The sequence below is a fragment of the Treponema sp. genome, from assembly GCF_017430385.1.
Taxonomy (GTDB): Bacteria; Spirochaetota; Spirochaetia; order Treponematales; family Treponemataceae; genus Treponema_D.
This window is the reverse complement of record NZ_JAFRNB010000131.1, coordinates 1-57,671: the sequence shown is the minus strand read 5'-3', so window position 1 is coordinate 57,671 and position 57,671 is coordinate 1. Positions and strand designations below refer to the sequence as shown.

At 45.2% G+C, this 57,671-nt stretch carries 49 protein-coding genes and 2 tRNA genes (1 of these 51 running past the window's edge); 32 read left to right on the top strand and 19 right to left on the bottom strand.

The window, feature by feature from the left end; genetic code table 11:
• A protein-coding gene (locus IJJ71_RS09640; RefSeq protein ID WP_296846618.1) for a 4Fe-4S binding protein crosses the window boundary here: on the top strand, positions 1 to 99 show its 3' end. It extends 495 nt beyond the left edge of the window; only the last 99 of its 594 coding nucleotides appear in the window; the start codon falls outside the window, past its left edge; its stop codon occupies positions 97 to 99.
• Positions 96 to 482, top strand: coding sequence for a C-GCAxxG-C-C family protein (locus tag IJJ71_RS09635; RefSeq protein ID WP_296846617.1), 387 nt, complete (start codon positions 96 to 98; stop codon positions 480 to 482). The genes IJJ71_RS09640 and IJJ71_RS09635 overlap by 4 nt, the downstream gene beginning before the upstream one ends.
• Here IJJ71_RS09635 and IJJ71_RS09630 read toward each other — a convergent pair.
• The 5 genes from IJJ71_RS09630 to IJJ71_RS09610 all read right to left on the bottom strand — a co-directional run bounded on the left by IJJ71_RS09630 (position 479) and on the right by IJJ71_RS09610 (position 5,884).
• Complete coding sequence (locus tag IJJ71_RS09630) at positions 479 to 865, bottom strand: hypothetical protein (protein ID WP_296846616.1); 387 nt, start codon at positions 863 to 865, stop codon at positions 479 to 481. The two genes, IJJ71_RS09635 and IJJ71_RS09630, sit on opposite strands and share 4 nt — an antisense overlap.
• Positions 866 to 1,011: 146 nt before the next feature.
• Positions 1,012 to 2,433: a lyase family protein gene (locus IJJ71_RS09625; protein ID WP_296846615.1), complete on the bottom strand. Its 1,422-nt coding sequence runs from the start codon at positions 2,431 to 2,433 to the stop codon at positions 1,012 to 1,014.
• 237 nt (positions 2,434 to 2,670) lie between these two features.
• The gene (locus IJJ71_RS09620) at positions 2,671 to 3,360 is read right to left on the bottom strand and encodes an ABC transporter ATP-binding protein (RefSeq protein WP_296846614.1); all 690 of its coding nucleotides are present in this window, start codon (positions 3,358 to 3,360) and stop codon (positions 2,671 to 2,673) included.
• A gap of 21 nt (positions 3,361 to 3,381) precedes the next feature.
• Complete coding sequence (locus tag IJJ71_RS09615; protein WP_296846613.1) at positions 3,382 to 4,848, bottom strand: ABC transporter permease; 1,467 nt, start codon at positions 4,846 to 4,848, stop codon at positions 3,382 to 3,384.
• 4 nt (positions 4,849 to 4,852) lie between these two features.
• Positions 4,853 to 5,884, bottom strand: coding sequence for a thiamine ABC transporter substrate-binding protein (locus tag IJJ71_RS09610; RefSeq protein WP_296846612.1), 1,032 nt, complete (start codon positions 5,882 to 5,884; stop codon positions 4,853 to 4,855).
• 131 nt (positions 5,885 to 6,015) lie between these two features.
• On the opposite strand from IJJ71_RS09610, the gene IJJ71_RS09605 reads away from it, so the two are divergent.
• A complete protein-coding gene (locus tag IJJ71_RS09605; protein ID WP_296846611.1) occupies positions 6,016 to 7,185 on the top strand; it encodes an acetylornithine/succinylornithine family transaminase in 1,170 nt (389 codons plus the stop codon).
• On the opposite strand, the gene IJJ71_RS09600 is transcribed toward IJJ71_RS09605, so the two are convergent.
• From IJJ71_RS09600 to hflX, 5 genes are all read right to left on the bottom strand, one after another.
• Positions 7,174 to 7,635, bottom strand: coding sequence for a hypothetical protein (locus tag IJJ71_RS09600; RefSeq protein WP_296846610.1), 462 nt, complete (start codon positions 7,633 to 7,635; stop codon positions 7,174 to 7,176). The genes IJJ71_RS09605 and IJJ71_RS09600 overlap by 12 nt on opposite strands.
• The gene (locus IJJ71_RS09595) at positions 7,625 to 8,188 is read right to left on the bottom strand and encodes an RNA polymerase sigma factor (protein ID WP_296846609.1); all 564 of its coding nucleotides are present in this window, start codon (positions 8,186 to 8,188) and stop codon (positions 7,625 to 7,627) included. Before IJJ71_RS09595 ends, IJJ71_RS09600 begins: the two co-directional genes overlap by 11 nt.
• Positions 8,163 to 8,519: a hypothetical protein gene (locus tag IJJ71_RS09590; RefSeq protein WP_296846608.1), complete on the bottom strand. Its 357-nt coding sequence runs from the start codon at positions 8,517 to 8,519 to the stop codon at positions 8,163 to 8,165. The genes IJJ71_RS09595 and IJJ71_RS09590 overlap by 26 nt, the downstream gene beginning before the upstream one ends.
• 132 nt (positions 8,520 to 8,651) lie before the next feature.
• On the bottom strand, positions 8,652 to 9,119 hold the full coding sequence (locus tag IJJ71_RS09585; protein WP_296846607.1) for a flagellar basal body-associated FliL family protein: 468 nt from the start codon (positions 9,117 to 9,119) through the stop codon (positions 8,652 to 8,654).
• A gap of 93 nt (positions 9,120 to 9,212) precedes the next feature.
• On the bottom strand, positions 9,213 to 10,586 hold the full coding sequence (gene hflX, locus IJJ71_RS09580) for a GTPase HflX (protein WP_296846606.1): 1,374 nt from the start codon (positions 10,584 to 10,586) through the stop codon (positions 9,213 to 9,215).
• Positions 10,587 to 10,707: 121 nt separating this feature from the next.
• On the opposite strand from hflX, the gene IJJ71_RS09575 reads away from it, so the two are divergent.
• Complete coding sequence (locus IJJ71_RS09575; protein ID WP_296846605.1) at positions 10,708 to 14,052, top strand: hypothetical protein; 3,345 nt, start codon at positions 10,708 to 10,710, stop codon at positions 14,050 to 14,052.
• A gap of 9 nt (positions 14,053 to 14,061) precedes the next feature.
• Positions 14,062 to 14,544: a prepilin peptidase gene (locus IJJ71_RS09570; RefSeq protein WP_296846604.1), complete on the top strand. Its 483-nt coding sequence runs from the start codon at positions 14,062 to 14,064 to the stop codon at positions 14,542 to 14,544.
• Between the two features lie 3 nt (positions 14,545 to 14,547).
• Here the strand turns inward: IJJ71_RS09570 and IJJ71_RS09565 are convergent, their stop codons facing one another.
• Positions 14,548 to 16,092 (bottom strand): DUF5312 family protein, encoded by a 1,545-nt coding sequence (locus IJJ71_RS09565; protein WP_296846603.1) that lies wholly within the window; start codon positions 16,090 to 16,092, stop codon positions 14,548 to 14,550.
• A gap of 157 nt (positions 16,093 to 16,249) precedes the next feature.
• Between IJJ71_RS09565 and IJJ71_RS09560 the strand changes: the two genes are divergently transcribed.
• From IJJ71_RS09560 to IJJ71_RS09550, 3 genes are read left to right on the top strand one after another with little or no spacing between them, the layout of a single operon-like run.
• Positions 16,250 to 17,329 (top strand): PorV/PorQ family protein, encoded by a 1,080-nt coding sequence (locus tag IJJ71_RS09560; protein WP_296846602.1) that lies wholly within the window; start codon positions 16,250 to 16,252, stop codon positions 17,327 to 17,329.
• Between the two features lie 2 nt (positions 17,330 to 17,331).
• Positions 17,332 to 20,472: a FlgD immunoglobulin-like domain containing protein gene (locus IJJ71_RS09555; protein ID WP_296846601.1), complete on the top strand. Its 3,141-nt coding sequence runs from the start codon at positions 17,332 to 17,334 to the stop codon at positions 20,470 to 20,472.
• Complete coding sequence (locus IJJ71_RS09550) at positions 20,450 to 21,220, top strand: TIGR02757 family protein (protein ID WP_296846600.1); 771 nt, start codon at positions 20,450 to 20,452, stop codon at positions 21,218 to 21,220. Before IJJ71_RS09555 ends, IJJ71_RS09550 begins: the two co-directional genes overlap by 23 nt.
• Before the next feature lie 107 nt (positions 21,221 to 21,327).
• Here IJJ71_RS09550 and IJJ71_RS09545 read toward each other — a convergent pair whose 3' ends face one another.
• Together IJJ71_RS09545 and fliS are read right to left on the bottom strand one after the other, a co-directional pair.
• Positions 21,328 to 21,816 carry a flagellar biosynthesis protein FlgN gene (locus IJJ71_RS09545; RefSeq protein ID WP_296846599.1) on the bottom strand — a complete coding sequence of 163 codons (489 nt, stop codon included), beginning with the start codon at positions 21,814 to 21,816 and terminating at the stop codon, positions 21,328 to 21,330.
• 21 nt (positions 21,817 to 21,837) lie between these two features.
• Positions 21,838 to 22,278 (bottom strand): flagellar export chaperone FliS, encoded by a 441-nt coding sequence (gene fliS, locus IJJ71_RS09540; RefSeq protein WP_296846598.1) that lies wholly within the window; start codon positions 22,276 to 22,278, stop codon positions 21,838 to 21,840.
• Positions 22,279 to 22,410: 132 nt separating this feature from the next.
• Here fliS and ftsH point away from each other — a divergent pair, with 132 nt between their 5' ends.
• From ftsH to IJJ71_RS09460, 16 genes are all read left to right on the top strand, one after another.
• Complete coding sequence (ftsH, locus tag IJJ71_RS09535; protein ID WP_296846597.1) at positions 22,411 to 24,471, top strand: ATP-dependent zinc metalloprotease FtsH; 2,061 nt, start codon at positions 22,411 to 22,413, stop codon at positions 24,469 to 24,471.
• Positions 24,471 to 25,151 carry a LolA family protein gene (locus IJJ71_RS09530; protein WP_296846596.1) on the top strand — a complete coding sequence of 227 codons (681 nt, stop codon included), beginning with the start codon at positions 24,471 to 24,473 and terminating at the stop codon, positions 25,149 to 25,151. The genes ftsH and IJJ71_RS09530 overlap by 1 nt, the downstream gene beginning before the upstream one ends.
• Positions 25,152 to 25,158: 7 nt before the next feature.
• Positions 25,159 to 26,247: a helix-turn-helix domain-containing protein gene (locus tag IJJ71_RS09525; protein WP_296846595.1), complete on the top strand. Its 1,089-nt coding sequence runs from the start codon at positions 25,159 to 25,161 to the stop codon at positions 26,245 to 26,247.
• A 75-nt stretch (positions 26,248 to 26,322) separates the two neighbouring features.
• Complete coding sequence (locus tag IJJ71_RS09520) at positions 26,323 to 27,894, top strand: MiaB/RimO family radical SAM methylthiotransferase (RefSeq protein ID WP_296846594.1); 1,572 nt, start codon at positions 26,323 to 26,325, stop codon at positions 27,892 to 27,894.
• Positions 27,894 to 30,353 (top strand): ATP-dependent helicase, encoded by a 2,460-nt coding sequence (locus tag IJJ71_RS09515; RefSeq protein WP_296846593.1) that lies wholly within the window; start codon positions 27,894 to 27,896, stop codon positions 30,351 to 30,353. Before IJJ71_RS09520 ends, IJJ71_RS09515 begins: the two co-directional genes overlap by 1 nt.
• Before the next feature lie 11 nt (positions 30,354 to 30,364).
• Complete coding sequence (locus IJJ71_RS09510) at positions 30,365 to 32,872, top strand: hypothetical protein (protein WP_296846592.1); 2,508 nt, start codon at positions 30,365 to 30,367, stop codon at positions 32,870 to 32,872.
• Between the two features lie 52 nt (positions 32,873 to 32,924).
• Entirely contained in the window at positions 32,925 to 33,782 is an 858-nt protein-coding gene (locus tag IJJ71_RS09505; protein ID WP_296846591.1) for a tetratricopeptide repeat protein, read from the top strand.
• Between the two features lie 114 nt (positions 33,783 to 33,896).
• Positions 33,897 to 35,081, top strand: a complete 1,185-nt coding sequence (locus tag IJJ71_RS09500) for a hypothetical protein (RefSeq protein WP_296846590.1) — start codon at positions 33,897 to 33,899, stop codon at positions 35,079 to 35,081.
• Positions 35,082 to 35,166: 85 nt separating this feature from the next.
• On the top strand, positions 35,167 to 35,475 hold the full coding sequence (gene gatC / locus IJJ71_RS09495; RefSeq protein WP_296846589.1) for an Asp-tRNA(Asn)/Glu-tRNA(Gln) amidotransferase subunit GatC: 309 nt from the start codon (positions 35,167 to 35,169) through the stop codon (positions 35,473 to 35,475).
• Between the two features lie 194 nt (positions 35,476 to 35,669).
• Positions 35,670 to 37,169 carry an Asp-tRNA(Asn)/Glu-tRNA(Gln) amidotransferase subunit GatA gene (gene gatA, locus IJJ71_RS09490; protein WP_296846588.1) on the top strand — a complete coding sequence of 500 codons (1,500 nt, stop codon included), beginning with the start codon at positions 35,670 to 35,672 and terminating at the stop codon, positions 37,167 to 37,169.
• Positions 37,170 to 38,705: an Asp-tRNA(Asn)/Glu-tRNA(Gln) amidotransferase subunit GatB gene (gatB, locus tag IJJ71_RS09485; protein ID WP_296846587.1), complete on the top strand. Its 1,536-nt coding sequence runs from the start codon at positions 37,170 to 37,172 to the stop codon at positions 38,703 to 38,705.
• A 355-nt stretch (positions 38,706 to 39,060) separates the two neighbouring features.
• Positions 39,061 to 40,422: a hypothetical protein gene (locus IJJ71_RS09480; RefSeq protein ID WP_296846586.1), complete on the top strand. Its 1,362-nt coding sequence runs from the start codon at positions 39,061 to 39,063 to the stop codon at positions 40,420 to 40,422.
• 110 nt (positions 40,423 to 40,532) lie between these two features.
• The gene (locus IJJ71_RS09475) at positions 40,533 to 41,396 is read left to right on the top strand and encodes a hypothetical protein (protein WP_296846585.1); all 864 of its coding nucleotides are present in this window, start codon (positions 40,533 to 40,535) and stop codon (positions 41,394 to 41,396) included.
• 11 nt (positions 41,397 to 41,407) lie between these two features.
• Complete coding sequence (locus tag IJJ71_RS09470) at positions 41,408 to 41,713, top strand: hypothetical protein (RefSeq protein WP_296846584.1); 306 nt, start codon at positions 41,408 to 41,410, stop codon at positions 41,711 to 41,713.
• Positions 41,713 to 42,168, top strand: coding sequence for an ASCH domain-containing protein (locus tag IJJ71_RS09465; protein WP_296846583.1), 456 nt, complete (start codon positions 41,713 to 41,715; stop codon positions 42,166 to 42,168). The genes IJJ71_RS09470 and IJJ71_RS09465 overlap by 1 nt, the downstream gene beginning before the upstream one ends.
• A 41-nt stretch (positions 42,169 to 42,209) precedes the next feature.
• Positions 42,210 to 42,635 carry a hypothetical protein gene (locus IJJ71_RS09460; RefSeq protein WP_296846582.1) on the top strand — a complete coding sequence of 142 codons (426 nt, stop codon included), beginning with the start codon at positions 42,210 to 42,212 and terminating at the stop codon, positions 42,633 to 42,635.
• A 50-nt stretch (positions 42,636 to 42,685) separates the two neighbouring features.
• On the opposite strand, the gene rpmB is transcribed toward IJJ71_RS09460, so the two are convergent.
• Positions 42,686 to 42,919 (bottom strand): 50S ribosomal protein L28, encoded by a 234-nt coding sequence (rpmB, locus tag IJJ71_RS09455; RefSeq protein ID WP_296846581.1) that lies wholly within the window; start codon positions 42,917 to 42,919, stop codon positions 42,686 to 42,688.
• Between the two features lie 114 nt (positions 42,920 to 43,033).
• Entirely contained in the window at positions 43,034 to 43,957 is a 924-nt protein-coding gene (locus IJJ71_RS09450; protein ID WP_296846580.1) for an MBL fold metallo-hydrolase, read from the bottom strand.
• A 393-nt stretch (positions 43,958 to 44,350) separates the two neighbouring features.
• On the opposite strand from IJJ71_RS09450, the gene prs reads away from it, so the two are divergent.
• The 4 genes from prs to eda all read left to right on the top strand — a co-directional run bounded on the left by prs (position 44,351) and on the right by eda (position 48,691).
• Entirely contained in the window at positions 44,351 to 45,625 is a 1,275-nt protein-coding gene (gene prs / locus IJJ71_RS09445; protein WP_296846579.1) for a ribose-phosphate diphosphokinase, read from the top strand.
• Between the two features lie 104 nt (positions 45,626 to 45,729).
• Positions 45,730 to 46,935 (top strand): hypothetical protein, encoded by a 1,206-nt coding sequence (locus IJJ71_RS09440; protein ID WP_296846578.1) that lies wholly within the window; start codon positions 45,730 to 45,732, stop codon positions 46,933 to 46,935.
• Between the two features lie 19 nt (positions 46,936 to 46,954).
• Entirely contained in the window at positions 46,955 to 47,608 is a 654-nt protein-coding gene (locus IJJ71_RS09435; RefSeq protein WP_296846577.1) for an HAD family hydrolase, read from the top strand.
• A 114-nt stretch (positions 47,609 to 47,722) separates the two neighbouring features.
• The gene (eda, locus tag IJJ71_RS09430) at positions 47,723 to 48,691 is read left to right on the top strand and encodes a bifunctional 4-hydroxy-2-oxoglutarate aldolase/2-dehydro-3-deoxy-phosphogluconate aldolase (protein WP_296846576.1); all 969 of its coding nucleotides are present in this window, start codon (positions 47,723 to 47,725) and stop codon (positions 48,689 to 48,691) included.
• 210 nt (positions 48,692 to 48,901) lie between these two features.
• Here the strand turns inward: eda and IJJ71_RS09425 are convergent, their stop codons facing one another.
• From IJJ71_RS09425 to IJJ71_RS09410, 4 genes are all read right to left on the bottom strand, one after another.
• Positions 48,902 to 49,435, bottom strand: a complete 534-nt coding sequence (locus IJJ71_RS09425) for an adenine phosphoribosyltransferase (protein WP_296846575.1) — start codon at positions 49,433 to 49,435, stop codon at positions 48,902 to 48,904.
• Positions 49,436 to 49,488: 53 nt separating this feature from the next.
• Positions 49,489 to 50,382: a prephenate dehydrogenase gene (locus IJJ71_RS09420; protein ID WP_296846574.1), complete on the bottom strand. Its 894-nt coding sequence runs from the start codon at positions 50,380 to 50,382 to the stop codon at positions 49,489 to 49,491.
• A 9-nt stretch (positions 50,383 to 50,391) separates the two neighbouring features.
• A complete protein-coding gene (gene aroF, locus IJJ71_RS09415; protein WP_296846573.1) occupies positions 50,392 to 51,405 on the bottom strand; it encodes a 3-deoxy-7-phosphoheptulonate synthase in 1,014 nt (337 codons plus the stop codon).
• A 78-nt stretch (positions 51,406 to 51,483) separates the two neighbouring features.
• A complete protein-coding gene (locus IJJ71_RS09410; protein ID WP_296846572.1) occupies positions 51,484 to 51,609 on the bottom strand; it encodes a hypothetical protein in 126 nt (41 codons plus the stop codon).
• A gap of 132 nt (positions 51,610 to 51,741) precedes the next feature.
• Here IJJ71_RS09410 and IJJ71_RS09405 point away from each other — a divergent pair.
• From IJJ71_RS09405 to IJJ71_RS09390, 4 genes are all read left to right on the top strand, one after another.
• A tRNA-Asp gene (locus tag IJJ71_RS09405) sits at positions 51,742 to 51,815 on the top strand.
• A 74-nt stretch (positions 51,816 to 51,889) separates the two neighbouring features.
• A complete protein-coding gene (locus IJJ71_RS09400) occupies positions 51,890 to 54,250 on the top strand; it encodes a glycoside hydrolase family 2 protein (RefSeq protein WP_296846571.1) in 2,361 nt (786 codons plus the stop codon).
• A gap of 114 nt (positions 54,251 to 54,364) precedes the next feature.
• A tRNA-Asn gene (locus IJJ71_RS09395) sits at positions 54,365 to 54,437 on the top strand.
• A gap of 222 nt (positions 54,438 to 54,659) precedes the next feature.
• The gene (locus IJJ71_RS09390; protein WP_296846570.1) at positions 54,660 to 57,461 is read left to right on the top strand and encodes an insulinase family protein; all 2,802 of its coding nucleotides are present in this window, start codon (positions 54,660 to 54,662) and stop codon (positions 57,459 to 57,461) included.
• Positions 57,462 to 57,671: the final 210 nt, after the last annotated feature.

Sequence of the window (57,671 nt, the reverse complement as noted above, 5' to 3'; positions counted from 1 at the left end):
ATGGTGCTTTACAAACCACGGAGCTGGTGCACTTTCTGTCCGATGGGAACGATGACACAGGGCATTTGTAAATTACGATACAAAGAGGTACAAAAATGACAATTCAAGAAAGGGCTGAAAAAGCGGCGGATTTCAAAAGTAGAGGAGCTTGCAACTGCTGCCAGGCGGTTGCAAGAGTTTTTGCGGATACGGTTGATGTCAGCGAAGAAGATTTGCTCAAACTTTCTGCTGGATTTGCGGCCGGTATGGGCTGCATGGAATCTACTTGCGGTGCACTTGTTGGCGCAAACATGATTCTCGGCTTGCGTACAAACGGTGCTGGAACTGTTAAGCAGAGCCGCGAGCTTCTGGCAAAATTCCGCGAGAAGTGCGGGGCTGTCACTTGCAAGGACTTGAAGGGTGTTGCTACTGGAAAAGTCTTGTGCGAGTGTGACGACTGCGTTCGAAATGCCGTGCTTTCACTTGGCGAAATTTTGGGCTAGTCTTCCGTTTCAATAATAATATTTGGGCTGCCAGGAATATTCTTGACGAAAATCCAGCCTTTGCTGTCAGTTTTTATGTGAATTACACCGACATCATCTCTGCCAGCGAGGTCTGATTCCTGTAGCCCTGCAATGTCCTCAAAATTCTCGTCCAAAAAGACGAATAGCTTGCAATTTTTATTTGCAATAGCATAGCCGTTGTCATCGGCGAGCTGAACTTGTATTTCATTCTTGCCGTTGAGCGTAATGTTTTCAAGCCGCAAAATCTTTGATTCTTTTAAGCTGTCCAATTCTTCGTTTGTATACACGCTCGGCACTTTTGTCGCACATGACATGAAAAGGGCACAAATCAACGCTAAAATCGCAAAAATAGATTTCTTCATTTCAAATTTTCCTTAAAAAACAGGCTCCGTTTCGACACAGGAGCCTTATGTTTTGACTTGACTGAAGCCAAACCACAGTAGTTCGTCCGAGAATTTTCGCAAGAAAATTCTCGTTACAAATTATTGCGGTTATTTTATATAGACAATTATTTCATTAGTTCAGCGTATTTCTGAGCAAGTCTCTTTGATTTGACAGCAGCAAGTCCGCAATAGTTCGCAGGATTCTCGAAGAATGTTGCTGGATTTTCGATTCCGAGCTTTTCGAGCTGTGCTGTTATTTTTGCGAAAGCCTCTTCGTGTGTTTTGAGCACTTCAAAGAAAGTCTTTCCGCTCTTTTCGGCTTCAAGAGTGATTTTTCGGATAATCTCGTGGCCGTCGTTGACCCCGGCTTCGCCGAGCAAGATGTAAGCAGGTTCTGCAAGAACGCCGCCCTTGACCTTTCCGCCTGCTCCCTGAAGGTTTCGTGCCATGCCTTCTTTATCTGCCTGTAAGCCTTTTACAACGCTGTTCATGCGGGCAACTGCCATTGTAAAGCCTGAAACATAGTCAGAAATGAATCGCTGGCTTGCTGAGTTTGTCAAATCTCGCTGATGCTCTGAAATCTGGTCCATGTAGAAAGTGATTACGCGAGGGCACATTGCCTTCCACAAAGATTTAACGTGTTCGCTGTTCCATGGGTTTCGCTTCTGTGGCATTGTTGAAGAGCCGACCTGTGTGCTTGCAAAATACTCGAAAACCTCACCGATTTCGCTGCGTTGCAAGTTTCGAAGGTCGTCTGCAAGGTTTGCGATAATTCCGAATGCAACATTCATCTCCAAAAGAAGACGGAGAACATGCTCAGGCTCAACGAGCTGGTTTGAATATTCAGATGGCTTGAGCCCCAAGAATTCTGTGTAGATTCGCTCAAGTTCCTCAGGGTCTTTTACAATCATTGACGGACCGTTGTATGAACCAACCGGGCCTGCGAGTTTTCCAACGAGGTCATTTGAAAGTTCTTCGATGCGGAGAATTGATTTTCCGAGTCGGGCAACGAATTCTGCGATGCTCCATCCGAAAGTGATTGGAACTGCGTGCTGACCGTGTGTGCGTCCTACCTGTGGAGTTGCACATTCACGCTCTGCGATTTCACAAAGATATTTTTCGAGCTGTTTGAGTTCTGGAAGAACGACATTTTTGGTGACATCTCTCATTCGGCAGCTCAAAGCTGTGTCCAAAATATCGACCGAAGTTGCTCCCAAGTGAATGAGAGGCCCGATTTCGGCATTAACTTTTGTTTTCATGACATTGACAAGAGCGCGGATGTTGTGCTTTGTCTTTTCTTCTTCGGCGTAAACTTCTTCCGGGTCAATGTTTGCTGCAACATCGTCCAAAGTTTTTGCAAGCTCGTCGGTCAAAGAGCCGCGAACCTTAAGATGAGCCTTAACAAGAGCCGCCTCACACTTTGCACAAGAGCGGATTGAAGCCTGCTCAGAAATGTACTGTGAAAGTCCGTTAAAAGCCGCCTTCTCAGAGAGGGAATAGCGGTGGTCGATACAAGAGAGATTCTCAAAAATATTTCGTGTTTCCATGGTGCGAAATTATAGCAAAATTGAATGAAAGTTGAAAGTGTGGGAGGTGGAAAATGGGAAACGGAAAGTGGAAAGTGGAAAGTGGAAAACGGAAAGTGGGGGCTACGGCTTCGCCGTCGGGCTATCCGCCATTCCGCTGGCGCTTCAACCGCTCACTCACTCGCTTTCGCTCGTTCAGCTCGCGGTCGGCTCCGCCGTGGCTACTATCCCTAGCCCTCGGCTTTCTGCATCTGTTTTTTAGCCAGAAATCATTTCCTCTTTAAAATCTTCTGCCGCGCCCTGCCAGACTAATTTTCCTTCCTTAATAAGAATAATCTTGTCGCTTACGGTTTTGGCTTCGGCTATGTCGTGCGTGACCATGATTCCTGTGAAACCGAATTCTTTTTGCAGCGTGCGGATTTCCTGTGCGAGTTTTTTGCGCAATGGGGCGTCCAGTGCCGAAAGTGGTTCGTCCAGCAAAACTAATTCCGGCTTTATAATCAAAGTTCGTGCAAGTGCGACCCTTTGCGCTTCGCCGCCAGAAAGCGTTTCCGGGAATCTTTTTTCAAATCCATCGAGATTGAATTTATTGAGAAATGTTTTGGCAAGAGAGCGGCTTTCTTTTTTGCTCATTCCTTTGCATCGGAGTCCGTAAGCCACATTGTCATCAACTCGAAGATGTGTGAAAAGATTCGCCTTTTGGAACACCATCCCGATTCCGCGGAGGGCTGGCTTTGTGTAAGAAATGTCCTTCCCATTCAGCATGATTTTTGTATCGGTCGAAGTCGGCTTATCCAGGCCTGAAATCAGTCGCAGCACAGTGGACTTTCCGCTTCCGCTTGGCCCGACAATCGAAGTCATAGTTCCTTTTTCACAAGAAAATGAGACAGCAAGATGAAAATTTTCCCAGTCGAGCCGCAAGTTCTCTGCAAAAAAATATTCGTTCATAAAAAACTAACTCCTATTTCCTCATTGCTTATTTTTGAGACGGTTCGCCGCAGAAAAAACTGCCGCGCACAGGATTCCGAGAACAAGCCCTGCTGCACAGGCTTCATGGAATCTGTAGGAACTGGCCAGACGGTATGTAAAAAGCGAAAGATTTGAAAATCTTGGAAGCGCGAGAACCAAAGGCAAGGTTGTGTCTCCTGCGCTCACTGCAAAACAAAATCCCAGCGCGCTTAAGATTCCCCTTGAGCTTTGCGGAATGTAAATCCTGAAAATCAAATCCCGCTTCCTGTGGCTCAAAATCCGTGCCGCATCAATGGTCTCATCCGGGATTTTTGAAACACACGCATAAATCTGCCTGAATGCAAGAGGCCAGGTCAAAAAAACTTGGGCTGCAATCAGATGAACCACGGTTCCGCTTTTTACAAGAATTATAATCAGAACGCCAGTCACAACGCTTGAAATGCAGAGCGGAATCATCGGAATAATCCGCAAAAACAAAAGCCTGCCCGCAGAGTCAAAAGTCCTCAAAAAAGCCGCGTATGAGAATGCTGGAATTACGCAAAGAAAACTCGTTGCGAGCGCGACAGAAATTGTAGTCAAAAAGGACTGAAAAAATCCGCTCATCTTAAAGACACGGAGAATCGTCGAAAAAGTCAGAATCGATTTTGATGAGGAAACGGCGTTGTAAAAAATCGAAAACAGCGGTGCGATAAAAAAAAGTAGAATCAGAGAAAAAGTGAAAAATGCAAATATCCGCTCGGAAATTCCCGAAATCTTTCTGTCAGCCTGCTTTTGATAAAATGCGATTCCCCGGTTTTTGGAAGATTTTTGCTCCAGAAAAGCATAAAATCCAACGAAAATGCAGGCAAGTACGGTCTCAGTGATGGCAAACCCTGCCGCTTTTGAAAAATCAAGGCTTCCCCTTACTGTTTTGTAAATTTCAACTTCAAGGGTAGTACACCCAACGCCGCCAAAAAGAAGCACAATCAAAAAACTGAAAAAGCAGTAAAGGAAAACGAGCATACAGGACGAGACTATTGCCGGCATCAGCTGGAAAATCGTGACGGTTCTGAAAATCCGAATCTCACTTGCGCCTAAAAGCCTAGCCGCTTCTGCCTGCTGTGTCGGAATATTTTTCCAGGTGTCGTGAATACTTGCCATTACAGGCGGAAAATTGTAGAAGCCCTGCGCGATTATGATTCCTAAAAAAGTGTAAAGAAAAGTTACCGGCGGTTTTTCCAGATTGAAAAGAGACTTCAAAATTGTGTTGAGCGTTCCCGCCATTCCGAAAAATGAGACGAATCCAAGCGCAATCAGAAGTGACGGCATACACAAAGGCACCGTCGAGAATGAGAGAAGAATCTTTTTTCCGGGAAAATCCCTGTTTGCAGTAAAAAATGCCGCAAAAATGCCAATAAAAAGCGCGATAACTGTGGAGCAGAGAGCCTGCGCCACGGTGAATGCACTTACAAAAAGAAGATTTTGCACGGTTTTATTTGATGATTGAAATGGCTTTTTCTGCAGCTTCGCTCAAAAGTTCTGTGTTTACGGAAAGTGTTTTGTTTGGTTTTGCAGCCGCCATTGCGTAACAATCCGGAAGCCTGACATTTTTGTTTACCGGGTACATCCATTGAGTGAGTGGAAGCGCGGACTGGGCTTTTTCTGAAATCAAGAAATCCATGAAAAGTTCCGCTTCCTTTCTGTGAGGCGCATTCTTTAAAATTCCTGCTCCCTCAACCTGCATGTAATGTCCGTCATCGAAAACAAGGGCTTTGTAGTAGTCAATTTTGTCATATTCAAGATTTGCGGCAGGGCTTGTCGTGTAGCTGATTACGAGCGGAGCCTCGCCGTTTGTGAAAAGACCGTAGCCTGCGCTCCAGCCTGGTGCCATAGTGAGGACATTTGGCTTGATGGACTGCCAGTAAGCCGAAAAATCAGCGTCATCTGTAAAAACAGCCTTTGTCCATGCGACAAAACCAAGTCCCGGAGTGCTTGTGCGCGGATCCATAAGAATGATTTTGTTCTTGTAGATTGGATCTGCCAAATCAGCAAGGCATTTCGGTTCCTTAAACTCCGCCCGTTTGTCAAAAATGAATGTGAAATGGCTGTAATCGTAAGGAATCAGCTTGTCTTTTGTGCCGAGCTGAGCCTGCAAATTCGGATCGATGATTGAATCTGCATTTTGCGGGATGTACGAATCGAGAATATCAGCTTGAAGTGCCTTTATGGAATTGTTGTTGTCAATTCCGAGGATGATGTCCGCTTTTGGTGAGTCTTTTTCAATGATTGTGCGGCTTAACAGCTGTCCTCCGCTTCCGCAGTCAACGAAAACGGCTTTTATGCCAGTTTCTTTTTGAAATGATGCCGCAATTTTTGGTGCAGCTCCCCAGTCAGCGGCGAAACTGTCATAAGTGTAGATGATTACTTCGTTCTTTTTTGATGATTTAGAGTTTGTTTTGTTGCAAGAGATGAGCAGAAATGATGTCAAAAAAATAGAAGACAAAATAAACAGTGACTTTTTCATGAGTCCTCCAGTGAAAAAAAGTATATCGTGATTGTTTGCAAAGAGCAACAGAATTATAAATTCTCCAGAATAATTGAATCAAGACTATTTTTATGCTATCTTCTTCCATATATATTTTTTTGGGAGAAAATATGGGTTCTAAAATCGTTGTGAATAATTACGGTTCGTTTGATGTCACTATGGTCAAGGGCAAAGGCTCAACCGTTTACGACATTAACGGCAAAAAATACATCGACTTTCTTGCTGGAATTGCGGTCAACTCTCTCGGTCACAATTTCAAGCCTCTCGTAAAGGCGATTTCAAAACAGGCAAAAAAACAGATTCATGTTTGCAACTATTTTGTGAGCGATGTCGGTGTTGCTTATGCTACGGAATTGCTTGGCTACACAGGCTTTGACGCGGTTTATTTTGGAAACTCAGGCGCAGAAGGAAACGAAGCCGCAATCAAGCTTGCACGAAAATACGGCTATCTCAACGGTGGAGAAAAACGCCGCGTGATTTATACTTTGGAAAGTTCTTTCCACGGTCGCACACTTGCAACTTTGACGGCAACCGGGCAGGACAAATTCCATCCTGCATGTTTTGCTCCTTATGTTGACTGCTTCAAGACAATCAAGGCAAATGACTGGGAAGCAATCAAAACTGCTTTCGATGACACTACGGCTGCCCTTTTGATTGAGTGCGTTCAGGGCGAAGGCGGCGTAAACATCGTTGATGCTGATTGGGCAAAAGCGGCCGCCGATGCAGCACGAAAAGCCGGAGCAATCGTAATGGCTGATGAAGTCCAGACAGGCTTTGGCCGCACAGGAACATTGCTTGCGAGCGAGCAGCTTGGATTCAATCCTGAAGTCGTAAGCTTTGCAAAAGGCGTTGCAGGCGGCGTTCCGTTCGGTGGAATCTTGATTCGCGGAAAGGCTGCTGATGTTTTCAAGGCGGGCGATCACCAGTCAACATTCGGCGGCAATCCTCTGGCTTGTGCGGCAGGTCTCGTAGTTCTTCATGAGCTTACAAAACCAGGCTTCCTTAAGAGCGTTTCTGAAAAAGGCGAGTACATGCGAAAGAAAATCTCAGAATTCGGCGCAAAATGCGTCGGTGAGATTCGCGGAAAGGGATTGATGATTGGCGTTGATATGATTGAGCCGGTCAATGCCGTTGAAGTCGAGAAAAAACTCCTTGAAAAAGGTCTTCTTACATCAACAGCGGGCAAGAATACGCTCCGAATCGTTCCGCCGCTCAACATTTCTTACAAAGAAATCGATGAGGGCCTTGCGATTCTTAAAGATGTTCTTTTAGGCGAGTAAATTATCCGGCCAGAGCTTTAAGTTCTGGCCATTATTTTTGCCGTTTTTTCCAATCTTCTTGATAAAAAAGTCCATGTTCGTGCCTACGAAGATTGCGCAGTATGCGGTGATGATAAGCCCGAAGTTGATGTTCAGGATGATTGCAAACGCCGGGCTTTCGGTTTTGTTCAGTAAGATTCCAGAAACGACCATCATTAAAATCATAATGATGCCGGAAATTATCCATTTTGTCATCGAGACAGGCTTAATCGGGATATTTTCGAGCGCATCCTTGAGCGGAGTAGGGCGAATCGGCTCGCTCGCAAATTTTTCCGCCAGAGTCAGATATCGCGCCTGAGTCCGGCATTTTTTACAGCAGAGAAAGTGGAGCGTTATCCTAAGCGGAATCCGTTCGTATTTGTCCAAAGAAAGAAAAGTGTCCATTGTCTTTTCACAATTTTCATTCTTCATAGTAGCTCCTTAATTTTTCGCGCAGGATTTTTTTTGCACGGAAAATGTGTGATTTTATCGTGTTTATGCCTTCGCCGGTGATTTTGCTGATTTCTGCGTGCGAATTATCATAAAAAAAATAAAGTTCGACGCAGATTTTGAATTTTTCGGGCAAATCCTTGACAGCCTCTCGCACGGCAAGCACGGTGATTTTTCGGATCTGGTTCTTTTCTGGAGTCAAATCCGAGTCCTCAAGATTTTCTTCGTCTGAAATCGGAAGATATTCCTTTCGCCTCGTTTTTGCATTCACCGCCGTATTGTAGGCGATTGAAGTAAGCCAAGTCGGAAAGGAAGAATCCCCCTTGAAATTTGCAAGATTTGTGTATGCCTTTAAGAAAACTTCCTGCTCGAAATCCTCCGTGTCAGCTTCGTTCTTGAAAAAACTCATTCCCAATGCCCGAACCCGCTTTTTATAGCTTGAGACGAGCTTTGAGAAAGCCTTTGAGTCACCTGATAATGTAGCCTTAATCAACGCATTGTCGCGTTTTTTAGTTATCAGTTGTTCGAGGTTCATTGTTCCAGTCGTAAAGCCGGTAGAACAAAAGTAAGCATACTCCGATTGTCAGTGGAATCAGTCCGCCGAGCAAAGACGGTGTGATTCCGGCAAAAAGAACGAAGAAAATTGAGAGCATTCCTCCGATTCCTGTGAGCAAAAGCCCAGCAAGAAGTGTCGCGGCCTTGTAGTTGAAATTTGATTTTGATTTTTCGCCAGCCTTGATTTTCTGTTTGTTTTCGTGATGAATCCACAAAAGCGCGAAGAAAATTACTGTGCCGCCGATGAAAATGCCCACGATTGGGATAAGCGAGATGATTACCTGTGCGGCAGGCGAAGTTATGTGTTCCATTTTTTTACTCCTCAAAAAACTCAAGGGGGAAGTCTCCCCCTGCGCGCCCATTTCATTGGTCGCTACCCTCTCTACGGGGACACCCCGTAACGCCCCGTTTTATTAGACACAATCTTTTGGGTGAAGTTGCATTTAGTCCAAAAATAAATAATCGTTGAAGTAGATCTGGCTGATTTCTCCGAGAACTAAGTTTTCGTTCACCTGAGCCTTAAGCTCGTTCTTTATTTTTTCTTCTCCGAATTTCATTAGCTCCGCTTTTGTGTGGCCGGCAAAAAATTTTGTCATTAAAGATTTTAAGCTCTGGTGCTTGCGGTCAAGTTCCTCGTAAAAAGCCTGATCCGTGCCGTCATATTCAAACCATGGAGTCAGGACAATCACGCTTTTTTCAGAATTTTCATCCTCTTTTGTGAACACACGGATTTGCCCGATATTGTTGAAAGCCGTCTTTGAAGAAGAAACTGACTTTGGACTTGGATCTTCGCGCCTTAATCCCACCCCCGGATGAGCATTCTTCGTGCAAACCGCAATAGCCGTAACCGCCGTAATAAAAATCAAAATAACACTAGCCAACAACAAAAGAACCTTATTAAAATTTCGCATAATTATCCCCCTTAAAAAATTCACTTTTCATTTTTTACTTTTCCTCTTTCACCTTTTAGTTTTCACCTTTTAGCTTTCAGTTTTCCACTTTCCTTACCAGTCCGCTCCGAATTTCTTTTTGAATCCGGATTTTTCTGGCTCCGGCTGAGCTTTTTTTGCCTGCTCAGGATTTTCTGCATGCGGGGCGAGAAGATTTGAAAGCCGCGGATTCTTTTTAAGCTCTCCGCCCTTGATTTTGATATGGATTCCGTCGTCGAGCCAGTTTTCTTCAAGGATGATGCCGGTCTTGCGTGATTCATTCAAAAGATTCTGCTTGTCCATCGGAATTATGTAGCTAAGTTCCTCGCCCAAAAGCTCGTCGCAGATTTTTGCCGAAAGTTCCTCAAATCCTTCATGAGTTTTCGCACTGATTTTAATTGCATCCGGGAAGAGGCTTGTCATTTTTGCAAGTTGAGTTGGATTGTCCGCCAGCTTGTCGATTTTATTCAGAACGATGATTCGCGGAGTGTCCTCGGCCCCGATTTCTTCAAGGACTTTTACGACTGTGTTGTACTGGAATTCCGCCTTTTCGTCGCTTGAATCGAGCACAAGGAGAATGAGATTTGCCCGCTGAGCCTCTTCCAGGGTGGATTTGAAAGCATTGACGAGCGAGTGGGGCAGGTTCGAGATAAATCCTACCGTGTCCGTAAGAAGAATGTTGGCTCCAAAGCCCTTTTCTTCTTCGCTTGTTTTAATGGAAGATTTTAGCTGCAGTTTTCGGGTCGTCGGGTCGAGGGTGGCAAAAAGCTTATCCTCGACAAAGACATCGGCTCCAGTGAGCGCGTTCAAAAGAGAAGATTTTCCTGCGTTTGTGTAGCCAGCCAGTGCACAGCACGGAAGCGGAATCTTTTCGCGGCGTTTTCTCTGGGTCTCCCGGTCACGCACGACCTGTTCAAGCTCTCTTTTGAGCTGCTGGATTTTTTCGCGGATTTTTCGGATGTCAAGCTCCAGCTGAGTCTCGCCGCTTCCCTTTGAACCGAAATTTCCGCCTCGTTGACGAGCCATGTCGCCGTAAGAATGAGCCAGGCGAGGGCGCGCATATTCAAGCTGTGCAAGCTGAACTTGGAGAACGGCTTCCTTTGTCTGAGCACGGCTTGCAAAAATGCGCAGAATCACTTCCTGACGGTCAATGACAGGGATTTTTGCGAGTTTTTCCCAGTTGCGCTGCTTTCGCGGTGAAATCTCAAAGTCAAAAATAATCAAATCACATTCAAGTTCTTTTGAGAGAGCGGCAATTTCCTCTGCCTTGCCTTTACCGAATCCGTAAACAGGATTTTGCTCCATGCGGGTCAAAATTACGGTGCGCGCAATTTCGTAGCCCAATGTTTTTACAAGCCCGCAAAGCTCTGAAATGTCAGCGGCCGGTGCGCCAACGAGCAAAGCGCGAATCTTTTTATTCTTTTCTTCTTCGAGATTTATCAAATCCATGGTGAATATTTAACCACAGATTAACACGGATGTACACTGATTCTCAAAAAAAACTAAGTTTCAGTTTTCGCTTTCTTTCATGTTGATTTTCTATAAAATTTAGCCGAAAATATATAAAAGTATGTCTTCTGGCCAGAAGGTCGCTTTCAGTCTTTTGATTTCAGTTCTTGCGTTCTGCGCGTTTACGGTTGTCGCTTTTTCGGGGCTTTTTGACCTCCTCGAAGTGAATTTTTATCAGCCGATTGTGCAGGAAATCAAGCAAAAGAAAATCGACGAGATTGCAGCGGCTCAAAACGAATATTTCGATACTCTCATGAAGCGGTTCGACGCGTTTTCCGTCTCTCCCGATGTAAAAACATACGCAGAGACGCGCCCAAGTGATGAATCCGCAAAAAATCGTGAGATTCTTCGTGCCCAGCTCGTAACATCAACTCAGGCACTTTTCGGAATCCGAATCATCGATGACAATGGCCGCAATGTCTATTACTCGACATTTCAATCCGACATAATTTCTGGCAGCAAAGGCATTTCTTACCGTAATTATGATTCAATGGACGAACTTAGCTACGATTCCGTTCATTCAAAAAGACTTGTCGAACAGGCCGCTCCATCTGATTCAAAATGCCGGATAATAAAGGACGGTGACAAAAACAGGCTGATTTTTTCACTTCCTTTCTATAATACTCAAAATGAATTCACCGGTACGATTCTCTTTTACTGTGATGCTGTGAATTTCAGCCAGTTCTTGTACAACCGCAATCTTATTGACATCAAAGGATTTGCAAAACTTGTCACCGCGCAGAAAAATCAAAAAGAAAAATTCGATGGCTTCGGTGGATTTGTGTTCGGGCTTCCAAATTACGGTAAGCTTTCAATCGAAAAAGAAATCCTCGAAAACTGGCGTTCTGGCACCGAAACTTTCTGGAAGCTGAAGCCTGCCGAAAACCTCATGAAAACTCCCGGCGAAGAAAGTGAAATCCTGGACAAATCAAAAAATAATTCAGTCTGTGCGTTCTCGTACAAAAATTCCCGCGAAGATTTTGGCTTTATCACGCTTCTTTATGATGAAAACGAACTGAAATTCCCGCCTTACATAAGAATTTTGCTGCTTGTCACGGCATTTGTCACGCTGTATCTTGCAATTTTCCTGATTCTGAGCTTCAAGCATGATGATATCGTCGTAATCCGTGACAAAGTTCGCCGCTATGAGAATGAATTTTTCATCGGTTACAAAAAAATGGGTGATGGGAAGTCTCCAGAATACCTTGCTGAGCAGAAGCCAGTCCTTGAAAGGCGTATTTTAAAATCTCTTGGCAAAAAAGGTGAAAAGCACGCCGCCGAATTCAAATCAATTTTTGAAAGTTACTGGCAGGAAATGCTTGCATCATTCGGTGAATCTTCTCCCCTCTCAATTTCGTCTCATGCAGCCCCAGTCATCAATGCCGAAGAACTCAAAAAAATTGTTCGCTCGTCGCTAGAAGATATTTTGGAAAACGGAAAGATTCAGATTAATGCGGCGGTTAGTAGTGAGCAGAAGATAATTAGAAATGAGCAATTAGCAATGAGCAATTTTGAGGAGATGGGGGAGAGAGTTAGGAGTGAGAAGTTAGGAGTTAGGAGTGATGTTGGGGAAAGTCCTCGGGCGAAAGATGTTGATGATGTCGAAGAAATCCCTCAGGCGGATGATGTTGAAGAGACCGAAGAACTTGATGAAGTAGAAGAAGTTTCGGAAGCGGAATCGGTTGAGGAAGTCGAGTCTGTTGAAGATGTTGAATCACTTGATGAAGTAGAAGAAGCTGAAACTGTTGAGGAAGTTGAATCCGTTGAAGAAGCCGACGACCTTGATGAAGTTGAAGAAATCCCTGAGGCGGAAGATGTTGAATCACTTGATGAAGTAGAGGATGCGGAATCTGTTGAAGAAGTTGAGTCGGTCGAAGATGTTGAATCTGTTGAAGAAGCCGAAGAGCTTGATGCTGTGGAAGAAATTCCTGAGGCGGAAGATGTAGAATCGCTCGATGAATTAGAGAATGCCGAATCTGTTGAAGAAGTTGAGTCCGTTGAAGATGCGGAAGAAATCCCAGAGGCAGAATCCGTTGAAGAAGCCGAAGAACTTGATGCTGTGGAAGAGATTCCTGAGGCGGAAGATGTTGAATCGCTCGATGTAGTAGAAGATGCTGACACTGTTGAGGAAGTTGAGTCCGTTGAAGAAGCCGAAGAGCTTGATGAAATAGAAGAACTTTCTGGCGTGGTTTCTGAGGCTGATGTTAGCGATGAGCTTGAGCCTATATCTGACATCCAGGAAGAGCTTCGGATTGGTGACGGCCGTGATGCTGGCGATGATGGCGAAGAGACTAATTTTTCTACCGTTACGGAAGAAGAGCGGCTTCAGAAGTTTGACGAAGAGCTTGAAATGCTCCCGGAAGTTTCCGAGCACGAGGAACAGGCCCTTGATATGGCACGGACACTCGCTGCACTTCCAGAACGCCCGCCTCATTTAAACGATGATGATAATGAAGAACTTGACTCTGAAGGCTTGAGCCGAAAATTCACAAACTCAGAGCTGCATGATATTGAAAAACTCAAGGATGCTGCCCGCTCAATCGATGAGGTTGATACAAATCTTGAGGAACTTGAAACATTTGATCCGACAAAGAAAGGTGAGGAGCCTAAAATCGTTGATCCAGAAGAATACATCCCGCATTTGCTGGACAACAATGTTTCCTCGGACGATGATGTTTACAAGGATGAGGTTCTTCTTGAGAAAATTGAATTCGGTGTGCCTTCGTCTGACATTGTGAGCGACGATTCTGACGGAAGTGCGGCTGAAAATTTCGTTGCGGCTTCTGTCGATTATTCTGGCCTGGATGAAGATGATTCTGACGATGATATGTACGAGTCAGTTCCTGAGGAGAATGATGAAGAAAACGAAGTTATTTTTGAGAATCCTGCAGCCATTGACGAAAATCAAGATGAGAATCCGATTGAATCTGATGAGAATCCGGGTGAATCTGATGAAATCTCGAATGACATTCCGGATGAGAATCCAGCAGCCACCGACGAAAATCAAGATGAAAATCCATCACTCTCTGACGAAATTCATGACGAAATTTCGCAAGAATCTGAAAAATTTAGTGAAGAAAAAGAAGAATCTGCCGAAATTCAATATACTGAAATTGAAGAGCCTGCGCCGTCTGAGGAAGTTGCCTCTGAGCCTGCCGAAGATGAGGATCCGCTTGATGATGCGGACTATGTGGTGCCTCTGGAATATCCGGGAGAAAATATGCCTTTTATGTTTACAAAATTTGGTTCAGATATGAACTCAGAACTTATGGAACTTGCTCCAGCTATGGGCGATGCTATCGTTCAGGACAGCGACGGAACTTTCCATGTCACGGAGTTTTCTCAGCCAAACAAACTTTCCCTCAATATGGATTTTAAAAAACTCGTTGACTCTATTCTACGCTAGGAATTTTAAATGAATAAAAGCCTGCTGATTCTCAGCCTCGCATATCTTGTATTCGCCTTGCCTTCGTCATTCATGGATTCAAGGAAATTCAGGATTTCGTTGCCGTTTCTGGCTTTCGGGGCTTTAGCAATTATTTTCTGCAGGTTTTTTGTTCTTAGCCAGCCTTTCCTTCCATATTTTAAGAATCTTGCCGTTGCGCTCGCATCGGCTTTTTTAATTTATTTCTGCACAAGAGTTCTGACTGCCGGCGGACTTGGTTTTGGTGATGTGTTTTTCGGAATGTTTTCCGCATTGTACACAGGCTTTTACATGAATATAATCGCTACTGTTTTTGCGGCGTTGCTCGGCGTGCTGTATTATCTGTTCCTGGCGGTTGTTCAGAATATCAAAAAAAAGCAGCATATCCACAGGCCTCTGTTCGCAATTCCGTTCGTACCTTTTATTACGGCCGGAAGCCTGCTTTCTATGCTGCTGTTTTGGGTAATCGCCTAGCTTTTAGCTCTGCTGTGCGCCGCTACCGACAAGCCCTTGCATGAGCTGAACAACCAGATAAATCTTTTTGTAGACATTTACGCCAAGCTCTGCGATTGGAGTTTCGGCGAATCGTTCAAGCTCCTTCCAGTTTGTCATAAGCTCCGGTCGGTTTTTCTGATAATCCTCGATAAGAAGTTTTGTAATCTTTGCGAAAATAATCAGCTGCTTTGTCGCGCTTACGATATATTCACGCGCAATGTTGTTGTTGTCGCGCAATGTTGTTTTGATGATGTTTGCTGCTTCCTTGTCCCGGTCTGCCCGTGGAAGAAGAGTCTTGAGCTTTTTGCCGTATTCGCCGTCTTCTTCAGAAAGTTTTTTGTCGAAAATCGTGATTTTTTCTGAGTATTCAAGAATTGCGTTGTAAGCGTCGCTCATTTCTGCCGTAAAAGGCGAGGTCGTCCATTTTCCGCGCACAAGAACCAAATCCGCATACTGTCGGACATCCCTTTTGACATATTCAAGAAGAAATGCTTTGAGGTAGTTGAGCGGTTTTGTGAATTCAAATCCACCGAGATTCTTTTTGAGGAAATACGCGCTCTGCTCGTCTGTGTAATACTGGAGTGAAGAAATGTCGGTCGTTCCGAAAATCTGTTTGAGAAGTGCGTCAATCTTGGAATTCTTCTGTGCATTCTCAAGTTTTTTGACTGCCTCCTGAGCCTCATTCTTTGTTTTTTCGATGAAGTCTTCGACAATCAGCTCGCGTTTTTCTTCATATTTTGCGGCATAGAGCGGATCTTTTGTTGTGAGCTGGATAATCATCTCGAATACGCGTGAAGCCTTGATTTGATTGAGTCGCATCGTGATTTTTGTCCACTGGCTACCCTTGATAGGCTCGTTTCCGCCACGCATTGCCTTGAGAAGCTGGATAAGGTCGGTCCAGTCTTCGTTTGTAGGAATTGAATAAAGGACTGCGAGGAAATCCTTGAGGTCGTTTGCTATGTATGAAGCATCGATTGCGTTGAGTCGCGGAGATTTTGAGAATTCGTTCTCGCGGATTGTTGAATCGAATTTTTTGAGGATGAAATAATAGTCGAAAAGACAGAATGATTTGAAAATCAAAAGCTGGCGGTAAAGGCTGTCGATTTTCTGGATTTTAGCCTGATCGAATTCGCCTGTGAAAGCCGCGATGTCTGACTTCATTTTTGCCTTGAGCTGGTCAAAAGGCATTTTCTTTGAGTTTTCGACGATTGCTTCCTCGGAAAGTTCCTCGATGAGGGCCTTCTGATTGTCCGAAAGCCCGAAATTGATTACCGCTGTTTTGTACTGATTTGGATTTGGCTGACTGTTGAACAGAATCTGACACGGAGAGAGAGCCTTGTACAAATCGTAAAAGAATTTGCCCATGACAGGAAGTGCCTGATCCGAGCTTGGTTTATAGAATTTAAAATGTGTTTTTGAGAGCACTTTTGCGATGTTCTTAAGCTGTTTTTTCTTTGCGGCGTCCGCATCTTTTCCGCCGACCAGAGAGTCCAAAAGTTTCTGGAAGAATGATCCTTTGTTTGCCATAGTTTAAATAATGCAAAATTATTGATATAAAGTCAAATGCTTTATGCAATTTTATTTCAATTATATAGAATTTAGTTTTGTTTAATGACAAATATATTTTTTTTTGCTATCCTATAAAAGATTTGCGGTTCTTCTGCTTTTCTTCTGGAGGATTTATATGAAAAAAATTTTGGGTGTGCTTTTTGCATCCAGCCTGATTTGCGCGGGTCTTTTTGCGTATAACCCGCCAGCCGGAGGTCAGAATGTCCTTCGGCTTACCGAACCTCAGCTTATTACTGGAGCACATTCTGCTTGTGGTGGCGGAATCTTCGGCGTTACGCCGGCTTCAATAGTCAACAACCCTGCATTGACAGCATGGGAACAGCGCATCACTCTTGATGCTGCCGGCACTGCATTCGTCAGCACTAACAGCGATGATGACCACAAACTCGGCGGTGCTATTAGCGGCGGTTTGCTTATTCCTTCACGATGGTGCGTTTCAACGCTTCTTTTCCAGGGCGTATGGACTGAATTCATCGACATGCCTGTCGGGAACAGCCTCAATTTTACCGGCGGTGTCTCAAAAGATATCACTGATCAGGTTTCGGTCGGTATTTCAGGCAATTTCGGCCTTCTTTATGGTGATGCTACCAAATCTGACTGGTCTGCAAGTGGTGCTTTGGGAGCCTATTACAATTTCGGCGACCTCGGCCCTGTCTCAGATTTGCGCTTCGGTGTTTCAATCAACAATCTCGGAAAAGTCTTTACGAATACAGAAACTATCGGAATCAAATCTGCAAAAGACGAAGATTATGGAACAAAGCCTGACGCATGGCCTGGAATCTGCACAATCCGTACTGGCGTTGCGGCAGTTTTCATCAAACAGCAGGATTTCAATCTGGGAGCTTCTTTAGACCTTTCTTATCCTGGTTTCCAGAATGTCGTTGTTGATACCGGCCTTCAGTTCCAGTTCAGGGATTTCCTTAAAGTCTCTTCTTCATGGGAGCTTGATGCCCGCGAATTCGCTTACGATGCAAAAAATATCCTTCCTTCTGTCGGAGTCAGCTTCAAATTCCTGTTCAAATCAAAAGAAGGTTCTTACCTCGCACGAAAAGGCTGGGCTGAGAGCGAGATGACAGTTTCCGGAGCATGGAAGCAGATGTACAAGAATGTCAATGCAGTCAGTGGCGGCGTGCTCATGAATCTCGGCCTTGAGGACAGAAAAGCACCTGAAGTTATCTTGTGGGGAGAAGAATAAAAATGAAAAAATCGATTCTTGCATTTGCGGCGGTTCTTCTTGTTTCAGAAGTCGCCTATTCAGAAAAATCTCCTGTTTACATTTCTCCGAACAACGACGGCAAGCAGGATGTCCTTGAAGTTCCTTTCAAAATCAAGGAAAACAGATATGTCAAGGACTGGTCTTTCATCATCGAGGATGAGAAGGGCAATATTGTCCGCACAATCGGCAACAAGGAAAAACGAGAGTCAAAAATCACTTTCAAAACTTTCTGGAAAGCTCTTTTCACTCCAAAATCCGGCGTAACTGTTCCTTCTTCTGTCGTATGGAACGGTATCATGGATGACGGTGATGTTGCTCCGGACGGAACATATTACTACTACGCTACTGCAACCGATGACAACGGCAATTCTGCAAAAACAAAAAAACTTGTCGTCATCGTGGACAATACACCGCCAGAGGTTGATCTTGCACAACCTTCTTCAAATGAAAAAATCTTCGGTGAGGGCGCAAAACCTGTCCTTGCTATCCGCCAGAACGGTTCTGAGGAAGACTCATGGACTGGTATTTTCAGCGACGCAACAGGCAAGGCTGTCCGCACTTACAAATGGACTTCAAGTTCTCCGCTCAGCTTTGAGTGGAACGGCTCCGATGATTCTGGCAGCCCTCTTCCTGACGGCGTTTATACTTACAAAGTTTCGGCAACTGACCGTGCGGGCAATGATTCAAATCCTGCAACAATCGCCAACATCATTTATTCTGCCGACAAACCTGCTACGAACATTTCAATTTCTGGCAGCAAGTATTTCTCTCCGAACGGCAATGGAATCAACGATACGATTTCTTTCTTCGTAAAAATTCCTGTTCCTGATGCAAAATCAGTCAACAAACTTGTCGAATGGTCTGTAAAAATCAACGACAAGAGCGGAAAAACCGTAAAAACTTACAGCGGAAAAGACAATCCTCCGAGCAAAATCATTTTCGACGGCAAAACTGATTCTGGTTCAGAAGCCGCAGAAGGATTGTACCAGGCTGTCGTAAGCGCAAAATACTCGAATGGATATGTTCCTGATTTGGTAAAATCTCCGGAATTCACTCTTGATAAAACTCCGCCGCTTGCAAAAGTTAAGGCAAAAACTTCCGTATTCTCTCCTGACGGTGACGGAAATTCCGACATCATGGTAATCAGCCAGTCAGCCGCGAGCGATGCAGGTTCTCCTGTTGAAAACTGGACAGGTAAAATCATCGACTCGGAAGGCAATGCTGTCAGCCAGTTTGATTTCGGTTCATTCCTTCCAGATGAAGTTGAATGGAACGGTCTTGATGATTCTGGAAAACTTGCCGCAGACGGAAAATACAAATATGTCCTTACGGCAACGGATTTGGCTGGAAACTCTTCGGAATCAACTGTCAGCGACATCAACCTTGATACAAGCAAGACCGAGCTTTTGCTTGCTGTCTCACCGACGGCATTCAATCCTGCAGGAACAGACAAAGCTAAATCTTCTGTCAAACTTTCTCCTGTCGTAAAAGCCGGAAGCACAATCAACGAATACACTGTTGAGGTCAAGGACATAAACGGCGAGACTGTATGGGCGCAGAGCGGAACATCACTTCCTTCTTCAATTTCTTGGAACGGCCTCAAATCGGACGGAACAAGATGCGAGGACGGAAAATATTTTGCAAGCCTTGCGACAAAATCTGCAAACGGAAGCGAGGCAAAAACTTCTTCTCAGCTGTTTATCCTCGATACTGTCGCACCAAGCGTTGCTTTGAGCACACCTTTCACATTGTTCTCACCTGACGGTGACGGCAAAAAAGATACATTGAATGTCACTGCACAGACATCTAACGAAGATAAATGGACTGCAAATGTCCTCAATTCAGCGAACGAGGTCATGCGTTCATACACATGGCAGGGCAAGGCTCCTGAAAGCATTGTCTGGGACGGCACTGATTCAGCCGGAAACAAAGTTGAGGACGGAACTTATAAACTCGTAGTCCTTGCAGAAGATGCTGCCGGAAACAAAGGAAGTGCAGAAATCGGAAACATCAGAGTTGATAACCGCGAGGCAAAGGCTTACATTACGGCCGAGCATGACGCATTCAGTCCGAACGGTGACAACTTCCTCGAAACTCAGAAACTTTCACTTCGCCCGTCACTCAAAGACGGAGTTGATTCTTGGAGCGTTTCAATCGTAACTCCAGAAGGCAAAGTCGTTAAGTCTTGGTCAGACAAAGACCAGAAGGACATGCCTGCTGAAATCATCTGGAACGGCCTTGATTCAGAAGAAAAGGTTGCGGAGGGTGCATTTATCGCAAACCTCAAGATGACTTATGCAAAGGGTAACGAGATTGATGTCAATTCTTCATTGTTCATCTGCTCTATCACTCCTCCTCAGCTCACTGTAAAGACTGCTCCTCAGTATTTCTCTCCTGATAACGATGGTGAGAATGATGATTTGTACATCCAGCTTAAGGGCAACGATGTTGTTCCTCTCAAGAACTGGTCGTTCACAATCAAAGACCCGAACGGAAAGCCATTCTGGTCAACAAGCGGAAAATCTTCTATTACAGAGCGAATTATTTGGGACGGCCGCGGAAAGAACGGCGAGCTTGTCCAGTCAGCTACTGATTATCCTTACACATTCACTGTTACTGACACTCTCGGCATGACAAGCACTGTTGAGGGCAAAATTGAGGTCGATATTCTTGTAATCCGCGTTGGTGATGTCCTCAAAATGGCAGTTCCTTCTATTATATTCCGACAGGATGCCGCAGACTTTGGCGTTCGTGTCGTCGATGCAGCCGGAAATGTCAAGAAAGCCGGAATCACTGAGGCGCAGGCCGCAAACAACGAGCGAATCCTCAAGCGAATCGCACAGATTCTCAACAAATTCAAGAATTACACAGTCACCGTTGAAGGCCACGCAAACAGCATCACTGGCACCGAAGAAGAGGAGACAACTAACAAGCACGGTCTCGCTCTTGAACCGCTCTCGAAAGATCGTGCGGAATTCGTCAAGGCTAAGCTCAAGAGCTACGGTGTTGACGGAAGCCGCCTGAGCGCAGTTGGTCGCGGTGGTCGTCAGCCTGTCGCAGCCCGTGGTGATAAAGACAACGCATGGAAGAACAGGCGAGTTGAATTCATCCTTAACAAATAAATTAATCGAGCTGGCTCAGAAGTATGAGTCGGCCGATTTCCTCAAAAAAGATCCGTCTCAGTTCATGCACCGTTATTCCAGTGTGCGCGAATCTGAGACGGTCGCTTTTATTGCGGCGAACCTTGCTTTTGGCCGTCGCGAGCAAATCCTTTCACATGTCGAGCAAATCTTGAGTGAGGCGGGGCAATCTCCCTGCGAGTGGATTCTTTCCAAAAAGTACAACGAATTCTTCCCTGAAAATGATATTTCTTTCTATCGAATGTACACGAATACGGATATGAGACTTTTCTTTGACGGATTGCGTGTGATTCTTGAGTCGGCTGAGACAATCGGGGCATATTTCAAAGAAAAATGGGAAGGAGTTAAAAAATCCTCATGCCAGCAAAATCAAAAGATTTTTCTTCATCAGGTGATTTCGGAGGCTTTCCCGGCTGAGTGCAAGCTTCTTCCTCATTCCAAGGATTCTGCGGCTAAGAAGGTGAACATGCTTTTGCGATGGCTCGTGCGTACAAATTCCCCGGTGGATTTAGGGCTGTGGACTTGGTTTAGTAAAAAAGACTTGCTCATGCCGCTCGACACTCATGTCATGCAGCAGGCGAATGAGCTTGGCCTGATTAATTCAAAATCCGCGAACCTGAAAACAGCGATAGAACTGACAAAAAAAGTCGCCGAGGTTTTCCCCGACGACCCAACAAAGGCAGATTTTGCGTTATTTGGTTTGGGTATAGCCTCGCAGGAGGCGAGGTAAAAGCAAAGAGAGAATTTTTGGAACAAAAATTCTCGTACGAATCCGAAAATCCACGGAAGGATTTTCGGTTCGAAAGATTTCGCGTTGTTTGGGCTTGGTGTAGATCCTTAAACATTATATTCAATCGTGCTTCCGACTGCGGCTTTTTCTGCGTAGACCGAACTTCTTCCGCGATACGGATTCATCAGATTCATGTTACCGAGCTGTGCTTTGATTTTGCCCATCTGAGCCTGCAAAAGATTTCGGTTGCGCTCGTTCTGTGCGAGAACCTGCTTCTGAAGGTTTGCAAGGTCAAGCTGAAGCTGCTCCACGCTCGCATTATCCGCGACAGGAACTCCCGGCATGATTGCGTTGTACATTCCCTGCATCGGAACGATGACTTTCTGAAGGCTCGCAAGATTTTTTACAATCTGATTCTCAAGCTCTGCGTGGGCGGCGATTGAATCTCCGTCTTCCATTTCGATTCTTCCTTCCTGACTTTCGAGAACCATCAGATATTCCTGAAATTTATTCCTCTGCTGCTCAAGAAGTTTGCGGAATCTTTTTAAAATCGCGATTCTCTCGTCCAATTCTTCTTTCGAAAGTTCTTTAGCCATATCTTGCTCCTGATTTTGCACTTAGCCCGTGATATTGAGCGTTCTCTGTGCCTGCGGAACTGAATCTGCTGCCGTATTTTGTGCCGCAGATTCCCAAGCCGTGCCTAAATCCTTAATCATGCTGAGGATTTGGCGGAGTTTGCTTTTGTCCTGTTTGATGCTGATGTCCATGAGTTCTTTGTTAAAATAAACATAGAGGGACATAAGGTTTTGCGCGATTTGGCCGCCTTTTTCCATGTCCAGGGAAACCTGAAGCTCATTGATGATTTCCTGAGCTTTCATGACATGCTTTCCGAAATCCTCGATTTTTGAGGCAGGAATTTTATCATCGGCACCGAAGCATTTTTGTGCTGCACTCAGTTCCCTCTCAGCTCCCTGATAGAGCATTACGACGAGTTTGCCCTGACTTGCAGTTTTTACGGCCGTTGTCTGATAAGCCGCATACGGATTTCCAAACGCCATTGTTTTCCCTCCCGAAAACAGATATTCTCTATTATTTTCGGAAACTAAGTGAATGAGTTTAGATTTTTCTATTCACTAAAAGCGAAAAATTCTCTATATTTATAATAGCATATTTTATATTTGAGAAAACTAATGGCAGATACTAACGAAACAAAAAAAGACGAAGAAAAAAAGAATTTCGACAAAGATCCGTACAATTTTTTTAAATTAGACCCTGACAGTGGTGATGACGATCAGAACCGCAACAAAAAGCCTTTCAAATTTCCGTTTTTCACACTCATGGTCGCGGTTGTCCTTGCGCTTGCATTTGTGAACATGTTCCTCATGCAAAAGCCTGAGACTCTTATCGATTTCTCTGAGTTTAAAAAACTGATTGATGACGGAAAAATCGTTCAGGTTGAGATGGGCGAAAATGTTTTCATTGGTTATGGTCCCGAAGAATTCAGCGTATCGACTGAATCCGAAGAAAGCCTTGCTCTAAGGACTTTCCCGATTTTGAGGCGCAACCAGCCGCAGCCGACAAATCGCAAGGTTTACAAGACGACCGGCGTTCTCATGGCAAAGTTCATTGAATTCCTCGATGAAAAGGGCATTCAGTACAAATTTGTCACAAAACAGACTAATATTTTCGTTCAGATTCTTATCAATATCCTTCCGTTCCTCATTTTACTGGCAATCTATTTCTTTATGTTCCGCAAGATGACCGGCGGAATGGGGGGCTTAGGCTCTGTTTTTGGCGGTGGAAGCCGAAACAAAGCCGTTGATGAAGGAAAGGTAAAGACCCGCTTTGCTGATGTCGCAGGCGTTGACGAGGCTAAGGATGAGCTTGTCGAGGTCGTTGATTTCCTTAAATCTCCAAAAAAATACACTGACATTGGTGGTAAGATTCCTAAAGGCGTTCTCCTCGTAGGACCTCCGGGAACAGGTAAGACTTTGCTTGCCCGTGCCGTTGCAGGTGAGGCCGGGGTTCCGTTCTTCCGAATTTCCGGCTCTGATTTTGTCGAAATGTTCGTTGGTGTCGGTGCAAGCCGAGTGCGTGATTTGTTTAAGCAGGCTCGTGAAAAGGCTCCTTGTATCATTTTTATTGATGAGATTGATGCAATCGGTAAGAGCCGAATGAATGGATTCTCAAGCAATGATGAGCGCGAGCAGACTTTGAACCAGCTTTTGGTCGAGATGGACGGCTTTGACAACGAGAAGGGATTGATTATCCTTGCCGCTACAAACCGTGCCGACATCCTTGACCCGGCTTTGCTTCGTCCTGGCCGTTTTGACCGACAGGTTCCTGTTGAGCGACCTGATGTAAAGGGCCGTGAGGCAATCCTTAGAATTCATGCAAAAAATGTAAAACTTGACGATACTGTTGATTTTGAGTCTCTGGCACATGGAACTGTAGGTTTTGCAGGTGCAGATTTGGCGAATGTCGTCAACGAGGCAGCTCTTCTTGCTGTACGAAATGGTCATGACAAGGTTTCAATGACTGATTTCAACGAGGCAATTGATAAGGTCAGCATTGGTCTTAAAAAGAAGAGCCGAAAAGACAACGAAAAAGAAATCCGGCTTGTCGCAGTTCATGAGACTGGCCATGCTCTGGTCGCAGCTTTCACTCCTGATCACACGCCGGTTAATAAAATCACTGTCGTTCCGCGCTCTCACGGTGTCGGAGGCTTTACTCAGTTCCGTGAAGAAAAAGAAGAAAAGAATTTCTTGACCCGCAAGGATATGATTAACGAGGTTGATTCTTCACTTGGCGGTCGTGCCGCAGAAGAAATCGTGCTCGGTGATATTTCTACAGGTGCTTCTAACGACATCGCGCAGGCAACTGACATCATCAAGCGCATGATTACCGATTACGGAATGAGCGACAAATTCAAGAATATGACTTTGGGCAAAGGCGTTCTCGGAAATCGTGGCGGCGAGCCAAATCTTGTCCGCGAATTCAGTGAGGCAACCCAGAACTTCATCGATGAGGAAATTGCCCGGATAATGAATGAGCGTTACGAGCATGTACTTGCTCTCCTCAGAAGCAAAAAAGATTTGCTTGAATATATTGCAAACCGTCTGATTGAAGTTGAGACAATGGATTCAAAAGAATTCAATGACATTATCAAGGCGCATGAGCATTGCGAGGATTTGGCGGCAGCAGCCGTAACCCAAGAGGTTGCTCAGCCAGAGTCAAAGGAGGCAGAATAATGAAAAAATTCCTAATTACTAAATTCTTATTTCTAAGCGTTTTCCTTTCGTCATTTTCTGTTTCTGCACAGGGAATTCTTACAGCGTCGTCATTTTTTAAGTCGGTTTCTGAAAATTACTCAACAATCAAGGATTACGAAGCTGATGTTGATATTAAAGCTGGAAAAACTTCAATGAGGGGAAAGGTTTCCTATAAAAAGCCGAACCTTCTTCGAATTGACTTTTCAAGCCCGGAAGATCAGGTAATCTGCTTTAACGGCGATTTGCTTACAATTTATTTGCCAGGAAATGCGGCAATCTTGAATCAGTCAGTGGATAATTCGTCAAACAATGGCGCAAACCTTGCTACGGCGCAGGGATTGGCTTTGCTCGGCCGTTACTACTCTCCGGCTTATGAAACCGGTCAGGAAGCTGTTCCTCTTGAGGAAGGAAGCGAAGAAATGGTCGTCAATCTCGTGCTTCGCCGCCGAAACATGAGCGAGGCGTTTTCTATCATCAGAATGGCCGTCACCCCAAGCTCAATGTTAATCCGAAGAATTTCGGCTGTGACTCCTCAGGGTGAAACTTTTGTCTTTGATTTTAGAAATTACAAACTGAATTCTGGAATTTCTGACCAGCGGTTTATTTATGATCCGCCGACATCGGCAAACAATTACAACAATTTCCTTTTCTCGGAGTAATTAAAAAATGGAAAGCTATGGTGAAATCCTAAAAAAAGCGCGTGAAACACAGGGAATCGATTTTGAGACAATTTCCCGCGAAACTGCTATCACTCAGGAATATCTTCAGGCTCTTGAAAAAGAAGAGGCTGCTGTTTTCCCAGGCGAGCCGTATCTTGTCGGATTTTTGAAGACTTATGCTGATTACCTTGAAGTAAATACCGAGCATGTCCTTACATTGTACCATGCAAAGAAAATTCAGGAGACTCCGCCACCGCTTGCTCTGACTGCACGGGAACGCCCAAGATTCTTGATTCCGCTGATTGTCACCATCTGTGTCATTTTCTTGATTGGAGCAACTGTCGTTCTTACTCTTGTTTTCAGGGCAAGATTTGTCAGCAAGGCAGAAGACGAGTCTCTTTCAAGCGGAAATGAATTCAAAAAATACGAGCTTACAGAAAAGCCGTTCTCTGGCAGACTCTTCAAAAGCGACCAGCTTATCATGGGTACCGACAAAGGCAACATCTTCCTTACTGTCGCAGAAACCGAGGGAATCTTTGCACTGGAGACTCCTGCAGGCGTTCAGTATGTTGAACTTTCTGAGGAACTGGAGCTTGATGTTGATGGAAATTCAATTTCTGACCTTATCGTTTATGTCTCTGATGTTTCTCAGAAGAATGTTGACCGTGGAGCCGAGGTAAAAATCATGCTCAAAAGCTCTTCGAATGCGGCAATTGCTTCACCTGATGAAAATCAGATTCCTAACGCCGAAGATTTGCCGAAGGAGCAGGCTCGAACCGAAGTCTTCTCTGATACAAGGGCTTATCCATTCACAATCAACGCAAGCTTCCGTGGCGGATGTTTGTTCCGTTATCGCCCGGACCGAAAGGAAACTGTCGAGGATTATTTCGCAACTGGTGATATTGTCAACATTACTGCAAGCAACGGCGTGCGCCTGTGGATTTCAAACGGAAATGCCGCTAAGTTGCAGATTGTCGCAAATTCTAAGACTTATGATCTGGCTGTTCCAAAAGCTGGCGAAGTAATCGCTCAGGACATCAAGTGGATTAAAGATACTGACGGCCGATACAAGGTCGTAATTGTGGATATTGACTAGAAAGCGGAAAGTGGAAAACGGAAAATTAGCCTTTTCTGTTTTGCAAACTGAAATATCTGGAGTAATTTTTTTTTCATGAGATTTTTTATTGACCAGCATGGATGTGCTAAGAATCAGGTTGACGGTGAATTAATCATCAATCTCCTCAAAAAAAAGGACTGGGAACAGACTTTTGAGCCGACCGAAGCTGATTTAATCGTCGTAAACTCGTGCGGATTCATCGAGTCTGCCAAAACAGAGAGCATTAACGCTGTAATGAGCGCACGGCAGATGTACCCGAAAGCCAAGATTTTGCTTGCGGGCTGTCTTGCCGAGCGATATGCCAACGAACTCAAAGACGATTTGCTTGAGGCCGATGGCTTTTTTGGCAACGGAGATTTGAGCCAGATTTATAAAGTGATTGAGCCTCTTATGAAAGACGAGCGACCTGTGCTTGTGCCTGAGCAGAAGGGCGTTTGCTGTGGCGACCGTAATCTTCTTCTTTCATTTAAAGGCACGGCTTTCGTAAAAATCACAGAGGGCTGCAACAACCGATGCTCGTTCTGTGCGATTCCGATTATCCGTGGCGACCTTCGAAGCCGAAAAGCAAGTGAAATTATCGAAGAAATCAAAGATTTGGTCTCAAAAGGCGTGTACGAAATCAACCTGATTGGTCAGGATTTGGCGGCCTACGGCACTGGAGCTGAAGACAACTGCTTCGGCGACGGAAGGACAAAGTTGCCGAACGGAACGCCGGGAAGTATGATTTATCCACAGATTTCCACAGATTTGCACCGATTAGATATAAATGACGAAAACTCAATCTGTGATAATCTGTGCCCATCTGTGGATAAAAAAGAAAGCGGGCTTGCACGGCTTATCAAGATGATTTCTCAGATTGAAGGAACTTTTGCGGTTCGTCTGCTTTACATTCACCCGGATCACTTCAACGAAGATATTCTTCCGGTTATGAAGGCTGATTCACGATTCTTGCATTATTTTGACATTCCGTTCCAGAACGGCGATGATGCGATTATCAAATCGATGAACCGCGTAGGCTCTGCTCAAAAATACAAGGCACTCATTTCCAAAATCCGCGAAACTTTCCCTGATGCGGCAATTCGCACCACTTTCATGGCAGGTTTCCCAGGTGAAACAGAAGAGTCTTTCGAGAACACAAAAGCCTTTTTGAGAGAGACTTCGACTGACTGGAGCGGCTGCTTCTCATATTCAAAAGAAGACGACACTCCGGCTTTCAGTTTCAAAAAACAGGTTCCGCACAAAATCGCTGAAAAGCGTGCGGCAGAACTTGTCGAGATTCAGGCAGAAATTACCCGCGAGCGATTAAAGACTCGTTGTGGCGGTGAATGTGACATTCTTATTGAGGAAGTGCTTTCTCAGAGCGAGGAAAATCCCGATGAAGGTTTGGCAATCGGTCGCGCATGGTTCCAGGCTCCGGAAGTTGACGGAAGCGTTGTCGTGCGTTACGACCGAAGTGCTGAGTCAGAATGTAATGCCGTCAAAACAGGCCGTCTTGTCCGCGTAAAAATCGTTTCAAGCGGTGATGTTGACCTGAACGCTGATTTTGTGTGTGACTCTCCATTGAATGAAAAAATCGCAAAGTCAGATGAGATTCAGTTTGCGCAGGAAATTGAAAATAATAACTAATGGCTCTTGAAGACGAAATCCTTTCTGGCATAACATCTTCTCAATCTGATGAGCTTTCGGAGCGGGCTAAGGAATATCTTTCAGTTCTGAACCCAGAGCAGCATGAGGCTGTCGTTCACGAAGGAAGCCCGCTTTTGATTCTTGCGGGGGCCGGCTCTGGAAAGACTCGTGTAATCACTACAAAAATTGCTTATCTCATCGGCGAAAAAAAAGTGAACCCGTATTCAATTCTTGCGGTCACATTCACTAAAAAGGCCGCAAATGAGATGCACGAAAGGGCTGTTGCTCTGGAACCTTTGGCGAGTGAAGCTCAAATCCGCACATTCCATTCTTTCGGCGCATGGTTTTTGCGCGTGTATGCCGAATACGCTGGCGTTGATCCAAATTTCACAGTTTATGACGATGAGGACGTTGTTTCTCTGATTCAGAAAGTCGAGCCAAAGCTTACCAAAAAAGAAGCTGCTCAGTATGCCCGCAAAATCGCACTTGCAAAAGATTATTGTCTTAAGCCTGACAGCCCGGAACTTCTTACAAAAGAAGCATTTTTGAATCCGAGCGATTTTCCTCAGATGTATGAGGCCTACGAAAAGCGACTCAGGGCAACCGGAAATGTTGATTTCGGTGATTTGATTCTTCTTCCGTATCTTGCGCTTGAAGAAAATGCCGCCCTTCGCGAAAAAATGTACCGTCGTTTCCGTGTGATTATGGTCGATGAGTATCAGGACTCAAATGTGGCTCAGTTCAAATTGCTGGAAGCACTTTCTGGCTTTAATGAGGGCAGCGGCACTTACGTTTGCGTTGTCGGCGATGATGACCAGTCGATTTATAAATTCCGTGGGGCTGAAATCCAGAATATTCTCAACTTCCCGAAGATTTTTGACGGAACTAAAATCGTTCGCCTTGAAAGCAATTACCGCTCAACTCAGGAAATCCTTTCGCTTGCGGACAATGTGATTAAAAACAATTCCGGCCGTCTTGGAAAGACATTGCGGGCGGAGCGGGGCAGCGGAAAGACTCCTGTGCTGGCTTTTTTGCCGAATCAGGACGATGAGGTTCATTTCTGCGCAGATTTGATTCAAAAAACTCATTCGATGGGAACCCCTTACTCGGACTGGGCAATTTTGTACCGAACCAACGCACAGTCGATGGGCTTTGAGAGCGAGTTTGTGCGAAAAAAGATTCCATACATAATCGTCGGATCGTTAAAATTCTTTGAGCGTGAGGAAGTTAAAGATTTGATTGCATGGCTGGAACTTGTCGCGAACCACAAGAATGAAATCGCTTTCCAACGAATCATAAACAAACCTGCGCGCGGAATCGGAAACAAAACCCAGGACGCGATAGTGCTTGCTTCTCAGACGGAGTATCAATTAATAGAAGAAAATGGCGAAATCAGGCAAAAATTTGAGGCGAATGACATAATCGCAGCCTGCCGCTACAAAATGCCGTCTCTTTCTGCAAAAGTGCGCGGAGAACTTTCAAAATTCATAGAAATTTTTGACGAGATAGAAAATCTTTTTGGGGAAGATGTTTCAGCTGGTGGCGAGTTGGCAGAGCAGGTCGTTTCTGGAGAAATAGATTCTTCGGGAGCATCGCTTTCTCAGGATGGAGAAAACAATCTTCCTCAAAATTCCTCTGTGGCCTCTGTGAGAAATTCATCAGATGAGCTAAAAAAGCGTGAAAGTCGCAAGACTCTTGCCGAACTGATTGAGATAATCGCCAAAAAATCAGGCCTTGCTTCTTATTACGAGGAGCGTGACAAGGATGAGCATACTTTCCGCGTTGAGAACATTCAGGAGCTTGCGAACTCAGCCGTTCCTTATCCGCTGGCTCGTCAGGGGCTTCTGGATTTTCTGGACAATATTCAGCTTGACCGCACGCTTTCAAATGCGGACGAAGACATTGCTGAGGATGCCGTAACTCTGATTACTCTTCACAACACGAAGGGCCTGGAATTCAACCGGGTCGTTATGACAGGAATGGAGGAGGGCGTTTTCCCGCGAAACGGAGACGACGAGGAAGAAATGGAGGAAGAGCGTCGTCTTTGCTATGTCGGAATTACCCGTGCAAAGAACGAGCTTTATCTTACCAGCTGTGCCGTGCGCCGAATGTACGGCCACATCGAGTACATGAAATGCAGTCCTTTCCTGCTTGAAATGGGGCGCGAGGGCGTTAAGGCAATCGGTCAGCTCCCTTCACGCTACCGGGGAAGCGGCTTTCACGGCGGAGATTACGGCGAGCGTGGCCTGAGCCATCCTGATGTTGAGGCTGACCCGATTAAGAGAAAATATTGCCGCGGAGCAAAAATCTATCACGATGATTACGGCTACGGCATCATCATGAACACGCAGACCAACGACGAGGGAGAGTACGCAATCACGGTCAGCTTTGAGAACGGCGGAGTCAAGCGTTTTTTGCCAAAGTATCAGGAATCAAGCCTGATGATTGTAAAGGATTAGGAGAATCAGTTTTGAGAAAATTTGCCCCTCTGCTTGCCTTTTTATTTATTATTTTTGGCTGTGCTTCCACTCGGCATGCTGACAAGGCTTACTACGAGAGCGTTCAGGCCTCTTTTTCCGCACCAAATGTCACGCTTCCTGATTTGACATCGCGTGAAAATCTCAACGGCTCAAGTCCGTCAGAAATACATGTAAAGAGCATGACCCAGACTTTTTTGAAAGACTGGCAGTTCATGATCAAGGACGGAAAAATCTGGCGGAAAGCGGCTCCTGAAAATCCTGAATATGAAAAATATAGTGACTGGGAGCTTTTCTTAGGAACTGGTCTTCCTTTTTATTCTTCTCTGATTCCCGTTGAAAAATGGAAAAGCCCTGATTCAATTACGGAAATTTTTGCTGACGGCGACTGCCTTTTTGCATTTGATGACAAGGCCCGGATGTATTTTATCTACACGCAGAAACTTCCTGATGAAAAAGTCTGGGTCTGGTCAAATGTTTTCGGCTGGCCTAAGAAAGAGGTCCTTTATCAGAATGAGCTGGTCAGAGACAAGCGCGGCTGGGCAATGGGAGTGCGGCGAAGTGACATTCTCTGGTACGAGGACAGGTTTGGAAACCAGCATCACTATGGCACGATGGGACTGGCGACGGTCTACTTTTTGAGTGAGGACGGACAGAAAATCTATTTCACCGATTCTGGAATGCCGGTTGATTTCAGCAATAAAATTCAAAATCCTGAGAACGGGCGGTTTGTAGCCCGGAATATTTCCTGTTCCGGTTCCACGCTTTTTCTGATTGCAGACGACGGAACCATGTATACAAGGCTCATTGATTTTGACACGATGGGCTGCGATCCAATGTTCTTCAAATATACCTATGAAAATACAGCGCAGAAGTGGACCGGGAAGGATTATCTTTCAAACTACACGCTCTGGGGATTACCGGCGGAGGACTGGAAAAAAGAGAATCAGATTCCGCTTTCAGGAAAAGCCCGGCTTTCGCGCTTCATTTCGATTCACCAGAATGGTCAGGGAAATTTTGCGCGTGAACTTCGCGTGGCTGGCTTGAATTCTGAGGGTAAGACAGGATATTATTTCAAGCAGCTTTCTGATTCAGAATGGAATTTTAAGCCTGTAAATCTTATTCTTAATGAAGATGACTTCCTTTCAGGGGAACATGTCCGGGGAAATCCGACGGAATTTCATTATTCTGGAAATCTGGTGCTTGGGAAAAAGAGGATTCCGGAAATTTCCTGCACTTTAAAAGGCATGAACCTTGCTTCCGAAGGAAAATTCACCCTTTCCCTTAAAATGGCAAAAGACGGCTGGAGCGAGGCCAGAAATTTTACTCTTTACAATGTTGAAATGTGGACTTACAAAACGCGCTACAATCCGGGATTTGACGGAACTCCCAAGCGCTATTTTGTGACCCTTGATTTGGATTCCGCATACCGCACGAAAGATGGAAAATTCGCCGACCATGAAGAATTTGCTTCCCTGCTCGAAAATCTTTTTTCAAAAAACGACAAGGCTCTTTTCGCCCTTGCAGGTGAGGCGGCGACTAATTATGTCCGTATCAGCGGAAAGTGTGCGGACGGAAAAGATTTTTCAGTTCTCTGTGACAGCGATGATTTAGGCTCTTATTCTGCCAAAGTAAAAGTCATTTCCGCATCAGATTTAATGCTCCCGGTTTATAGCTATGAAAAATACGCCTTTCCGGAAAAAGAATTCTATTCAAAAAAGGATTATGACGAAATCCGGAAAAAAATCGATGTGAACAAAAAATTCATTTCTTACCTGAACGGTGAGATTGCCTTTTACGGTGACCAGAAGGACGGTACAAACGCTTTCCGAGTCGGCTTCCGTCTGGCGGATTTTGTGGCAACGGTCACTCTTTTGAATCAGATTGATTTTCCAAAGTTTAAGACAATGGCGAGTTTCGGAAACCGGCTTATCGATACAAATGCTGAAAATTTCCGTGCCATGTATGAAGTCCGGTTTTTCATGTATCCTGCCCTCATTGAACTTGCAAAACTGCGCATAAAAAGCTACGAAAATCTCCTTAAGAAACTGGATTACCTTGAAAACGAAAATGAAGAGATTGGGCGCGATAAATTCTTAAGGGATTCCTTCCCTGATTATTTTGCGCTTGCGAAAATTCCTCAAAAGATTGACGGAAAGAGCCCTTCCGCTAAAAAAGATGCCAGCCTTTACTACATTCCGGAACTGCCTCATGTCGGAGCTTTTTTCCTTACGATTGATGATGAGACGATTTTTGTTCAGCTTGAAGATTCTGCGGAAAAAATTTATGCAGCGGCAACTGAGGGGATAAGTGAAAAAAAACCTGTCAAAATAAATGTTTCCTTTGCGGATTTGCCTGATATCAGCGGAAAAAAGGGCTTTTTCAGCAAGTCAGGCATAGCTTTTCTTTCCAGAAGAAAAGGAAAGTTGACATGGGACGGTGAAAAAATTACAATTTCCGTAAAGACTGGAATTTTCTCTAATATAATTTTGTTTGAATGAAAAGACTTTATATTTCCCAGTAACTCTTAGCTTTTTAGGATTTTTTATTTATATGCGAAAGCGATTTTTTTCTTTTATTCTGATTTTTTCTTTTTTTTGCGGATTTCTTTCAGCCAATGACGCAATTTCTTCTTACACCCGGCAGAAGGCTGAGGATTTTGTCACTCTAAGGGTATCGCTCAAGGACGAGCCGTATGAAACTGCGGTAAAAAAGATTTCTGACCTTAGGGACGAGGCTATTGCAGGGCTTCCACCTCATGCCGTTGATTTTGAGCAGGAACAGTGCATTCTTGAAACGCTTTATTTTACGGAAATTTATGAGCATTCTCTGGTTTCTGTCGGAAATCAAAAAGAACTCCGCAAAAAAATGAAGGAACTGATGAAGCGTGCTGTAAAATGCATTGATTCGCGCAAAAAAGGTCAGGTCAGCGACTGGATTTGCCTTCTTGCGGGCGATGCAACTTCTTACTATATGACGCGTTCGGTTACGGCAACTTTCCTTTACGGATTCAAAGTCAAGGGCTATTACGAAAAAGCCCTTGAAATCAATCCGAACAGGGCTTCGGCACGGGTAAATCTTGGAAACTGGCTTTTTTACGCACCTCAGCTTGCGGGCGGCGGAAAGACAAAGGCTCAGACTCAGTACAACATCGCTTCCGTCTCCGCTTCAATTCCAGGCGAAAAATACATGGCTTACATCGGTGTTTCTCAAATCAACTATGAGAACAAAAAATTTGATGTCGCAAAAGAATATCTCCAGAAAGCCTTTGATTTGAATCTCGGTCACTCGGAACTGGACATCATTAAAAAATGCAATGCAAAAGGTTACTCGAATTTCCAGTATCTGCGCAACCGCTCAGGAATCGATGAGGAAATGGCAGAGGACGAAAAAGACGACGACGACAGGTAAGCTTAGAAATTTCTGCATTTACAGTTGCTTTTACTTGAAATTATGTTAAAATAAGGTAAATATAACGGAAGTCCAAAAAGTATTAGAGGACTAACTACTTTTTAAGGAGTCAATATGAAGAAAGTTAAATTTTTTGCGATGGCATTAGCTTCGCTTGTCATAGCTTTCCCGTCATTTTCGGAGAGCATAACTCTTAACTGGGGAAACGGCGAGACATTAACAATCGATACTTCAGATTCCTCTGGGGCTAATGTTGTCGGAAATGTTCCTCTTGATATTATAAAAATTGCCGCAGAGCACTTGGGCGAGATTCAGACTGCATTGGCAAACGCCGGGGTTTCAAGCTCAGATGCAAAGAATGCGCTTAATCAGGCGACAACGGCCTACAAGGATTATGTAAACAATTCTGGAATCTCGACACTAAATCCTTACACAACTACCGTCAACGGCCTCAATGATTTTTCTGACATCATGCTCGATGTTGTTCCTAACACCCAGATTCAGCAGAATGTTTGGGCGAACGCATGGATTGGTCATATTCTTCCTAAGCCAAATCTCGGTTTCGGTATCAATGCAGGTGTCTCAAAACTGGACTTGCAGCCGCTTGTTTCTGTTGCAAAAGCGCTCGGTATGAAAAATGGCGGCGACATTCCTGAAACGCTCGTCATGCCTACAATTACGGCTGATGTCCGTGTCGGCGGATTCATTCTTCCGTTTGACGTCGGCTTTACGGCAATGTCCATCGACTCAAACACAATCAAGCCAATCGGAAAGGCAATGGATCCTGCATATTTCGACTTCTTCATGCTCGGCGGCGATGTCCGTTACGCAATCCTCAAAGGCGGTCTTTTGCGGCCAAAACTTTCCGTCGGACTCGGCGGATATTACACAAAAGGAAATTTCGGCGTGGAGCAGGACGGCTCTCGCGCACAGCTTGATTTTGACACGACTTCCATCGTTCTCAGCACGCAGGCTTCTATCAAGCTCCTGTGCCTTGTTCCGTTCGTAGGCGCACGAGTTATGATGTCAAAGAGCAATGTTGACTGGAAGGTTCATGCAAACTGGGCTTCAATCTTGAATACCAACAATAGTAACATTGAGAAAGCTCTTTCTTACGGCTTCCTTCCTTCGGATTTCTCTGACGGCGTTTCAAGTAAGTTCACGGATCATGTACGGCCAGTTCTTTACGGAGGATTTGCAATCGATATGATGGTCGTTGACCTTACGTTCAGCGCAAGCTACGATGTCGTTTCAAAAATTCCTTCTGGTGCGGTCAGCTTAAGGCTCGCGCTCAATTAGACATTTAGGAAATGCACTAACGCTTGCCGTGTGATTTAAAGCTCGCTGATTGATTCGGCGGGCTTTTTTTTGATATACTGTCAGCATGGCTACTCATAAAACAGTTGACGAGACAACTCTTGAAAATCTCTTGTATCTTTCTCGCCTGTCACCAGAAAGCACTGACATGGCTACTCTTAAAAAACAGGTTGATGAAATTGTCGGATATTTCGACATTCTTTCAAAATACGACGATTCAGAAAATCCTTACGACGCATACCCTTCAACCGAGGCAGAAAAGCTCCGCGAGGACGAAATTGTTGCGGGACTGGATATCCCGGATGTTAAAAAAGTCACCGACAAATTCATGGACGGCTACTTCCAGGTTCCAAAAGTTCTTGGGGAAGGCGCTTAAGTGCCTTGCATGGATGCAAGGTAAAGGCAGGGACAGAATTTCGTTAGAAATTCTGTCGAAGTGAGCAAAACAGGAGGTTTTGCGAACGAAGGGCTCCCCGCTTCGCGGGTCGGCTGTTCCGCCCTTCGCTAACGCTCATAGCCTACGGCTACTTCGGGGCTCCATAGCCTAGCCCATTTGTAAATGAGGAAATTATGTATTATACAATAAAAGAAACGGTCGCCGCGTTGAAATCGGGCGAAACTACCAGTGAAAAACTTGTTCAGGCTTCAATCGACACTTTTGCCGCTGACCAGAAATCAGAAAAGCCTTTGAACGCATTCCTTGAAATTTATGAAGATGCAATTGAGCTTGCAAAAGCCGCTGACGCTGAGATTGCCGCTGCCAAAAAAAACGGCACAATCGACGCTCTTTTCGAGAAAAAACCGCTTTTGGGTATTCCTTTTGCAAACAAAGACAATATTTCCTGCAAAGGACACCGCCTCACTTGTTCAAGCAAAATCCTTGAAGGGTATGTTGCTCCTTACAGCGCAACTGTAATTGCCCGCCTTGCAGAAAAGGGAGCGATTCCGCTCGGTCGCTGCAATCAGGACGAATTCGCCATGGGTTCTTCAACGGAGTATTCTGTTTACGGCCCGACACGCAACCCGATCAACCGCGACTATGTTTCCGGCGGTTCTTCTGGCGGCTCAACTGCTGCCGTTGCCGCAAATCAGGCACTTTTTGCTTTGGGAACAGAGACTGGTGGTTCTGTCCGATTGCCTGCAAGCTATTGTGGCATTTACGGTCTCAAACCAACTTACGGCGTTCTCAGCCGCTGGGGTGTCGTTGCTTACGGCTCTTCTCTTGATCAGGTTGGTATTCTTGGTCACACACCACAGGACATCGCGCTTCCTCTCAGCCTTATGAGCGGAGTTGATTTCTATGACGATACGAGCGCGGATTTGCCGGAGTCTGATTCTCTCAAAAACTTGTGCGCTTATAAAGACTTTTCTTCACTCAAAATTGCTGTTCCAAAGCAGTTCGAAGAAGCAAAAGGCTTGGATGCCGATGTTAAAAAAGTCTTCGAGGACACAAAAGCATGGTTCACAAGCAAAGGTGCAAAAATCGAAGTCGTTGATCTCCCGATTCTTGACGCTTCAATCGCCGCTTACTATGTAATCGCACTTTCTGAGGCCGCTTCAAACTTGAGCCGATTCGACGGAATTCGCTATGGTCGTCGCGTTGACAATGGTGAAGGCTACGACAAGCTTTATGTTGACAGCCGAAGCGAAGGTTTTGGTCCGGAAGTAAAACGCCGAATCATCATCGGAAACTATGTTCTTTCTGAGCAGTTCTCAGGCGACACATACAAAAAAGGCATGAGCGTTCGTGCACGAATCCAACGCGAGGTTGCCGCCTTGTTCGAGAATTACGACATCATTCTTTGCCCGGTTTGTCCGACACCTGCATTCAAGCTCGGTGAAAAATACGATGACCCGCTCGCAATGTATTTGAGCGACCTTTACACAGTCTTCGTAAACCTTGCCCGAATCCCTTCAATCTCAGTTCCGGCTGGTTCAAACAAAGACGGAATGCCAGTTGGAATCCAGTTCGCAGGCAAAATGTTCAGCGAAGCAAAAATCTTGCAGCTTGCACAAGCCTGGGAAGAAGACCACAAAGGCTGCGGAGTTCCGGTTAAGGAGAGCAAATAAATGGCTATCGATAAATACGAAATTGTAATCGGCTGTGAGATTCATACGCAGCTTTTGACTAAGACTAAGGCTTTCTGTGCTTGTGAAAATCGTTATGGCGGAATGCCGAACACTCGAGTTTGCCCGGTTTGTTTGGGCTTGCCTGGTGCGATGCCTCGAATTTCTAAGGGGTATGTGGAGCTTGGTGCTGTTGCGGGCCTTGCTCTCAACTGTGACATTGCTCGTTTCACAAAATTTGACCGTAAGCATTATTTTTACCCTGACTTGACAAAGGGCTATCAGATTACGCAGTACGATGTTCCTTTGTGTACAGACGGCTATGTTGATTTGCCGCTTTCTCACTTCCCGAAAGACGAGCAGGTTGGCGGAGCAAAGCATCGTCCTGTAAATTTCAAGGGAGAGCCATGTATCATCGATAACAAATACCGCCGTGTCCGAATCGAGCGAATCCATCTTGAGGAAGACGTAGGTAAGTCTCTCCACTTGCAGGGCGCACATTCTTATATCGACTACAACCGTTCCGGCACTCCGTTGATTGAGATTGTCACAAAGCCGGATATGTCCAGCCCGGAAGAAGCCGCTCTCTTCATGCAGACTGTTCAGGAAATCCTTCGCTATGTAAAAGTTACTGCAGGTAACCTCGAAGAAGGAAACATGCGCTGTGACGCTAACATCAACCTCAATGTCTGGGAAGATGGCAAGCTTTATCACACTCCGATTTCCGAAATCAAGAACTTGAACAGCTTCAAGGCAATCCGCGAGGCTTGTACTTATGAGGCAAAACGACAGCTCGAAGAATTCCAGAGTGACCGCCAGGAGTTCAACGCAGGCTTCAAAGTTACGATGGGCTGGGACGAGGCAAAAGGTCAGACTGTCGTCCAGCGAACAAAGAACTCATTCGTTGACTACCGCTTTACGACTGAGCCGGACATCAAGCCTTTCAGCGTAAACGAAGAACTTATCGAACGTGCAGAAGGCCGTGTCGGCGAGCTTCCGGAAGCAAAACGCACTCGCTTCAAGAAGGATTATGGCCTTAGTGACTTTGATGTTGAGACTTTGACAAATACCCGCGAGCTTGCCCTTTGGTTTGAGGAAGCTGCTGAGGGCGCAAAAGATGTCAAAAAGGTCGCTAACTGGATTCTGGCCGAGCTTCTTGCCGTTCTCAATGAAAAGAATATCACAATCAGCGAAGTCAACATTAAGCCTGCTCACATCACAGAGCTTGTTAATGCCATTGCCGATAAAAAAATCACTTCGGCGCAGGGAAAAACTGTCTTTGCCAAAATGCTTGAAAGCGGAAAAATGCCAGCTGAAATCATCAAGAGCGAAGGCATGGAAAGCGTTACTGATACAGGTGCAATCGAAGCAATCGTCGATCAGGTTATCGCCGCAAATCCAAAGGCCGTAGCTGACTTCAAGAGCGGAAAGACTAACGTAGTGGGCTGGCTCATGGGGCAGGTTATGAAGGCTTCTCAGGGCAAGGCAAACCCGGGTGTGGCGACAAAACTTGTAAGCGAGAAACTGGCAAAACTGTAACACTCCTTTTTGTTGGTTCGATGCCTGTGAGGGACGGACAAAACAACGGTGGCTGAGCCTGTGGCTATAAGGTGTCTAAGGAAACACTGAATAAATCCGATTGCGGATTTTTCAGTGTTAACCTAAAACTACAGAAAGGGACGCGGATGAAAAATCTGCGTCCTTTTTAGTTTTATATATAAAAATGTGAAAATCCATAAAAATTCCCCTTGATTTTTGAGCAGTCTGTGTTAAAATAAATTTAAATTTTGGGCTGGATTGCCCTTGAAGTTAAATTTATCCTCTTCTGTATAGTATACGGGGGGGGGGTAAACTTTATTATTCAATCTGAGCTTTCAGATAAGGAGTTTACCCTATGAAAAATCTCTTCAAAACTTTTATGGCTGTCGCTGCAGTCGCCATGGCTTTTGGTTTCGCGTCTTGTAAGAACAATGAGGACGATGATGATTCTGGTCCTTCGGTCTTGTCCACAATCAGCGCGAATGTTGAGTCCACCACTGTTGATAAGGGCGGAACATATAAGGAAGATGTTTCCGTTGATTTGACTTCAAATCCTCTGAGCGACTCGACTGTAGCTGCTTTGAATGACGGCAGTCTTAATCCTGCTGACTTGTTCAGACAGAGTTCTGTCAGTGCAAGCAGTTCTCGTGCGGCTATAGATACTGATAGCGGACTTGAATCTGTTACCATAACTTTGAAAGAAGTCACAAAAATCAAAATTACGGTTGAGATTACTGCGACAACTCCAAATGATGATTGCAGTGTCTTGATTGAGGCTGTTATTTCTGGTGATAAGACTGACAGTGGAAAGCCTGTTGTTTCTTTGGTCAAAAAGGTTGATGTCGGAAATGGTGCCGGAAAAGTTGCCGCTGATGCCAAGGATTTATCTGGAAAAACAATTCCTAAGGCCTCTGAACTTGCTGGCAAAAAATTCCAGATTGTAAACGAAGGTGATTCCGCTGAGTACTATGAATTCAGTTCTGACGGTAAGACTTTGGAAAATCTGCATGCTGGTGTGGTAGTTGCTCAATATGACTATGACGAAACGACCGGCAAATTCTCCAAAAAAGCGAAAAATTATGACGATTACGAGCCGTTTGCTCCAAGTTTGTTTAAAATAGGCGACACATATTTTTTATATGAGTTCTGTATGAACCGTGTCAGCGGAAGCGGCTTGGATTCTGTCTTTGCTTACAATTTCTCTTTCACTCAGAATATAAGCGGTCAAGGAGATCAGGGCGGCGAAGTGAATATGGCGACCGTCAACATCAATATGAATATGGCGATAACAACGACAAGTGCCGGTGCCTTGACAGGAGCCATGAAATATACAGCTTTAGTTGATCTGTCGGCTTACAAAGCGGCCATGCTGAAACAATTGGAAGAAGACTTTGCCAGAATGAAAAAAGAGGCGCAGAATCAAGAATATTATGATGAGGAATATATAAAGCAACTTGATGAAGAATATGCATCACATAAAAAGATGATTGAGGAGAATATGAAAAACACCACTGAAACTGGAGGATGTGACATTACAGGTGTTTACACGAACAAAGGCGGTCTTCTTTGTGTAAAAGGAAAGTCGATTTCAACCGAGCCTGACAAAGACGACCCGACAAAAACAGTGACTGAAGTTGAAGAATTTGACCAGGGAGCTGCTATTTACGATGGAACGCATTTGTATATCGGCAATACGCTTAAAATCGTTGGAAACTAGGGAAAACTTGATTTGACATCTTTGAAAACTTCAGTTTTTGGTGATGTCAGCCAGCGAATTTGAAAGGATACATCTTCACGGTGTATCCTTTTTTTGTTATAATTCATGCAATGTCAGCGGATAATTTGAATCTTTCGCAGGAAATTTTCTCACGGTTCGGTACTGTAAAGCGTGCCCGAAAGTGCTTTTTGTACACTGCAAAATCTGTCCGCCTCACTGACCTTTATCAGGAAGGTGGCCGTGCGATTTTGGGTTGGGGCGGCTCTGTTTTTACAGTGCTCAAAAATGTCCTGGAGCGGGGAATCACCGGCAATTACTTCACTGATTTTTCTTCCCCATGCGGGCGTGAGGGAACTCAGCTTGACCGTGCGGTTTCGGCTCTTTTTGGCGACGAGCGGGTTGCATTCACATTCTCTGACAAGCAGGCTGCCCTTGAGATTGGCCTTTATCTTTCGATTGAGTCAACTTCGGCGTGGAAGCCATGGAATGGAGCGAATGTAGATCCTCGTACAATCGACTGTATTGTTTTTGAGCCACCTCTTCCGTGGGCGGATAGCATCTATGTTCTGGCAGTCAAAAAAGATGTGATAAAGTTCCTTGCTCTTGATGAGGATGGGCTTAAGGCTCAGGTTCAAAAATTCGTAACCAGGTTCAAGGATTATCCTGGCGAGACTTTTCTCTCGGCTCCAATTTCGGCTGCTGTTACCCGCTCAATCTACGACCTTGTCAAAGCCCTGCAGGAGCGTGAGGAAAAACACTGGTTCATTTACGATCAGATTATTACAAAATACTGGGAGCGAAAAGGCCCTTATCTTTTCCCGAAAGTCCCGGAGTCAGATTATTCGGCATTCGTCTTGCACTGTCTTGATTGTCATTTGGTAATCAGCCCTAGGTACAATCAGCCGTCAATCGTGCCGTTCGGTGCTGACAAAGGAAATTTCACCCTTCTTAAAAACAAGCCTTTCGATTTTTAGGGAGGCTGAGGATGACCGAAACTGAAATCATCTTCTTCATAATCAAACTTTTTCTCGGCGGCGTGATTGCCTTTCTTGCGATTATGCTCTGGAGCCGTACAAGGGATTTTTCATGGATGTTCCTTGTGTTTGCGGCTGTTACGGGCTATTCTTCGATTGTTTTCGATTTGCTTTTAAGGCTCGGATTTGTCACGGCGCGAGAAATATCCATACTCGGAAATGAAATCCCTCTTGTCCAGCTCGTGCTTGCGATCGTTCCGGGCTTATTCGTAATCATGGCTTTTATCCTGATGCTGATAAAAACAGGGAGAAAATAATGACAACGGCAGAATTCTGGAAAACTTATCTTGAGGCAACCAATCAGAAGGAAGGCGAGGCCGTCTATTCTGGCGAGCTTTGCTTTGAGGATTCAGGCGTTACCGGGCAGACTCAGCTTACGATGGTTCTTTCGGGGGCAAAAACGGCGACTTTTACACCTTTTGATGCCTTTGAGATTAACCGCGAGTCGATTCCTGTGGCCGGTGAGGTTTATGTGCTTCTTGATGCGCAGGAAGAACCTTGCGCCGTCCTGAGGGTGAGCAATGTCAGCGTGATTCCTTTCAATGAAATTCCGTGGGATTTGGCTCAGCGTGACGGAGAGGACGAGAATCTTGATGAGTGGCGTGAAAAAATGCGTGACAATCTTGAGGACGAAGCCCATGCGTGCGGCTTTGAGGTTCACGAAGATTCAAGAATTGTCTGTGAAATTTTCAGCGTAATATATAGGAAATGATAAATTAGCAATCTAATTGCTCATTATAAAAGGAGGCTGTTATGGCTAACAAATCTGGAGTGCGGCTTTTCTGGGTCGTGCTGAATCTTGCGGTGGGCGCAATGCTTGCTGTTGGTGGAATCTGGGCTTTGCAGGGTGGCGGTGACTTCGGCTGCAATGCAATCAGAACTGTATTCTCAGGACTTTCTGGCAACTTGCTCCGCATCATTGTGATTGCGTTCGGCGTAATCGAACTGCTTTCGGGAATCTTTATCATTCTCCAGCTTTTCATCGGTGACAGAATGGGAGCTTTCGGCTCAATCCTTAAGCTTATTGTCGTTATCGTATGGGCTGCTGCTATTGTTCTTGCTGATTTCCTCGGCAGGGGCGGATTGCTCAATGGCGGAATGAATAACTTCCTTAGCTGGCTCTATGGCTTTGCGACACACCTTATCGTTTTGTGTGCTCTTTTGGTGACACGAGACTAAAAAAAATCCCACCGAGCTTTCGGTGGGTTCATCCAATTGTGAGAATTGAATTAGTTGGCAGCTTTTGGAGCGCCAGCGTTTGCAGGAACTACAGTGATTTTCTTTGTAACGAAGCCTGAGCGGTAGCAGCGAGTGCATACTGTCAAAGTCTCAGTTTTTCCGAAATCTTCTGTCTTTACCTTGATGAGGTTTGGTCTCCAAGTGTGGCGTGTGTGGTTGTATGATTTACTAACTCGGTTGCCGTGCTGAGAGCCTTTTCCGCAAATATCACAAATTCTAGACATGATTCTACCTACCTAAAATTAAATACTAATTAAGTTTGAACATTATATGAAAATCGGGAATTAGTGTCAATAAGATGGAGCCGTTTTTGCATAGAAAATGCCCGGTGATGCAGCTTAGCTTTCAAGGACAAGCCCATCGTAAGAAGGAGAAACGCTGCCGCCTTTTTCGACGATTTCCTTTAAGCCTGGGAATTCGTTCAGATGCTTTTCGATGTAAAGCTTAATCTCGTCGTGGCTGTGGTCGTGGGTTATGTGCGTGAACCAGGTGTGCTTTGCCCCGATTTTTTCGGCGTAGCCCATTGCCTGCAGAAAGTTGCAGTGGCTTGAGTGTTCCCGTTCCCTGAGCGCGTCAATCACAAGATGCTCGATTTTGCCGCCCGCTTTTTTTACCTGTGCGATTGAATCTTCGCTGATGAAGTGACAGTCGGTGAGGTATACGATTGAGCGTTTTTCATTGGATGAATCTGTTGTTGCGAAAACGAATCCTATCGTGTGGTGGTTTCCGTGCAGCATTGGAATCGGTGTGATTTCGATTTTTGTGTCCTGACATGGAACGAGCGGATTTGAGGCATTGTATGAGTCAACCGGAATTACATTGAGTTTTGGACTTCCGCCGCCTTTTTCGTGATCAACAAAAATGTATGGAAAACTGTCATGGATGTGCTTTTTTGTCCGCTCGCTAGTGTAGACTGAAAGACCTGCTCCCTTTGTCTCAGGGAATTTTTTAAGGCTTTTTGGCTCGTATTTCATTGCCGCTGAATCTTTGTGGCTGAAAATGCGAAGATCGTCGATTCCGTGGAGATGGTCCGCGTGCGAGTGCGTGATGAAAACGGCTTCGAGATGGCAGATGTTGAATTTTAGTGCCTGTTCGCGGAAGTCGGGGCCAACATCGATGAGAAAGGCTTTGTCTTCGTGCTCAAGCAGGGCACTGCATCGGAGGCGTTTGTTGTGCGGATCAGTTGATTTGCAGACTTCGCAGTCACAGGCGATAACCGGGACACCGTGGCTTGTGCCGGTGCCCATCAGGGTCATTTTCATGGAAGAAAGTCTATCACAAAGTAAAGAAAGTTGCCACTGTAAGTGTGTGGACGGCGTTTCTGCGTAAGGGATTGTAGGGGCGCGATAGCGTTCGCGTAGCGAATGAAGCGATTAGCGGAACCCCGAAAAGCCCGACCCCCCGGCAAAGCTGAATAAATGTTTTTTGACAAATGCGACATGGATGTCGCGTTGCTAAAAGCAATATAATTCCGCGACAACTCGAAGAGTTGTCGTTACGACATGGATGTCGGGGGATACGCCCGTATTATTTGCGAAATTTGCTAATGTTTTCTTATGTTTACGCTTCTTTCTTGACCACTCTCTCTTAAAAAGTTACAATAAAAGTATTGAAGGAATCCTGTATGGATTTCTAAATTCTCTAAGGGGATTAAAATGCCATATTCAGAACCGACTAATCTTGGTGTCGTTGCTTGTCCGGGTGGCGCAGTATTTGCAGATGAGGTCATTGCACATTTACGCCACATGTATAAACACCGCTTTGCACTTAAAAGCGATGTTATTTCAAAGAGATACAATCTCGAAAAGGATAAATTGGTTCAGGACATTAACTTCCGGAACGACCTTGCTACTTCTGACCTGGTCGTGCGCGGAACAGTCGATAAATATCGTCCGCCAGTTTTCAAAGTGAACACTCAGTTCACATGGTTTGCCAACGGTGAGGTTAAGGCCGAGCTTTTGGAGTGCGTCCGTGGAAAGGACATTTACATTTTCCAGGATGCTGAGAACCATTCTCCAATTCCTATGAACGGCGGAAAGAACACGGTCACTTTCTCTGTAAACGACCATGTTATGACTTTGCTTGTTACAATCGATGCTGTTCAGCAGGCAGGGGCCGCATCAATCACTTTGGTTTTGCCTTCGTTCCCGTACAGCCGCCAGCACAAAAAGAAGAGCCGGGAAGGCCTTACAGCCGCTTTGCTCTGCCATATTTACGAGCTTAAGCATGTCACACGAGTCATCACTCTCGACATTCACTCTCGTGAAATCGTAAATGCATTTAACACAACATATCTCGACAACTTGCACGCTTCTTATCAGATTATCCGTGAGCTTGCAAAAGTCGTTAATCTTACAGGCCCTAACAAAGAGGATTTGGTTGTCGTTTCGCCGGATACTGGTGCAATCGACCGCAACAAATTCTATGCTACAGGTCTCAAAGTTCCTCTGGCTATGATTTACAAGGAGCGCGATTATTCTGTAGTCACTCAGGATGCCAAAAACACAAACATCAAGAGCGTTAAGCTGCTCGGCGATGTCAAAGGTAAGGTTGCTTTCCTTGCAGATGATATGCTCGGAACAGGCGGTACTTTGCTCAAGGCTATGGAATTCCTGCACAACAACGGTGCGACAAAGGTCATCGCTGCAATTTCTCTTCCGTTCTTCACGGGTAACGCAGTTGAGCTTTTCGACCAGGCTTACAAAGACGGCCTTTTCTACCGCGTAATCGGTACAAACGCTGTTTATCATCCTGATTTGAAGGACAAAGAGTGGTTCATCTCAACAAACGTAACTGGTTTGTTCGCAAATGTAATCACACGAATCCATCACGACCAGAGCTTGAGCGATTTGCTTGATAACCGCACGATTATCGACAAATTGATTAAGAAAGACACTGACGCTGCTGCAAAAGCAGAGAAAGCTGAATAGTTCGAACAGAAATTACATCCTGTAATTTCTGATTCGTACGAGAATTTTCTTACAGAAAATTCTCTCCTTGCTCTTACGCCGCATCCGTGCGGCGCATTTTTTTTATGACAGATACGATTTTATGCGTTGATATTGGAACTTCTTCTCTAAAAGCGGCTCTCCTGCCTGACAATTTGCGGGCGGGGGAGATTTTTGTCTCACGCCAGTATTTTTCTGAAGAGGCCGTGGTTGAGAATCGCGTGGCTGAGGAATGGCTTCCTTGTTTGAAGGCTGCTGTGGCTGAGCTTACGGCGAAAAATCCTGACTATGCGGTTGAGGCTGTTTGCGTGAGCGGGAACGGGCCAACGGTTGTCACTGACGATGGAACGACTCTTCTATATAATCAGCTTTTTGTGAACGGAGGCCGCGGACAGGCCGGAAATCTTAGCGCGCAGAAAAAACTTGCTTTGAAAAACACAAAATCTCTTTTTATACCAAGATTCTGCGGGTTCAAGCTTAATTTTCCGTTCAGCTGGAATGATTCGGCACATATTTTTGGTGCGCCGGAATTCTTGATTCATGAGCTTACCGGTGAATCTGTTGCGATTTTGCCCGAAGAGCGGTTTTTGCCTGCCTATTGGAACGAGGACGAGCTTAAAAAATGCGGATTTTCCGAGGATGATTGCAAAAAGTTTCCTGGATTTGTGAAAGCGGGCAACTTTGTCGGCAAGGTGAGCGCGAGTGCGGCCATTGCGACAGGTCTTCTGGAAGGAACCCTCGTCTTTGCCGGCGCTCCTGATTTTGTTGTCGCGCTGATTGGAACAGGCACGGTTTTCCCTGGCCGTTTGTGCGACAGGGCGGGAACAAGCGAAGGGCTGAATCTCTGCACGTCCAAGCCTGTTTTTGCAGAGGGCTTAAGAACCTTGCCCAGCGTAGTGAGCGGACTGTGGAATGTCTCTTATCTTATAAATTCCTCACAGAGCTTAAGAGGGCACAGAGAGACTTCTTTGTGTGAAAATCCTTCCCATGGTGAAAATCCCTCTGTGAACTCTGTGGCCTCTGTGAGGAAGTTTGACGAGCTTTCCCATGGAATCAACTTGCTTCGTGAGGCGGCTCTTTCTTACGGCGAGTATTTTCCTGACTTCATGACGATTACCGGCGGTCAGGCTTTGAATGAAAGTCTTGTTGCCCAAAAAGAAGCGGCTTGTGGCATAAAAATTAAAAAAATGCCTTGTGGGGATGCGGAACTGCTCGGCGATTTGATTCTCGCCCGTGTGGGGCTTGGCGATTACGACGACATCACCGAGGCCGTGTTTGCGATTCTTGGTTGAAATGTGATAAGATAAGGCGATGCAGACATATAATCTTCCTTCAAATCCGAAAGTTCTCATTTTTGACATAGACATGACCCTTTACACTTGCCCGGAATATGCTCACGAGCAGATTGACTGCCAGATCCGGCATTGGGCAAAACTCAACGGCTATTCTGTCGAGAGTGCGCGGAACATGATTGCGGATTTCCGGCGAAAATGGGCGGCCGACCACAACGGTCAGAAAATCTCTCTGGGCAATCTTTTTACAAGTTTTGGCGTTTCAATTGAGACGAGCATTGAATGGCGCAAAACGCTTTTTAATCCCGCGGACTATCTTCACCGTGACGAAAAGTTGATTTCAGCCCTCACCGAGCTTTCAAAAAAGTATTACATGATTTGTGTGACGAACAATCCTGTGGAGCCGGCCCGCAAAACGCTTGAAGTAATCGGAATCTCCGAGTTTTTCCCGAAAATTATCGGGCTTGACACTTGCATGGCTTCAAAACCTTCCAAAAAAATCCTGGATGCCGCCGTCAAAGAAGCGGAACTTGCGCTTGGCCGAAAGGTTGAATATTCAGAGTGCGTTTCAATCGGCGACCGTTACGACATCGACTTGTCGCTTGCGATAGAGCTGGGCATGGGCGGCGTTCTCGTGAGTGGGGTGGAAGAAGTTTGCTCCCTAAAATTTTAAAAGACATTTTTTTGAAAATATTGGTAAGTTTTCACCAATGACAAAACCTCGCATCATTCAGTAATATATTAGTATTTAACATTAACTTGGAATTTCTGTTTATAGGAGATAAAAATGGCAGATATTTATGACACATTCCGTGACATCGGTATTATTCCTGTTGTCGCAATTGAGGACGCTTCAAAAGCAGCTGATTTGGCTCATGCTCTCGTAAAGGGCGGATTGCCAGCAAGTGAAGTTACTTTCCGTACAGCTTGTGCAGCTGAGGCTATCGAAGCAATGATTAAGGCTGAGCCAAACATGCTCGTTGGTGCTGGTACAGTCCTCAACGTTGAGCAGGCTGAAAAAGCTGTTAAAGCTGGTGCAAAATTCATCGTCAGCCCAGGATATAACCCGGATGTCGTTGACTGGTGTATCAAAAACAATGTTCCAACAATGCCTGGAATCTCAAATCCATCAGAAATCACAGCTTGTATCAACAAGGGTGTTACACATCTTAAATTGTTCCCTGCTGAGCGCAAGGGCGGATATAAAATCATCGATGACTTCGGTGGTCCTTTCCCACAGTGCACATTCATGCCAACTGGTGGCGTAACAACTGAGAACGTTGGCGAGTATGCAAAACGCAAGAACATCCTCTGCATGGGTGGAACTTGGATGGTTAAAAAGCCACTCATCGAAGGCTGCAAATGGGACGAAATCACACAGATTTGTAAAGACGCTGTAAAAGCAATGCACAACTTCCGTGTTGAGCACATGGGTATCAATGCCAAAAATGCTGACGATGCTGCTTCAATCGCAGAAGGATTCGGAGCATTCGGTTTTGCTGCGAAAGTCGGAAACTCTTCAATCTTCGCATCTGACCAGATTGAAATCATGAAAGAGAACGGCCGCGGAACTCATGGACACATCTCTGTACTCTGCAACAATGTTGAGCGTGCACTTGCTTACCTTAAAAAGTTCGGCTTCAATCCGGTTGCTGGAACTGAAAAATGGATGGGCAAAGAAGGTGCTTCTCCTCTCAAGGTCGTTTACCTCGACAAAGAAGTTGGCGGTTTCGCAATCCACCTCAAACGCGCTTAATTTAAGTTCCTCACAGAGGGCACTGAGGACACAGAGAGTTTTCTGTGATACGAAATAAAAATACCTCAGTCATGTTGTTTTTGCGAACGATGTGACTGAGGTGTTTTTTTTGTCAGAAGGGGTGCTCTCTGTGCTCTCCTTCGCTCTGTGAGGGGTAAAAAAAAGACTCTCGTGTTAACGAAAGTCTTTCCTGATTTATTCGTGTTTTTCTTATTTTTCAGAGAGGTCAATCAGCGTTGTGACTGGGGTTGGGGCGAGGGCTTCTTTGTAGTTAAGCTCCGGGATTCCGATTACGCCGAAGAATTCCAGAACTTTGCCGCCTCCCTGCTCAATCAAGTTTTTGCTTGCGTTGAGAGTGCCGCCTGTGGCGATGAGGTCGTCGATTACGAGGTAGTTTTTGCCTGATTCGATGTCGGTTTTGTGTGCTTCGATTGTTGCCTCACCGTATTCAAGAGAATAGCTTGCGCGGTAAACATCGCCCGGAAGCTTGCCCTTTTTGCGGATTAAGACGAGCGGAATACCAAGCCTTTCTGCCAATGGTGCGCCGAACAAGAATCCACGCGACTCGACTGCAGCAATTGCATCGACTTTTTTAGTTGAGTAAATTTCGACCATGCGGTCAATTGTGTGCTTGAATGCCTGCGGGTTTGTGAGAATGCTCGTGACATCAAAAAATAAAATGCCTGGCTTTGGAAAGTCGGGCACTCGGCGGATAGCCTTGTCCAAGATTTCGTCTTTGTTCATAACGAGTTAGTATAGCATATTTACGAATTATAGTCTAGGTTTTGATTTTTGAGCTACTTTCTGACCGTACGAATCGAACCCATTTTCATCCTCTGCTCGCGGGTGTGGGAGAGAGTTTCCCTAAGCTCGTCTGCATTTTCTTCTTTTATGAAGCGTTTGAATTTGTCCATCTGCTTCTCAAAGTTTTCGATGTGCGTGATGAGCTTTTCTTTGTTCGATATAAAAAGTTCCGTCCACAAAGGCGCGTTAATCATCGCGATTCTTGTCAAATCCTCGAAACTTCCGCCGCCGAACGCAGTGATTTCCGGATCTTCGGCACTTTCAACTAGCGCGCTTGCAATGACATGACAGAGCTGGCTTGTGAAGCCGATTTTCCAGTCATGGGTGTCGCAGCTTGTCTCGGTGATGCGGGTGAAGCCCATTTCGGCGACCAGACTTCGCATGAAGTCCAGGTTTTCGCTTTTGTTGAAGCTTGAAGGACAAAGGATGTAATTGTGATTGACGAAGAATTTTGCATCGGAATTAGAATATCCTTCCTTTTCGCCACCTGCCATCGGATGGCCGATGATGAAATCGACATCCGGCCGCAGAATTTCCGGCATGGATTTTTCAAAGATGCCTTTTACGCCGGAAATATCCGTGACGATTGCCCCGCTTTTAAAATGCTCGCGGTGCTCCTTCATGAATTCCAGCGTGGCGTGAGGGTATAGGCAGACAAAAACCACATCGCAGAGCGGAAGCATTTCGCCCACTTTGTCGCTGGTAAATGTTTCGTCGGCGACACCTTCGCTCTTTGCCTGTGACAGACATGCCGTGCTTCGGTTGCAGACGAGGACTTTTCCAGTGCTTCCTGCCTGACTCAAAATATTCTGGCGGATTGATTTGGCGAATGAGCCGCCCATGATTCCCAATCCTACGATTCCGTAAGTCGCGTTTTTTAACTGCATCTTTTTTCCTTAGATTGTCCTGTTTTCAACTGCCGCATATTTTGCGAGCACTTTCATTAAATCATCAAATTGCGCTGGTGTCAAAGACTGTTCGCCGTCGCAAAGGGCTTTTTCTGGGTTGTTGTGCACTTCGATGATGAGTCCGTCCGCTCCGACCGCTACGGCAGCTTTTGCCAGTGTCGGAACCATCCAGCGGATTCCGCAGGCATGGCTTGGGTCGATGATGACAGGAAGATGAGTTTCTTTCTTTAAGTAAGGAACGATGCTCAAATCAAGGCAGTTCCGGGTGTAATTGTCGAATGTTCGGATTCCTCGTTCACAAAGAATTACATTTTCGTTTCCGCTCGCCATGATGTATTCCGCGCTCATCAAGAATTCCTTGACGGTTGCGCTGAGTCCGCGTTTTAAAAGAATCGGATTTTTGAGCTTGCCAACTTCCTTGAGAAGGTCGAAGTTCTGCATGTTTCTGGCTCCAATCTGAATGATGTCAACATCCTCGAAAAGCGGAATCTGGTTGATTGCCATAAGCTCGGTTACGATTGGAAGCCCTGTCTCCTTGCGTGCGATTTTGAGGAGTTCCAGTCCTTCGGCTCCTAATCCCTGGAAGCTGTAAGGAGATGTGCGTGGTTTGAATGCTCCGCCACGCAAGAATCTTGCTCCGCTTGCCTTTACGGCCTTTGCGACCTCGATGATCTGCTCTTCGGTCTCGACTGAGCATGGACCTGCCATGATTGAGCATATTTTTCCGTCGCCGATTTTGTTTCCTTTTACATCGATTACAGTGTCTTCCGGGTGGAAACTTCGGCTTGCCTGCTTGTATGGGGCTTTTACCCGCTGCGCGCTCTCGACGATTTCGTTGGCGAGAAGTTCTTCCGGCGTGATGCGGCTCGTGTCACCTACAAGGCCCCAGAGAGTGACATCTTTTCCCTTTGACTCATGGATTTCAAGCCCCTTTGATTTGAGGCTTCCCTTTAATTCTTCGATTTTTCGTGCTTCGGCACCGTTTTTCAATACGACAATCATGTTTTACTCCTGTTTGGGCATAAAAAAAAGGACTTCCGTTATGGAAGTCCTTGTAATTTGCCAATAAAATTCGCAACTTTACGCATTGTTTGCGGCGTAAGACTTCCAACCGAATCGAGAAAAATAGTAATAGCCATAATAAGAGTAAGCCTGCATAGCTATCAGAGAAATTTTTCCTGTCGCATTAGAAGTGTTGCGATTCATAAGAATAATTTAAGCCTTTTCTGGGATTTTGTCAATAGAAACATGAAAAAAAATATTTGCAAAAAAAATCAAAAAATCTATATAAAACACTTGACTCATTTTAGTGTTTTCCTTATACTATATAAACCTTTTGGGGGCGTAGCGAAGCTGGTTATCGCGCTGGCCTGTCACGCCGGAGATCGAGGGTTCGAGCCCCTTCGCTCCCGAATCGCAAGACTGTCTTGTTCAAGGCAGTCTTTTTTTATTGTCTTTTCTCAAATTCTCTCTTATACTATCCCCTATGGCTAAAATTTATTTAAACAACGACTGGGGATTTACTCCCGCTTTTTTGGAAGATTTGGTTGCAACCGATTCCTTGGGTTCTATTGAGAATATCCGCCTCCCGCACACATTTACGGAGACGCCTTTCAATTCTTTTTCTTCTGATGTTTACCAGAAAGATGCGGTTTACAAGCGAAAATTTGATACAGAAAGCGACTGGGCTGGCAAAAAAGTCCTTCTTACTGTTGAAGGTGCGGCTCACCGTAGCGAAGTTTATCTGAACGGTAAAAAACTTGCTTCCCACGATTGCGGCTACACTGCATTCACGGTTGATTTGACCGATTCCCTTGCGCCGGCTGGTGGCAAAAATATCCTTGCAATCCGTGTGGATAGCCGGGAAATTTTGAATCAGCCGCCTTTTGGTTTTGTCGTCGATTACATGACTTACGGCGGAATTTACCGCGATGTCTACCTTGATGTAAAAAATCCTGTTTATATCGAAGATGTTTTCGTAAAAACTCACGGAACTGAGTTCGAGGCTGAGGCTAAGCTTGGCGGATGCTCAGAAAACGATGCAAAAAATTATAAAATCACTCACACACTCAAATCGGCTCCAAATGTAAAATTCACGACCGACCCGAACAGCGAAAAAAAATTGTGGTCAGTCGAGGAGCCTTATCTTTATATTCTGGAAACAAATCTTACTGACGAGGCGGGCAATCTCCTTGATTCAAAAGAAACTCGGTTTGGTTTCCGTGACATTCGTTATGATGCAAGCGGCTTCTATTTGAACGGAAAGAAAGTCAAAATCCGCGGACTCAACCGCCATCAGTGCTGGCCTTATGTCGGTTACGCAATGCCAAAAAACATGCAGGTTGAGGATGCCGACAAACTGAAGTTCGAGCTTGGCCTTAACGAAGTGCGCACTTCACATTATCCGCAGAGCCAGTATTTTATCGACCGATGTGACGAAATCGGCCTGCTCGTTTTCACTGAGATTCCGGGCTGGCAGCATATCGGTAACGCGGAATGGAAGGACAAGGCCGTTCAGAATGTCCGTGACATGATTTTGCAGTACCGCAATCATCCTTCAATTTTCATCTGGGGTGTCCGAATCAACGAAAGCCAGGATGATGATGAATTCTACGAGCGAACGAACAAGGTTGCGCACGAGCTTGACTCGACTCGTCCGACCGGCGGCGTAAGGTTCTTGCGCAACAGCCATTTGCTTGAGGATGTCTACACTTTCAATGATTTCAGCTTCTACGGAAACAACGAGGGCTGCTTGCCGAAGAAAAAGGCTACGAAAACAAATAAGGGCTACATGATTACCGAATACAACGGACACATGTTCCCGACAAAGACTTTTGATTGTGAGGCTCACCGAACTGAGCACGCTGTCCGACATGCCAAAGTCCTAGATGCTGTCGCAGGCCATGACGAGATTTCTGGATCAAGCGGCTGGTGTATGTTTGATTACAACACCCACAAAGATTTTGGTTCGGGAGATTACATCTGCTATCACGGCGTAATGGACATGTTCCGAAATCCGAAAATGGCGGCTTATGTTTACCAGAGCCAGCAGAATGCGGATGTTGTCGGCGATGTGCTTTATGTCACTTCCGGCATGGACATCGGCGAATATCCTGCGAGCATGAGGGGCGATGCCTACATCATCACAAATGCTGACAGCGTAAAAATGTATGTGAATGACATTTTCATCAAGGAGTACACCAAAAAAAATTCTCCGTTCAAAAATCTTGAGCACGGTCCGATTCTGATTGATGATTACATCGGTCACAGGCTGGTTGACGAGGACGGAGTTAAGGAAAAGAATTCCGAGCCAATCAAAGACATGATTTTCGCAATCCAAAAGTACGGAGCAGAAAATCTTCCGCTTTCAAAGATTCTCAAAGGCTTGTGCCTGTGGGCTAGGGGAGTGACAAATCCGAAGCATCTCACTGATTTGTATGCGAAATACATCAGCGCGTGGGGTGCAAGTGTCGTAACATACAAATTTGAGGCTTACCGAAACGGAAAACTCGTCAAGACAGTTCTTCGTGCTCCGGCAATGGACACACATCTTGATATTGAGGCAAAACGCCGTGAGCTTGTCGAGGAAACAACTTACGATGTCGCAGCGGTCAGCTTCAAGGCACTCGACGAGCACGGAAATGTAAAGCCGTATTGTCAGGAAGCGGTTTTCCTTCGCTGCGAGGGCGAAATCGAGCTGATTGGTCCAAAACTGGTTTCTCTCAAAGGCGGCATGGCAGGAACTTATGTCCGCTCAAAAGGCAAGGCCGGCAAGGGCACGCTTTTCGTGACCGACTGGCTGAACAACGAGCAGCAGATTGAGTTCACGGTCGGGGTGAAATCGTAAACTTGGGGCAAAATTTTTTTTCAAAAAAAATCAAAAATTTTTGGAAATTTTTTAATAACCTGTTGACACTTTTGTTCGTTTGGTATAATATAACACTCGTTCCGAACGAACAATGATCCCTTAGCTCAGTCGGTAGAGCAACGGACTGTTAATCCGTGTGTCGCTGGTTCAAGCCCAGCAGGGGTCGTAGGTTATATCCTTTGGTAGTTAATCCTTCCAAAGGATATTTTTTTATATACTAAACTTAGTCGGGCTTGAACGGGAACGAGCGCGCGTCAGCGAAAAGGCGCATGGATGCGCCGACAGCGAGTGGACGCGGCTTGGAATGAGTGAGCACGGATGCGAACGAATGGAAAGCAAGCCCAGCAGGGGTCGAAAAGCCTGGCTTCTTAGCTAGGCTTTTTTTATTATGAAAAAGTTCATAACATTCGTTTTAATTTTTTTCATTTCCTTCTCTCTTTTTGCATTTACTAAAGACGACATAAAATCATTTACCCTTGAAAACGGACTCAAAATCTACTTCCTTGAAGATTCTTCTTCGCCGACAGTTCGGCTTGAACTTTGCGTGAACGCGGGCTTTACCAATCAGAATCAGGAGAACGGCGCGCTTTTTGCGATGTATGCCAGGCTTTTGGGCGGCGAAATTTCAAATGATACGGTGCGCTTTGTTTCATCTGTTGCGCCGAGTGCCGCAGAACGGGAACTTATTTCGCTTTCATCAAAACTAAAGCCCCTGAATCCGACTGACTTGCAGCTTTCTTCAATTACAAAAACAATGAACGCCGAGATTCTGGAGTATTCGGCAAGTGCGGCGGGCTACATCAATTCTGCGATTGACTCAAAAATCTTCCCCGATGCTCCGTGGAGCCGTGAGAGCGGAGTTGTTCCTTTGGGTTTTTCTTCACGCAAAAATGAGCAGCTCCGTTCGCTTCTTTCTTCGATTTCCGAAAATTATTACATTCCGTCAAATTCAATTCTCTTTGTGAACGGAAATATCACTGAGAGTGCGATTCTTAGTCTGGTCAAAAAATATTTTTCGGCATTTCCTGCCTATTCATCGAAAATCGTCCACAATGAAGATTCAGAAAAAATCCGCTCGCTTCTAAAACAAAAAAAATCCCAGAAACGCAAATTCGTTCTTTATCACAAAGATTTTTCTGATGAAATGACTCAGATTGTCGTTCAGTACACAGGGCTTGCACGCGATGAGGCGGATGCGCTTTCTTTTGCATGGAATCAGGATGGGGCAGCTTTCAAAAAACTTCTTTTAAAGCAGCGGAATCTTAAAATTCTGGGAGACGAGTACATTGATGTCAATTCGGCACAGGAAAAATCAGCTTCACGGCTTATAATTCAGTCGCTTTTGGGGGTGGCGAAGGTTTCTCCGATTGTTCAGGCAGATTTGTTCCTTACGATGAGCCGAGACGAGGATGTTTTTTCAAAAAAAGAGCTGGAAAATTCCCTCAAAAAATCCCGCACGGCTTTTACCCGTCTTTCGGAAAGCAGCGATGCCACGATGGAGCAATTTTCGCGCACGGTCTCACTTTCCGAAAATTCAGTTGATGCCGCAGAGTCCTTCTTCGGAAAAATCGACCGCCTTTCACAAATTGAAATCACTGACTTAGAGCAAAAAATCCAGGCGGAAGAGCCTTTCGTTTTCGTGTTCGTAAATTCCGCAGTTTACCAGAAATATGCCGCTGAGTTCAAAAAGGCTGGATTCGAGGCAATAAATCAAAAAGAAGCGGCATGGTACAATCAGGCTTTCTATAAAAACTTCCTCAAAACGGCCGAAAAATCCGATGACAGCCGAAAAAATCTGCTTGAAGAAATTTCTGCTTCCGCGGAGCGATTCATTTCCAAAAATCTTGGAGAGTATTCTTCGTTCATGCTCAAAAACGGCATTCCAGTGACGGTCAAGCGCAGTGAAAATTCAAAAACGGCTGTTCTTTCGCTCACGATTGCGGGCGGAGAGCTTTTGTTTGCCGACAAAGTTCCGGGGCTTACTTCGGTTGTGACGGATTCAATTGCGGTGAACATTAACCGCCAGCTGGATTTGTTCGCGGAAAACGGTGCGATTTCTGGATTTTATGAAGTTGGGGCACAGACACTTTCGACACATTCGATTATCACGGTGACATGTCTTTCGGGCGAAATGGAGCTTGCGATTCAGGCGGCGTACACGGCTCTTGTTTATTGCGACATCAGCCCTGCAACGGCGGACGGCGTGACTTATGACGAGCGAACCCAGTGGCGGCTCAAAACCGGCAGCACCGAATTCCAGCTTCTGTGCGAGGCTGTAAGGCTTTTGTACGACGGCACGGAATATCCTAAACTTTACAAAAATACCGGCGACAAACCTGCGGAAAATCTTGAATTCAAGCGCGTTCTGGAAGCTTATCCGATTCTTTTGGATTCAACCCGCTTTTCGCTGATTCTTTCCGGCGGTCTCAAAGAAGATGAAAAATTGCAGAAAACTCTTGATTCAAGTTTCGGAAATCTTGGCAGCATCGAGCAGACCCGCTCAACAGATTTGCGAGTTCCAAAACCTGATTTTGCCAAGCTGAAAGCAGCCGAAAAACGCATCCCGCTAAAACATCTTTTCTTGACGGACATTTCAAAAGACAAGGCTGGCCCAATGCCGGCAGTTCTCATTCCGACCACGAAATTCCTGGACCCGATTTTGTATTGTCTTTCATCCCCGGACCTTTCAAGCACGGATTGCGCACTTTTTGACGCGGTTCTGATTGAACTTGCCCGACGAATGGAAGCGCGCCTTGCCGAAAAATATCCCGAAATAAAGGTAAAAGCCCTTCTTCCTGAAAACGACCTGCCTTTTGCCCGGATTGTAGTGACGAGCGTGGAGCACACCGCCGAAGTTGATTCCGTTTACGCCGATTCAATTTCTTCTATTAAAAACGACATTTCTCGCGAGATTGAGATTAGGACAGAGGGCGTGATTGACCTTGAAAAGAGCGATTTGCTTGCCCGCCTAGAAAACAACTGGCTCATGGCCGTGATTTCAGGAGCCGGAAGCCAGGAAGGAACCGCCCGATTAATGCAAAGCGGCGAGATTCAGAAAAATCCAAAGCTGTATCTGGAGCAATACGCCGCAATCGCCAGAGCTAAGCCGGAAGATTATTTTTTAATCGCAGAAAGTTACTTCGCAGAAAAAGCCCTGCTCAGGCTGTATAGCAAAGATTCTAAGAAGTGAGTGGTTAGCAAGTAGCAATTAGCAATTAGCAATGTGCAATGTGCAATTAGCAATGAGAAATTAGCAATTAGCAGGGCATCCGCATTAAAATAACTTAATGACTCTATCCAGATAATCTTCGCATTTATCGCAAATGTGCTGCTTTTGAGAAATTGTAATGTTTTTGGATTTTATGACATCCGAAAAATCTGCTTGCTTCAGAAGATTCAT

Excerpts from the sequence above, each read along its gene's own strand:
- IJJ71_RS09635 (WP_296846617.1), top strand. The coding sequence starts at position 96 with ATGACAATTCAAGAAAGGGCTGAAAAAGCGGCGGATTTCAAAAGTAGA.
- IJJ71_RS09630 (WP_296846616.1), bottom strand. The coding sequence starts at position 865 with ATGAAGAAATCTATTTTTGCGATTTTAGCGTTGATTTGTGCCCTTTTC.
- IJJ71_RS09625 (WP_296846615.1), bottom strand. The coding sequence starts at position 2,433 with ATGGAAACACGAAATATTTTTGAGAATCTCTCTTGTATCGACCACCGC.
- IJJ71_RS09620 (WP_296846614.1), bottom strand. The coding sequence starts at position 3,360 with ATGAACGAATATTTTTTTGCAGAGAACTTGCGGCTCGACTGGGAAAAT.
- IJJ71_RS09610 (WP_296846612.1), bottom strand. The coding sequence starts at position 5,884 with ATGAAAAAGTCACTGTTTATTTTGTCTTCTATTTTTTTGACATCATTT.
- IJJ71_RS09605 (WP_296846611.1), top strand. The coding sequence starts at position 6,016 with ATGGGTTCTAAAATCGTTGTGAATAATTACGGTTCGTTTGATGTCACT.
- IJJ71_RS09600 (WP_296846610.1), bottom strand. The coding sequence starts at position 7,635 with ATGAAGAATGAAAATTGTGAAAAGACAATGGACACTTTTCTTTCTTTG.
- IJJ71_RS09595 (WP_296846609.1), bottom strand. The coding sequence starts at position 8,188 with ATGAACCTCGAACAACTGATAACTAAAAAACGCGACAATGCGTTGATT.
- IJJ71_RS09590 (WP_296846608.1), bottom strand. The coding sequence starts at position 8,519 with ATGGAACACATAACTTCGCCTGCCGCACAGGTAATCATCTCGCTTATC.
- IJJ71_RS09585 (WP_296846607.1), bottom strand. The coding sequence starts at position 9,119 with ATGCGAAATTTTAATAAGGTTCTTTTGTTGTTGGCTAGTGTTATTTTG.
- hflX (WP_296846606.1), bottom strand. The coding sequence starts at position 10,586 with ATGGATTTGATAAATCTCGAAGAAGAAAAGAATAAAAAGATTCGCGCT.
- IJJ71_RS09575 (WP_296846605.1), top strand. The coding sequence starts at position 10,708 with ATGTCTTCTGGCCAGAAGGTCGCTTTCAGTCTTTTGATTTCAGTTCTT.
- IJJ71_RS09570 (WP_296846604.1), top strand. The coding sequence starts at position 14,062 with ATGAATAAAAGCCTGCTGATTCTCAGCCTCGCATATCTTGTATTCGCC.
- IJJ71_RS09565 (WP_296846603.1), bottom strand. The coding sequence starts at position 16,092 with ATGGCAAACAAAGGATCATTCTTCCAGAAACTTTTGGACTCTCTGGTC.
- IJJ71_RS09560 (WP_296846602.1), top strand. The coding sequence starts at position 16,250 with ATGAAAAAAATTTTGGGTGTGCTTTTTGCATCCAGCCTGATTTGCGCG.
- IJJ71_RS09555 (WP_296846601.1), top strand. The coding sequence starts at position 17,332 with ATGAAAAAATCGATTCTTGCATTTGCGGCGGTTCTTCTTGTTTCAGAA.
- IJJ71_RS09545 (WP_296846599.1), bottom strand. The coding sequence starts at position 21,816 with ATGGCTAAAGAACTTTCGAAAGAAGAATTGGACGAGAGAATCGCGATT.
- fliS (WP_296846598.1), bottom strand. The coding sequence starts at position 22,278 with ATGGCGTTTGGAAATCCGTATGCGGCTTATCAGACAACGGCCGTAAAA.
- ftsH (WP_296846597.1), top strand. The coding sequence starts at position 22,411 with ATGGCAGATACTAACGAAACAAAAAAAGACGAAGAAAAAAAGAATTTC.
- IJJ71_RS09530 (WP_296846596.1), top strand. The coding sequence starts at position 24,471 with ATGAAAAAATTCCTAATTACTAAATTCTTATTTCTAAGCGTTTTCCTT.
- IJJ71_RS09525 (WP_296846595.1), top strand. The coding sequence starts at position 25,159 with ATGGAAAGCTATGGTGAAATCCTAAAAAAAGCGCGTGAAACACAGGGA.
- IJJ71_RS09520 (WP_296846594.1), top strand. The coding sequence starts at position 26,323 with ATGAGATTTTTTATTGACCAGCATGGATGTGCTAAGAATCAGGTTGAC.
- IJJ71_RS09515 (WP_296846593.1), top strand. The coding sequence starts at position 27,894 with ATGGCTCTTGAAGACGAAATCCTTTCTGGCATAACATCTTCTCAATCT.
- IJJ71_RS09505 (WP_296846591.1), top strand. The coding sequence starts at position 32,925 with ATGCGAAAGCGATTTTTTTCTTTTATTCTGATTTTTTCTTTTTTTTGC.
- IJJ71_RS09500 (WP_296846590.1), top strand. The coding sequence starts at position 33,897 with ATGAAGAAAGTTAAATTTTTTGCGATGGCATTAGCTTCGCTTGTCATA.
- gatC (WP_296846589.1), top strand. The coding sequence starts at position 35,167 with ATGGCTACTCATAAAACAGTTGACGAGACAACTCTTGAAAATCTCTTG.
- gatA (WP_296846588.1), top strand. The coding sequence starts at position 35,670 with ATGTATTATACAATAAAAGAAACGGTCGCCGCGTTGAAATCGGGCGAA.
- gatB (WP_296846587.1), top strand. The coding sequence starts at position 37,170 with ATGGCTATCGATAAATACGAAATTGTAATCGGCTGTGAGATTCATACG.
- IJJ71_RS09480 (WP_296846586.1), top strand. The coding sequence starts at position 39,061 with ATGAAAAATCTCTTCAAAACTTTTATGGCTGTCGCTGCAGTCGCCATG.
- IJJ71_RS09475 (WP_296846585.1), top strand. The coding sequence starts at position 40,533 with ATGTCAGCGGATAATTTGAATCTTTCGCAGGAAATTTTCTCACGGTTC.
- IJJ71_RS09470 (WP_296846584.1), top strand. The coding sequence starts at position 41,408 with ATGACCGAAACTGAAATCATCTTCTTCATAATCAAACTTTTTCTCGGC.
- IJJ71_RS09465 (WP_296846583.1), top strand. The coding sequence starts at position 41,713 with ATGACAACGGCAGAATTCTGGAAAACTTATCTTGAGGCAACCAATCAG.
- IJJ71_RS09460 (WP_296846582.1), top strand. The coding sequence starts at position 42,210 with ATGGCTAACAAATCTGGAGTGCGGCTTTTCTGGGTCGTGCTGAATCTT.
- rpmB (WP_296846581.1), bottom strand. The coding sequence starts at position 42,919 with ATGTCTAGAATTTGTGATATTTGCGGAAAAGGCTCTCAGCACGGCAAC.
- IJJ71_RS09450 (WP_296846580.1), bottom strand. The coding sequence starts at position 43,957 with ATGAAAATGACCCTGATGGGCACCGGCACAAGCCACGGTGTCCCGGTT.
- prs (WP_296846579.1), top strand. The coding sequence starts at position 44,351 with ATGCCATATTCAGAACCGACTAATCTTGGTGTCGTTGCTTGTCCGGGT.
- IJJ71_RS09440 (WP_296846578.1), top strand. The coding sequence starts at position 45,730 with ATGACAGATACGATTTTATGCGTTGATATTGGAACTTCTTCTCTAAAA.
- IJJ71_RS09435 (WP_296846577.1), top strand. The coding sequence starts at position 46,955 with ATGCAGACATATAATCTTCCTTCAAATCCGAAAGTTCTCATTTTTGAC.
- eda (WP_296846576.1), top strand. The coding sequence starts at position 47,723 with ATGGCAGATATTTATGACACATTCCGTGACATCGGTATTATTCCTGTT.
- IJJ71_RS09425 (WP_296846575.1), bottom strand. The coding sequence starts at position 49,435 with ATGAACAAAGACGAAATCTTGGACAAGGCTATCCGCCGAGTGCCCGAC.
- IJJ71_RS09420 (WP_296846574.1), bottom strand. The coding sequence starts at position 50,382 with ATGCAGTTAAAAAACGCGACTTACGGAATCGTAGGATTGGGAATCATG.
- aroF (WP_296846573.1), bottom strand. The coding sequence starts at position 51,405 with ATGATTGTCGTATTGAAAAACGGTGCCGAAGCACGAAAAATCGAAGAA.
- IJJ71_RS09410 (WP_296846572.1), bottom strand. The coding sequence starts at position 51,609 with ATGAATCGCAACACTTCTAATGCGACAGGAAAAATTTCTCTGATAGCT.
- IJJ71_RS09400 (WP_296846571.1), top strand. The coding sequence starts at position 51,890 with ATGGCTAAAATTTATTTAAACAACGACTGGGGATTTACTCCCGCTTTT.
- IJJ71_RS09390 (WP_296846570.1), top strand. The coding sequence starts at position 54,660 with ATGAAAAAGTTCATAACATTCGTTTTAATTTTTTTCATTTCCTTCTCT.